Source organism: Mycolicibacterium diernhoferi, from assembly GCF_019456655.1.
Taxonomy (GTDB): domain Bacteria; phylum Actinomycetota; class Actinomycetes; order Mycobacteriales; family Mycobacteriaceae; genus Mycobacterium; species Mycobacterium diernhoferi.
On record NZ_CP080332.1, the window covers coordinates 5932534 to 5987804 of the forward strand.

Sequence of the window (55271 nt, forward strand, 5' to 3'; positions counted from 1 at the left end):
TGGTAGCCCAGGAAGGCCACCACGCCCCGGGCGGCCAGCAACGACATCAGCACCATGAAGATGGTGATCAGCATCGTGAGGAACGATCGGTAGATCAGCAGCAGCATCACGATGATGACGGTGAAGGTGAGCGCCTCGATCATCCGCATACTGCGGTCACCGGCGATCTGCTGATCGGCGGCCAGCGCCGCGGGTCCGGTCACGAAGACCTTCAGCCCGGGCGGGGTCTGCATGCCGTAGACGATGTCCTGGACGGCCTCGATGGACTCGTTGGCCAGCGCTTCGCCCTGGTTACCCGCGGTGTACACCTGCACGTAGGTGGCCTGGCCGTCGGAGCTCTGCGCGCCGGCCGCGGTCAGCGGATCGCCCCAGAAGTCCTGCACGTGCTGGACGTGGAACGGATCGGCCTCCAGCTTGGCGATCATGTCCTTGTAGAAGTCGCGATCGGCCTCGTCGAGTTTCCGGTCGGCTTCCAGCACGACCATGATCGAGCTGTCGGAGGTGAACTCCTCGAACACGGTGCCGACCCGCTTGGTCGCGATCACCGACGGGGCGTTGTTCGGGCTCATCGAGACCGAGCGCAGCTGCCCGACCTCTTCGAGCTGCGGGACCGACACGTTCAGGAAGCCGATCAGCACCACCCAGCCGATGATGATCGGCAGGGCCAGGGTGCGAACCCATTTGGCGATGCCACCGCGGCGCGGGGGCTGGGTGACCGGGATGGTGTCCGTCCGCAGTTCGTCTACGCTCATGCGGCCACCTCGCAGGCTCGGGCGCCGCATTCAGTGCCGATGATTCGCTCGCGTTGCTCGCTCATGCGGACTTGACCAGGCAATAGGTGTGCGCGCCGACGCCGTTGACGGTGCGCTCGTCCTTCACCTCGTCATCGACGGTGATCCGGCAGGACAGCGTGCTGCCGTCACCCTGGCCGGAGATGGTCGGGAACACCGACGGTGCGGTGGTGCTCAAGGTGATCTCCCAGGGCAGGGTGACGTTGTCGGCGCGCACCGGTTTGGCGTCCAGATCCATGTAGTTCACGTTCGCCGTGGCGCCGGGCTCGCCCCACACCTCGTACTTGACCACCTTCGGGTCGAAGGGCTCGGTGTCATCGGAGGCACTGTTCTCGGTGGAGATGTAGCCCGGGCCGGTGCCGAAGAAGGTCCGCACCCGCATCACGGTGAACGTCGCCACCAGCACCACCGCCACGATGACCAGTGGTATCCAAACCCGCTTCAGCACGTTCACCGTGGGCACGCCATCTCGTTGTAGGCCTTTCATGCAGCGTTGCTAACCGGCTGCAGCCCGGTTAGCCATATGGCTAAGCTAGTACAAGTCAGGCGGCTAGAAAATGTGACGGGGACAACTTATCCGCCGCATTGCGGCCCGCGGCATGTCAAAGTGTCCGGAATGTCGCGTCGATGATCGGGATGACGAGAAGGAAGGGATGACGATGGCCAAGCCGGTGTCGCAGCGCGGGTTCGCGCGCGAGCGGGTGATCGAGGCCGCGCTGTCCCTGTTCGCCGAGCGCGGCGTCAACGGCACCTCGTTGCAGATGATCGCCGATCACCTCGGGGTGCGGAAGGCCGCGATCTACTACCAGTTCCACACCAAGGACGACATCGTGCTGGCCGTGGTCCGGCCGGTGTTCGACGATATGGCCCGGCTGGTCCGCATCGCCGAGTCCATCACCTCCGCCGAGTCGCGCCGCGACGCGACCATCAGCGGATTCGTCGAACTCGCCGTGCGGCACCGCCGCATCGGGTCGCTGTTCTACGGGGACCCCGCCGTCATCTCGCTGGTGCGGTCGCATCAGGAGTTCGAGGACATCACCGACAGCCTGCGCGAACTGCTGATCGGCGCCACCCACGATGTCGGCACCCGGGTCGCGATCACCATGATCACCGCGGGCGTCTTCGGCAGCACCGCCGAGCCCCATCTGCAGGACATCTCCGACGTCGACCTGCACCGCTTCCTACTGGACTGCGCCCAGAACCTGCTGCGCGCACCGCAATCGGCCGCCACCCCGTCCGGCTAACTGCCACCCACCTCGGCCGGCAGCGGCGGCGGCAACGGCGTCGTCGATGTCCTGGTCGCCGATGTCGAGGTGGGGGCGGTTGACGTCGTGCTGGACGTCGTCGTCGACGAGGTGACCGTCGGCTGAGCGGTACGGCCGGGCTCGTGCACATCGAACAGCTGCTCGTCGCGGATCACCTTCGAGCCCGAACTGATCACCAGCGAGTCGGAGGTGACGGTGTAGGACAGGCCGTCGTTCTTGGCCACGTACCCGTCCCCGGTCGCGGTGGCCGGCAACACCAGCCGGGCGCCGTCGCGCACCCGCACACCCCGGTACTGGTAGGAGCCGTCGGACTGTTGGCAGATGGCGACCCGCGAACTGTCCGTGCTGCCGAAGATGACCGCGGTGGCCGGCGACGCACAGCGCGCCGTGGACTCCACGTAGCCCCGGCTGTCGGACTCGGGGACGGCCGCGGCCGACGGGGACAGCACCAGGACCGCGGCACCCGCCGCGGCAGCCACGCCCAGATAGAAGGTGGGCGAACCCAGAGAAAACCTTGTAGCAGACATCGATCCCAGCTGACCACGACTGTGCGCGCGGGGCCACCACCTATACGGACCCACAACAGAATCGTTAGCGCTTCGTAGCGGTGTGGCGCAGGCTGTCGGTATGACCGCACTCCACGGCAGGCTCGCACTCATCACCGGCGGTGCCCGCGGGCAGGGCCGCGCCCACGCGATCACCCTGGCCCGAGCGGGCGCCGACATCATCTTCTGCGATGTCGCCGCCCAGATCGAGGAGGTCGACTACCCGCTGCCGACTCCGGCCGACGTCCAGGACACCGTCCGCGCCGTCGAAGCCGAGGGCCGGCGCTGCCTCGCGCTCACCGGCGACGTCCGGGATCTGGCCGCCATGCAGAAGGTGGCCGACACCGCACTCGAGCAGTTCGGCCGCCTCGACATCGTGATCGCGAACGCCGGGATCGCCAGCGGGTCGCCGTTGGCGACGATGACCGAACGGCGCTGGCGGACCATGATCGACGTCAACCTGACGGGGGTCTTCAACACCTTCCGCGCCGTGCTGCCGCATCTGATCGACCAGGGCACCGGCGGACGCCTGATCGCCACCGCCTCCAGCGTGGCGAGGTCCGGTGCCCGCGACGCAGCCCATTACGCGGCCGCCAAGGCCGGGGTCGTCGCACTGGTGCGCTCGCTGGCCTACGAGGTCGCCGAGCACGGCATCACCGTCAACGCACTGCTGCCCTCGGGCGTGGACACCCCGATGATCCACAACCCGCAGACCTACCGGGTGATCCGTCCGGACCTGGCCGACCCCGAACGCGCCGATGTCGAGGAGGTCTTCGCCAAGGGCCGTCCCCGCCCCGGACTGCTGTCGCCCGAGGATGTCGCCAACGCGGTGCTGTATCTGGTTTCCGATCAGGGCCGGCTGCGCACCGGTGACACCCTGGCCCTGGCCAACGGACTGGACTGAGCCGCAGGGCTATTCGAGGTTGCCGTACTCGTCGAACCAGTGCGCCAGCCTGCCCCGGCGGCTCACCGCACGCAACCGCGCCTCGGCCGCGGCCCGCATCTTGCTGGTGGTCACGATCAACAACTCGTCCCCGGTCGCGATCCGGGTGTCCGGCAGCGGCACGAAGGTGTGCCCGTTGCGGATGATCAAGGTGATCACCGCCGGGTCGGGTAACCGCAGTTCCAGAATGGTGACGTTGTGCAACCGCGACGGCGACTGCACCTTCATGGTGAGCAGTTCGGCGTCGAGCACGTCCAGCGGCGCCGCCTCCACCTGGATCTCGCGGGTCACCTCCCCGCTGGTCAGCCCGAGCAACCCGGCCACCAGCCGCAGGCTCGGGGCCTGGATCAGCGTGAAGATCACCACCAGGATGAAGACGATGTTGAGCAGCCGGGAACTGCCGGTCACCCCGGCGACGATCGGGAACGTCGCCAGCACGATGGGGACCGCGCCGCGCAGGCCGGCCCAGGACAGGAACAGCTGCTCCCGCAACGGAACACCGAATCCGATCAGCGACACCGCGACCGACACCGGACGGGCCACCAGCAGCAGCACCAGGCCGATGACGATGGCCGGCACGATGTCGCCGGCCAGTTCGGTGGGGCGCACCAGCAGCCCCAGCACCACGAACAACCCGATCTGTGCCAGCCAGCCCAACCCCTCGGCGAACGAGCGGGTGGCGGATCGGTGCGGCAGGCCCGAGTTCGCGAGCACCACCGCGGCCAGATAGGCGGCCAGGAATCCGCTGGCATGCACGCTGCCCGCCGCGGCGAAGGCCACCACACCCAGCCCGAAGGTGGCGATCGGGTACAGGCCGGAGGCCGGCAACGCGATGCGCCGCAACGTCACTGCACCGAGAAGCCCGGTGCCCAAACCGATCACGGCGCCGGCCAGGAGTTCGAAGCCGATCTCGCCAAGGGTGCCGGCCGGCTCGAACACGAACGGCACCACGCTGAACATCAGCACCAGGATGACCGCCGGCGCATCGTTGAAACCGGATTCGGCCTCCAGCAATCCGGCCAGCCGGCGCGGCAACGGGAGCACCCGCAGCACCGAGAAGACCGCCGCGGCATCGGTCGAGGACACGATGGCGCCCAGCAGCAGGGCCAGCTGCCAATCGAAGTCGAGCAGAAAATGCGCTCCGGCGGCGGTGATCGCGGTGCTCACCAGCACGCCGACGGTCGCCAGCGCCCCGGCCGGCGCGAGCACCCTACGGATATCGGCGAACCTGGTGGTCAGACCGCCCTCGACCAGGATCACCGCCAGCGCGGCGGTGCAGATGTTGCGGGCCATCTCGATGCTGTCGAAATCCAGCCCCAGCCCGTCGTGGCCGAGCACCATCCCGACCAACAGGAAGAACAACAGCGCCGGGAAACCCACCCGCGTCGCGACCCGGGTGCCGACGATGCTGGCGAGCAGCACCAGACCCCCGATCAGCATCGCCAGGTAGAGCTCGTGCAGGGTCATACGTCAAGATATCGAGGTGGCCGTACGCAAGATGCGGATCGGAATAGCCGGCGCCGGCAACGTCGGCCGGTCGGTCGCGCAGGAGCTGCTCGACTACGGGCACAAGGTGCTGCTGATCGAACGGGAGCGGCGCCGTTTCGAACCGCACACCGTGCCCGCAGCGGACTGGCTGCTCGCCGATGCGTGCGAGTTGTCCGCCCTGCAGGAGGCCGGTGCGCAGACCTGCGACGTGATGATCGCCGCCACCGGCGACGACAGGGCGAACCTGGTGGTCGGTCTGCTCGCCAAGACCGAGTTCGCGGTGCCCCGGGTGGTCGCGCGGATCAACGACATCGACAATCAGTGGCTGTTCAGTCAGGACTGGGGCATCGACGTGGCGGTGTCCACCCCGGGGGCGCTGGCCGCCGGAGTGGAGGGCGCCATCGACGTCGGGCACCTGATCCGGTTGATGGGCCTGCGCGAGGGCCGCGCCGCACTGACCAAACTGACTCTGCCACAAGATAACCCGCTCATCGGTCAGCGGGTGGACCAACTGGACCTGCCCGGTAACACCGCGCTGGTGACGCTGCTGCGCGGCAACACCGTCCTGGTTCCGCGGCCCGAGGACACCTTCGAGGCCGGCGATGAGCTGCTGCTGATCGGCGGCGACACCTGAGGTCAGCCCGGCAGGGCGCGGGTGCGCAGCTGCCGGCGTGAGGTGATCCCGAGCTTGACGAACACCTTGCGTAGATGCCACTCCACGGTATGCGTGCTGATGAACAACTGTGCGCCGATCTCCTGGTTGGTCAGTCCGTCCGCGGCCAGCCGGGCGATCTGAGATTCCTGCGCGGTCAATTGGTCTCCGGAGGCGACCGGTTGTTTGCGGACCTTCGCACCGCCGGCCACCAGTTCCCGGCGGGCCCGGTCGGCGAAGGCCTGAGCGCCCATCCGGGTGAACATGTCATGCGCCCGGCCCAGGTGGGCCCGGGCGTCGCTGCGCCGGTTCGCCCGGCGCAGCCATTCGCCGTAGCTCAGGTGGCTGCGGGCGAGCTGGGCCACCGCACTGCTGCGCTCGAACCGCGCGATCGCCTCGGTGAACAACCGGTCGGCGTCCTCGTCGTCGGCGAGCAGCGCCTGGGCCTTGGCCACCGCACCCAGCCCGGAGTCGGTTCCGCTGGTACCGGCTCGTGCTTCCAGCGCCCGGGCGGCGTGGCGCGCGATGTCCAGTTCGCCGAGATGCGCTGCGGATTCCACCAATTCGGTCAGACACCAGCCGCCGAATCCCAGGTTGAGATACTCGACGGAGCGGTTTGCCGCCGCGAACGCCTCGTCGTAGCGGCCCATCCCGTTGTAGAGCACCGCCGTGCAGAATCCGGCCACGTCCAGCAGCCGGCCCTCGCGCCGGCGGGTCCCGTCGGCGGCCGCCGCCTCGATCAGGCCGACCGCGTCGGCCGGGGTTCCACGCCAGGCCGCCAGGTGCAGCCGGTGGTACTTGATCAGCCGGTACCCGGTGGCCGCCGAGATCGCGTCGGCCTCGTCGAGATAATTGGCGGCGGCGCCGAATTCTCCTTCCAGCACACAGGTTCCGGCCCGGAAAGCCAGGGCTGCCGGCAGGACGGTCAGTGCCCCGGTGTCGCGGGCGAACCGCACCATCACCGCGGCCATCCGGCGGTTCACCTCCTCATCCCAGAGTTCACCGCCCACGGACTCCTGCACGATGGGGAACGCCAGGGACAGCATGCTCAGCGCCCCGGCATCGTTGCGCCGGGCCTGTTCGCACCATAGGTCCAGTGCCGTGCGCAGGGATCGGCTGCCGGCGCCCGGCCCGTCGATGATCAGTTCGGCGACGCCGCTGAGCAGGTGGTCGATCGGCCGGTGGATCTGGGTGACCTTGCCGATGGCGGTGCGCGCGGCCCCGGCGACGCGTTCGATCGCCCCGGGTTCGCCGTGTGAGCCGGCGAACATGGTCGCCGCGAGCGCCTCCAGATAGGTGTCCCGGGCCAGTTCGTCATCGAGACCGTCCAGGCCGCGGGCGGCCGCCAGCAGTCCGGCCGCCGCATCGGCCACCTGCGGCGCACCGAGGTCACCGCCGCGGCTGCGGCTGAACTCCATCTGTGCCCGCAACCGGGTGACCTGCGCGCGTTGCAGAGCGGTCAGCGGGCACAGTTCGGCCGAGGCCAGCAGGTCCTGCGCCGCCGCCGGTGCGGCCGCGTCACGTTTGGCCTGGGCGGCCGCCAGCGCCCGGGAGCCGCGCCGGGCCGGATCCGAGGTGAGCACCGCGGCGCGTTCCAGGAAGGCCGCCGCGGCCGCGACACCGCCGCGGTTGTGCGCCCGCCCGGCCGAGGTCTCCAGGTCCGCGGCCACCTCGTCGTCGGGACCCGCCGACGCGTTCGCCGCATGCCAGGCCCGCCGGTCCGGGTCCGATGCGGGATCGGTGGCCGCCGCCAGCGCGCCGTGCACCGCCCGGCGCTCGGCGACGGTGGCCGCCAGGTAGGCGGCCGAGCGCATCAGCGGATGATGGAACCGCATCCGCGGACCGAATTCGATGATCCCGGCGTCCTCTGCGGGCCCGAGGGCATCCACCGGGATGCCGAGATACGCTGCGGCGCGCAGGAACAGCGCCGCGTCGCCGACGGGCTCGGCGGCGGCCGCCAGCACCAGCTGCCGGGTCGGCGCGGGCAGCGCCTTGATCCGGGACACGAACCGTTCTTCGAGTCTGCCCGCCGAGTGATGGGTGCCCGAAGCGAATCCGCCGGCCAGTTCGGCGGCCGACAGGTTGCGGGGCAGTTCCAGCAGCGCCAGCGGGATTCCCCGGGTCTCGGCGATGTAGCGGTCGCGGATCCGTTCATCGAGGCGTCCGGGCATCACCGATTCGAGCAGTTCGCGGGCGCCGGTGTCGTCCAATCCCGCGATCGGCAGCTGCGGTAGGCCGGGCAGCACCGGGGCCCCGCCGTCACGGAGGCCGAACACCAACGCCACCGGTTCGGCGAGCAGGCGCCGGGCCACGAAGCCCAGCGTCTGCACCGATACCTCGTCGAGCCATTGCACGTCGTCGACCAGGCACAGCACCGGCTGGGTGTCGGCGGCCGACGCCAGCAGGCTCAGTACCGCAAGGCCGACCAGGAAGCGGTCGGGGGCGGGCCCGGCACCCAGGCCGAAGGCCACGTCGAGGGCTTCGCGCTGGGGTCCCGGCAGGTCGTCGAGGCGATCGAGCAGCGGCCCGCAGAGTTGCTGCAACCCGGCGAACGCCAGTTCCATATCGGATTGGATGCCCGCGACCCGGGTGACCCGGAATCCGTCGGCCTGCGCCGACAGGTATTGCAGCAGGGCGGTTTTGCCGACGCCCGGCTCACCGTGCAACACCAGGACCCGACTGTCACCGGAGCGGGCTGCGGCCAGCACCTCGCGCAGTGCCTCGCATTCCCGATCGCGCCCGCGAAGCACCGGCCCGTGCCTCTCACCCGGCATGCTTGAGCATGCTATCCACCGATCCGGCCCAGCAACCAGTCTTCCAACCGGGTTTCGAACCGGATCGCCGTGCGGGACGGGAGCAGGGTGCGTTCCCGGATACCGATACCCCAGTACGGCGCCGCCGGATCTCCGAGTACGCGGCGGCGGTCGCCCCGGGTGAGGAACGCGATGCGCACGATCTCGTCGAGCCGGTAGGTGCGCGGTCCGCTGACCTCGAGAACACCGCCGATCGGGTCACCGACGGCGGCGATGACGACCGCCTCGGCGGCGTCGGCGCGGGCGATCGGGCTGACCAGTACCGGCGGTAGCCGCACGACCTCACCGACGGTGCCGTATTCGGCGACGGTGTCCAGGAATTCGAAGAAGCCGGTGGCGCGCACGATGGTGTGCGGTACCGGGCCCGCGGCGATCAGCTTCTCCTGCAACAGCTTCGCGGCGAAGTACCCCTTGCCGAGTGCCAGCAGATCGACGCCCACCACCGACAGCACCACGTGGTGGCGGATTCCCGCGGTCACCTCGGCCGCCAGCAGGTTCACTGTCGAGGTGGCGAAGAACTCGCGCGCCACCGCATCGTCGTGCGACGGTGCGTCGGTGGCGTCGACCACGGTGGTGGCACCGCGCAGCGCCTCGGGCAATCCGGTTCCGGTGACGGTGTCGACCCCGGTCCCCCTGGCCGCGATCACCGCGTCATGACCGATGTCGGTCAGACCGCGCACGACCAGCGAGCCCACCCTGCCGGTGCCGCCGACGACGACTATGCGCACCAGTCGGCGAAGGTGGTCTCGAAGATGACGGCGTCGCCGAGGGGCACGATGCTGCGGTCGTCGATGACCGCGCCGAAGTAGGGAGCCGCGGGGTCGGTGACGACCTGCCGGGCGTCGCCCTTGGCGGCCAGCCCGGTCCGGACGAAGTCGTCCATCCCGATCCGTTGCGGGCCGGCGATCTCGCGGGGCCCGTTGACCGGGGTGCCGGCGGCGGCCCGGGCGACGGCGGTGGCGACGTCCTCGGCCGCGATCGGCTGCATGGCGGCGTGCGGGAGCCGGATCACGTCGCCGTCGGTGGCCGATCCGGCGATGGCATCGACGAATTCGTAGAACTGGGTGGCCCGCACGATGGTGTGCGGGACGCCCGATTCGGTGATGAGTTTCTCCTGGGCGACCTTGGCCCGCATGTACCCGCTGTCGGGGACGCCGGCCGCACCCACCACCGACAGCGCCACATGGTGGCCGACACCCTGCTCGCGCTCGGCGGCCAGCAGATTGCGGGTGGAGGTGGTGAAGAACGCCAGCACATCGTCGTCGGCGAAGGACGGCGAATTGGTGACGTCGACGACGACGTCGGCGCCGGTCAGCGCCGCGGCCACGCCGTCACCAGAGATGGTGTCCACGCCCGTGCGCGGGGACACCCCGACCGCGTCGTGGCCGAGTTCGGTGAGCTTGGCGACGACCTTGGAACCGATCAGCCCGGTGCCGCCGATGATGACGATTTTCATGTCTTCAGCGTGCGCGCCGGGGCGGCGGGTGCAAACCCTTGAAAGTCCGTAGTCCGGTGGCTCAGCGGAGCCGCTCGACCTCGATGAAGACCACCGGGTCGGTGCTTCCCCGGTTCTCCACCTGGTGCTCCACCCCCGCGCTGCGGGTGTAGCTGACACCCGTCTGCAGATGCGCCGGCGTCGCGGTACCGTCGGGGGTGACCACGTGCATGGTCGCGTCGCGCAGCGGGACCACCACATAGTCGTGGTCGTGGCGGTGCATGGGGATCGCGCCGCCGGGTTCGATGGTCCACCGGGTGACCCGGAACCGCCCGTCGTCGCTCTGTATTTCGCCGTGAGATCCCGTACTCATCCGGCGAGGTTAGCGCTGCGGCGCGGCCAGCTCGGCAAGGGCCGTCAGGAACAGCTCGTCCATGCGACCGCTGAGGTCGGCCAGCTCGGTGCCGGTGGCGTTGCACGCCGAACCGAAGACCCGTTCCAGGGCGTCACCGGTGATCCCGGCACCGATGGTCAGGCACAGGCAGGCCACGCCGTCGGCGCGCAGTTCCTCCAGGGCGCGGCGGGCGTCGGCCTCGGCGTAGCGGCCCTCGTAGCCGTCGTCGTAGGGGTGCCCGTCCGACAGCACGAGCAGCAGCCGGTTGGGGGTGCCCGCTTCGGTTTTCAGGATCTGTCCGGCCCCGCGGATCGCGGCACCGAGCCGGGTGTAGCCAGACGGCCGCAGCTGGTTGAGCCGGGCCCGGGCCAGTGCCCCGAACCGCTGCCCGAAGGTCTTGATGGCCGGGAGGTGGACGGCGTGGCGGCCCTGGGACCGGAAACCGTACACCGCGACCCGGTCGCCGAGCTCCTCCAGGGTGGCCGCCAGCACCGCGGCCGCGCGGCACTGGTGCTCGTGCACGGCCAGGCCCGCCGGGTCCTCGTCGGTGGCCGACCCGGAGGCATCGACCAGGATGAGCACCCCCAGATTGCGTTCCAGCTTGCGGCGTTCCAGATAGATGTTCTCCGCCGCGGAGTGCCCGGAGCGCAGGTCCACCCACATCGAGATGAGCGCCTCGGTGTCCAGCTCGTCGCCGTCGGCGCGGCCGCGCAACCGGCGCGGGCCCAACCCGATCCGGGACAGCCGCCGGCGCAGCACCGGATCCTGGGGCACCTCGGCGGCCGAGACGTCGACGGTGGTGGTCAACGGGTAGTCGATGACGCGGCACCAGTCGGGCCGGTACCGGTCGCCGTACACATCCCATTCCGGGTAGCGGGCCCCCCCGACGCCGACCGCGGCGCCGGGTTTGTCGTTGTCGGTGAACTGGATTCGGGTCGGCATCGGGCGCGCGTTCACCCCGACATCCTGGGCCTTGCGCACCGATCCCAGCCGGAGTTCCCCGCCGGCCTGGTTCTCCCCCGAGGCCCGCGCGCCGCCGAGCAGCTTGCGCAGCAGGTCGGACATCAGCTGGGAGTTCAGCGGGGATTCGAACAGTTTGAGGATCTTGCTCTGTTCGCCGGGCTCATCGTCCTCGTCCTCGTCCGAACCGTCCTCCCCCACGGGGAGGTCGGCGTTGACGTCGAACCGCACCCGCACATCCGGTTCGGTGCCGGACACCGCGCCGAGCAGGGCGCCCGGTTTGAGGACGCCGAACCAGTCCGGGGCGTCCGGGATACGGCGGCGGGACCGGGCCAGCGCCAGGGACTCGGCGCTGGACGAACTCAGCGCGTCCGCGTCGTGCAGCCCAGCGGCCAGCGGTAGCCGCGCCGCCAGGTCACCCAGCACCCGGTGCCCCTCGCAGGCCAGGTAGCGCCGCGCGATCGCGGCCCGGGCCCGCAGCGGTTTCACGTACTGCGGTGCCAGGCTGCCCGCGCCGAGAAGTGCGCTCTGCAGCAGCATTTCCCGGCGCTGCTGCTCCGCAGCGGCTCCGGCGCTGACGTAGACGACCTGCCCGTCGGTGTAGGCCGGTTGGCCGGCCGGGGCTGCGGCGACGTCTATCGACCGGCCCGCCAAGAAGGTGGCGAGCAGCCGCAGCCGGTCCGGTTCGGTCACGCCCGTGGTAGCACGGCGTCGACGAGTTCGCCGAGCGCCCGCACGACGTCTGCGTCGTCGGAGAGCACCAGCACCATCGCCGCCTGCACCGCACTGCGCAGGTTCAGGCCCTCGGCGACCAGGCCGGCGGTCAGGATCAGCATGCGGGTGGAGGCCACTTCCCGCAATGGCGAGCCGTCGAGGTTTCGGATGGTGTTCGCCAGCCGCACCAGGATGTCCGCGGTCGACGGATCGACACCGGCTTCCCGGGCCACCACCTCACGCTCGACATCGGGCGGCGGGAAACCGAGTTCGATGGCGATGAAGCGTTGGCGCGTCGATTCCTTCAGGCTCTTCAGCACACTCTGGTAGCCCGGGTTGTACGAGATCACCAGCTGAAAGCCCTCCGCCGCAGGCAAAGTGATACCGAGTCGGTCGACGGGGAGTTCGCGGCGGTGATCGGCGAGCGGATGGATCACCACGGTGGTGTCCTGGCGGGCCTCGACCACCTCGTCGAGGTAGAAGATCGCACCCTCGCGCACCGCCCGGGTCAACGGGCCGTCCACCCAGACGGTTTCGCCGCCCTTGAGCAGGAACCGTCCCACCAGGTCGGCCGAGGTCATGTCCTCGTGGCCGGCGACGGTGATGAGGTCACGCCCGAGTTCATGGGCCATGGCCTCCACGAACCGGGTCTTGCCGCACCCGGTCGGCCCCTTGAGCAGCACCGGCGCGCCGCGGCGGGCGGCCGCGTGGAAGACCTCGACCTCATCGTTGACCGCCCGGTAGAACGGCGCCTGCAGGGTCAACACTCATTCACTCCGCTCGTGCGGCACGACGGTCGGCATCTCCACACCCTCGGGCAGGACGAACTGACCGTCTTGGTTCACATAGCCCGAATGCTTGCTCGGGATGGGCAGCGCGGGATCCGGGCAGGGCCGGTCGGTGCCCTCCCCGCACAGACCCGAGGTGAAGTACGAACGCTTCATGACGTCCTCCGGCCACGGGTCGGCCTGCACGGCCCAGAACTGCGCGGGGATGATGTAGAAGACGAAGAACGAGGCGCTGACCGCGGAGAAGATGGCCAGGAACCGGGTCAGCTGCTGGACGGCGAAGCCGCCGCGGACGTTGTCCAGGCCCTTCTCCACGACCGTGCGGCCGCGGTCATCGGTGAAGAAGCGCAGGCAGCACAGCGCGGCCTGCACTCCGCCCCACATGAGCCCCTCGTAGACGGGCCACTGGTAGTAGGTGCCGGCGTTTATCGACAGCGACTGGACGGCGCCGGGGAAGGTGTACATCCCCAGCGGCATCAGGATGAGGCCTTCCATCACGAAGTCGAAGACGAATCCCCAGGCGAACGCGACGCCGATCAGGCCCTTGGTGCTGATGTTGGGCCAACGCTTCTGTGCTTTGCGCATGATCCAGCAACCCAGGATGGTGCACAGCAGCACCCCGAATGCGTAGCCGGAGACGTTGATGCCCAGGGGTTCTGCGACCTGAGCGCCCGGCTTCTCGGGGGACAGCCAGCCCGGGACGTGCGGAGCCCAGGAGCCCATGTTGAACGCCCAGGCGTTGTAGGTGCACCAGGTGTTGATGTAGTTGAGCAGCGGGTCCTGGAAGAAGAACAGCCCCGTGCAGACCATGAGCATGCCGTCGAGGGTGATCCGGCGTTCGCGGCGCCAGGGCCGGATGAGGAACCACCAGATGGCGACCGGGAACAGCACCGGCGATCCGATCTGCCACATCATCAGGGCGATCTTCATGAAGGTCGGCGGTTCGGTGGGGCCGGGGTCGACCGGGGTGAAGTAGGGGCCGGTGATCCACCGGATCCACACATAGGTCTGCAGCAACAGGATGGCGCCGCCGATCACCGCCAGGAATTTGACCCGGTTCGATGTCGGACGCCCAGCCTCACCGGGTATCCCGGCGCTACTCAGGGATTCGGTGACCGTGGGCTTGCTCTGATTGGACAGCTCACTCATAGCCCGGAAAGATACCACCAAGTATCTGAGTAACCCTAGGGGTTCTCGGATTCTGTGCCAGAATGGCGCCATGGTCGAGAAGTGGACGCGGGAACGGCGCCTGGAACGCACCCGTTCACTGCTGCTCGACGCCGCCGAAGAAGTCTTCGCCGACAAGGGTTTCGCGCCGGCCAGCCTCGACGACATCGCGCGCGCCGCCGGCTACACCAAGGGTGCGATCTACAAGCACTTCGCCACCAAGGAAGACCTCTTCTTCGCCGTCAGCGATCGCTACTGGCGCCGGTATTTCGACAACTTCGCCGACGTGTTGTCCACCTCGACCGAGGTCGGCGCACCCGAACTCGACGCCATCGCTGCGCGCTGGCGTCAGCTCAGCCTGGACCGCGGCGCCGAGCACAGCGCACTGGGGATGGAGTTCACCCTCTACCTGCAGCGCAACCCCGACGCGCGCGAGCGGGTCGCCGGAAAACGCTCCGAAGTCGTTGAGGCACTGAGCAATTTCATCGTCGACGGGCTGGAACGCATCGGAGCGACACTGCTCATCCCGCCGCTGACCTTTGCCCAGGTGCTCGTCGCCACCAGCGATTCGGTGGTGCTCGGCAGCCAGCTCGACGACGTCGACCTGTACCGGCCGGTCGTCGAGATGTACCTGTCGGCGATCAAGCTGAGCTGACGCACCCGGCCGCGACCCCGGTGTATATGCTCGACCCCAATTAGCAAGTAGTTGATACACAGAGTGGGTCGGTATGGATCAGGTGCTGGAACTGGTGTCACCGCACACCGAGGAACTGCTGGCCGAAGTGCCGGTGTCCACCCCCGAGCAGATCGATTCCGCCGTCGCCACGGCCCGCGCCGCCGTCGACTCCGGGCCCTGGCCGTTGCTGGACCCGACCGAGCGCATCGCGGTCATCCGGCGGTTCCTGGACGCCTACCAGGCCCGCGGCGGCGAGGTGGCCGAGCTCATCACCGCCGAGATCGGCGCGCCCATCAGCTTCGCGAAGCGCGCCCAGGTCGGCCTGCCCACCGCGATGATCGGGGCGTTTTGCGCAACCGCGCAGGCCTACCCGTGGCATGAGACCCGCCCCGGCTTCTTCGGATCCGACATCCACATCCGGCGCGAACCGGTCGGCGTGGTCGCCGCGATCGTGCCGTGGAACATGCCGCAGTTCCTCACCATCGCCAAGGTCGTGCCCGCGCTGCTCGCCGGCTGCGCGGTGATCGTCAAACCGTCGCCGGAAACCTCGCTGGACGCGACCCTGCTGGTCGAGATGCTCAACGAGGCGGGGCTGCCGCCCGGGGTGCTCTCGGTGTTGCCCGGCGGCGTATCGGTCGGTGAGCGTCTGGTCGGGCACCCTGGCGTCGACAAGGTGTCCTTCACCGGTTCCACCGCGGCGGGCAAGGCCGTCGCCGCGGCGTGCGCCACCAACCTCACCAAGGTGAGCCTGGAACTGGGCGGCAAGTCGGCGGCCATCGTCCTGGACGACGCCGCCCCGGCCGCCGTGGCCGCCGGGGTGCGGTCGGCCAGCCTGTCCAACAGCGGCCAGATCTGTAATGCCTTGACCCGCATCCTGGTTCCCGCGGCCCGGCAACAGGAGTTCGTCGATGCGCTGGCCGCCGAACTGGACGGGATCACCCTCGGTGACCCCACCGATCCGGGTACCCAAATGGGTCCGCTGGTCAGTCGGCGTCAGCAGCAGCGGGTGCTCGACTACATCCGGATCGGCCAGGCCGAAGGGGCACGGCTGGTGACCGGCGGCGATGGGCTGCCCGACGGGATCGATCGCGGATATTACGTGCGCCCGACGTTGTTCGCCGATGCCGACAACTCGATGCGCATCGCGCGGGAGGAGATCTTCGGGCCGGTACTCACCGTCATCGGCTACCGGGACGCGGCCGATGCCGTCGCGATCGCCAACGACTCCGATTACGGTCTCGCCGGTTCGGTGTGGACCGCCGACACCACCCGCGGACTGGGCGTTGCCGCTCAGATCAAGACCGGCACCTTCGGGGTGAATCAGGGGTACACCATGGATCCGTTCGCGCCCTTCGGTGGTGTCAAGGGCAGCGGTTACGGCCGGGAACTCGGCCGCGAGGGCCTGGAGGGCTACCTCGACACCAAGTCAATCGCTGTTACGTCAGGAGTGTGATCGCTTGTCCGTCCTCAGTTTCGATGGTCGCGTCGTCGTGGTGACCGGCGCCGGTGGCGGCCTCGGCCGCTGCCACGCCCTCGAATTCGCCCGCCGCGGAGCCCATGTCGTGGTCAACGACGTGGGCGCCGCGGTGGACGGCACCGGCCCGGCCACCTCGGCCGCACAAGCCGTGGTCGACGAGATCACCGCCGGGGGCGGCTCCGCGGTGGCCAACACCGATTCGGTGGCCACCGAGGCGGGCGGGCAGGGCATCATCGGCACCGCCGTCGAGGCCTTCGGCAAGGTGGACGTGCTGGTCAACAACGCCGGCATCCTGCGCGACGCCGCGTTCAAGAACATGACCGCCGAGCAGGTCGACGCAGTGATCGACGTGCACCTGCGGGGCGCGTTCAACGTCACCCGGGCGGCCTGGCCGGTGTTGCGCGAGCAGAACTACGGACGCATCGTCATGACCACCTCGGGCTCGGGCCTGTTCGGGACGTTCGGCCAGTCCAACTACGGGGCCGCCAAGACCGGGCTGGTCGGGTTGATGAACGTGCTGGCGATCGAGGGACAGCGCAACAACATTCTGGTCAACGCGATCTCCCCGATCGCCCGGACCCGGATGACCGAGAACACCATGACCGAGTTGGTGAAGGACCTCGATCCCGAGGACGTCACCCCGGTGGTCGTCTACCTCGGCCACGAGACCTGCGAGCGCACCGCCAACATCTACCGGGTCGGCGGCAAGCACGTGTCCCGGGTGTTCATCGCCGAGACCGCGGGTGTGGACCTGGAGGCGGCCAGCGCCGAGGCCTTCGCCGCACATATCGACAAGATCGACGACGCGTCGAGCTTCACCATCCGGGGCGGGCCTGCCCGCGGGTGATCCGCGCCGGCCCGGGCGGCTGCGCGGCCCACGTCGAGGGCCTGGAGACAGGGGTCCCTCGTCCGATCCGGCAGGGCACAAAGGCTCTAGGCGCCCGACTGCCTTTCGCGCGACGATCGGGTCATGACCGAACCTCACGAGTCGCGGGATCAGAACACAGTGGTCACGGAGCGACGTGACAGGCCGAACACGGCCGCGGTGTGGGCCAGCTGGGTCGGCATCGTCGCCGGGGTCGTCTTCGTCGTGGCCGTGGTGTTCTTCTCCGGATTCTTCCTCGGAACGAACTCATCGAGCAGTTGCCCCGGCGGGAATCGCCAGCACGGCATGATGGAGCGGGGCCAGATGGGACCCGGCGGGATGATGGGACCCGGCGGGATGATGGGACCGCACCATCCCTGGCCCGGCCCGCAGCCCACGACGACGGCGCCCCCCACACGACGTCCCTAGTTGTACTGACCTGAGAGGTTAGGTACGCGGGTGGCAGGTGGTTCGCCGCCGAGTGCGGTGTGGCCGCGGTGGTAATTGTAGGTGTGTAGCCAGCGTGGATACTCGGCGCAGCGTTCAGCGTCGCTGGTGTAGAGCCGGGCGTAGGCCCATTCGTCGGCCAGGGTGCGGTGGAAGCGTTCGACCTTGCCGTTGGTTTGCGGCCTGTAGGGGCGGGTGCGGCGATGTTCGACGTCGCCGAGTGCGTCCCGGAAAGCGTGTGATCGGTAGCAGGAACCGTTGTCGGTCAACACTTTACGAACAGTGATCCCGCACTCGTTGAACCAGGCGTTAGCGCGTAGCCAAAACGCGGCGGCGGTCTCTTTGCGTTCATCGGTGAGCAGCTCGCTATAAACCAGTCGTGAGTGTGCATCTATCGCGGTGTGCAGAAAGTGGTAGCCGCGCACCAACCGGCGATTGCGGTGTTGGCCGGCCCCTCTGCTTGCCTGTGCGTTGCGATTGCCCACGCTGCGCCCTTGCATCCGCCATCCACCGCCGGCGGGGACCTTACCGACCTTCTTGACATCGACATGGACCAGTTCACCGACGGCTGTGGTGTTGATCCGTCGGATGACCCTGCCGGTGGGGCGGTCCAGCCAGCGCAGGCGCGCGATCCCGTAGCGGGTCAGCACCCGGTGCACAGTCGAAGGATGGATGCCTAACAGATAGCCGATCTGGGCTGGGCCCCAACGACGGATGACTCGGACCTTGATGATTCGCCGCTCGGTGCGGGTGGGTGTCTGATTGGGGCTGTGGTGCGGTCGTGAGCTGCGATCGGCCATGCCGGCCGGTCCCAGTTCGCGATACCTGCTGGCCCAACGCTGGGCAGTGGTGACCGCGACCTGAAACCGCTCGGCGGCCCGGCGCAGCGACCAGCCGTCCTCGACAACACAACGAGCCAGCCGCAGACGACCGGTTTCTGACAATGGGGCATTACGGTGGGACACGAAGACCTCCGAGAGAGTTGGTGCGTTCCTAGACAGCTCGCACTTCACTCGGAGGTCTTCTCCATGTCACCATGCCACGCCGTACCTAACGTCCGTGGTCAGTACAACTAGTCCGCCCGCTCAGGCATCGCGGGACAGCACGCTGCCGGCAGTCCTCGTCGATTAGCGAGCCTAAGCAGCACCGCCCCAATCCCGCTCGATTCCAATATCTTTCGGTTAGCGCCGCTAATCGACGGGGATGATTCTCCATATCGCGCGTAGCGTTCGCCTTGTGACTGCACGCCAATGAGGGGAGTCAATGGTGAACATCAAAAGACTGGCCGGAGCCGTCGCCGCCACCGTGCTCATGCTGAGCGTCGGGACCACCACCGCCGGGCCGGCATCGGCGGTCGACAACATCAAACCGTTCGGTGAACAGATACGGATTCTCGACAACACCGGGGCGCCGGAAATCGGCTACACGGTCATGGATCTGAGGCCGAGTTCGGATCCGATGCCGCACAAGGGCCAGTTGTACGAGGCCATGCTGACCATTCAAGCGTTCGGCGTCCAGGTCGATCCCAAGATCCGCCGGTTCAACGCGCGCGCGCAGAACTCGACGCTGTATCCGCTCCTGCAGGCTCCGGGCCTCGAAGGAATGCTGGCGCCCGGCGGGAGCGCCACGGGCAAGCTCTATTTCGATGCCGTGGGCCCCGACGTACCGTTCAGCGTCGTCTACAACGACGGCATGCGCGACATTCTCGCCTGGATCCCCGGCCCTCCCGAGGGCGGTACCCGCCCCTAGCGCCGCTACTGGATCGGTTCGTCACCGAGCACGGTGGTGCGCAACATCTCTCGCGGTGAGTTCGGCTCGTATGGGGCCGCCCGGTGCAGCACGCCCTGGTTGTCCCAGATCACGGTGTCCCCCACCGACCACGTGTGGCTGTACACCTTGTCGACGGTGGTGGAGTGGGCCAACAGTTCGTCGAGCAGAGCGCGGCCCTCGTCGAGGTCCATCCCGACGATGTAGTCCGCGGAGGCACCCAGCACCAAGGACTTCCGTCCGTTGCGGTGCGTCCAGACCAGCGGGTTCTCGTGGGTCGGGCGGGCCTTCCAGCGCTGCAACTGTTCCGGGGTCGGATCCGGGTAGACCCTCCGCTGTGAGGCCTCCAGGGAGTGCACCACCCGCAGCGCGGCGTAGCGCTCCTTCTCTCCGTCGCTGAGCGTCTCGTAGGCGGCATACGAGTTGGCGAACTCGGTCTCCCCGCCACGCGCGGCCACCTGGATCGCGGACAGCACGGTGGCCTTCTGCGGGCATTCCCCGGCCATCGGCGTGCACCCGTCGATGTGCCAGTCGAAGGTCGCCTTCAGGTATTCGGCGGCCTTGTTCTTGGTCTTGTCCAGGGTGATCGGGTAGATGCCGGACACCGGATGGTGGCCGTCGGCGGAGCGGTCGATGTCCCCGAGACGCTCGCAGAACGCCACCTGTGCCTGCGGGTCCTCGTGCAGATGCAGGTCGTGAAAGACCAGGACCCCGTTGTCCTCGAGCGCGTCGAGGACCGCGGAGGCCAGTCCGTCGTCGTGGGCCAGTGCCTCGGCGTCGACCCCGACGACCTCGGCGCCGACGGATTCGGTCAGCTTGTTGATGGTCAACACACTCATGGCGTGTCCTCTCCTAGGGCCGGGGTTCGCCGGTGCGGATCATCACCGCGTCGGCGGCGTCCACGGGGGCGGGCTGATGCATGATCTCGATCGACATCGCGACCATGATCAGTGAGTAGATGAGGTGCAGCAGATTGAGCGCATCCTCGGGCAGGTCCTCGAGGGAGAACTTGTCGCAGTACTCGATGGCGTCTTCCAGCCGCGGGAAGAACGCATCGTAGAACGCCTGCATCTCACCCATCGTGCTGGACAACCGCTGGTTCCAGCGCTCGGTTTCGGTTGGCAGACACCAGGTATCGGCGAACTCCTCCAGTTCGGCGAACGCGCTCGGGAGTCGTTTGGCGGCCATCAGGGCTGCCCCACCCAGTCGACGACGACCTTGTGCAGATGCCGGACCAGGATCTCCTGATCGTTGACCGGGAAGTCGTCGATCACGTCGTACTCGAGGGCCGCCTGGGTACCGCCGAGCATGCCGGCGTCCTGCAACGCGAACTCCTTGAGCACCACCGCGGCCACCTCGTGCTCGATGCGTTCGCGCACCGTGCGGGCCGGCTGGAAGTAGGTGAACGCCTCGAACCGGTGGGTGTTGTAGGACGTCGGCCAGTACCGGTACAGCAGGTACCAGCCGCCGTAGATCAGGATCTCCAGGTTCGGGAAGATCTGGAAGTTACTGATCCCCCACGGCTCGATTCCGCCGGGATTCAGCCCGGCCGGGAGTTCCCCGAGATCCGGTGTGCGCCACGGCCCCACCAGCCCACTCTGGGTGGCCCGCTCGATCGGGTACATGTATTCCGGTGCCAGCAGCCAGCGCCGGGTGCCGGCGGTGGAGACCAGCCGGTGCGGGCCGTCGAGCTGGAAATGCCCGCAGGTGAAGCCGGCGCCGGGATTGCGTACCTCGGCCGGCACCTGCTGGGTGTGCAGGGACGGCACGTGGTAGTACTCCTGGAAGGCGTCGGCGAAGATCTTCCAGTTGCTGTTGTTGTGCGCCTCCCAGTCATAACGCTCGGTGAGCTTGCCGAACGGGTAGTCGTCCAGGCCGGTCACCATGGGGCCGAGGAACTCCCGCAGGCTCTGGCGGGGCTGGTCATCGAAGTTGACGAACACGAAGCCGGCCCACACATCGCAGTGCACCGGCACCAGTCCGTAGTCCTTGGCGTCCAGGTCAAAATACTGGGCGTGGCCCGGGATGTGAACGAGGCTGCCGTCCAGCGCATATCGCCAGCCGCACTGCGGGCACACGAACTCGTCGACCTGGCCTGCTCCGGCTCCGGCTCCGGCTCCGGCTCCGGTGATCAGCTTGTTGCCGCGGTGCCGGCACTGGTTGTGGAATGTCCGGATCCGCTCATCCGCGCCACGCACCAGGATCAGCGCCGCGTTGACGACCTCGATCTCCTTGAGCAGGTAGCTGCCGACCTGCGGCATCTCCTCGACCCGGCACACGTTGAGCCAGGCCCGTTTGAAGACGGCCTCACGTTCACGTTCGTAGAACTCCGGGGAGATGGAGTCCCGGAATGAGATGGGCCCGGTTCCCAGCTCCGGGTAGTGCTCGGTCCAGGAGCCCTCGACCGGCTTCTCGGCTTTCGCCCATTGCGTTGTCATCTACATCACCGACCCTCCGTTGACCCCGAGCGTCTGCCCGGTGATGAATCCGGCCTCCTCCGAACAGAGGAAGCCCACCGCCGCGGCGATGTCGTGCGGGGTGCCCAGGTGCCCGACCGGGATGCTCGCGGCGATCTGCTCGTTACTCGGCAGGTGGCCGGCGGCCTGGCTGGCGTGCTGCATCGGTGTCTCGATACCCGATGGCGGAATGTTGTTGACCGTGATGCCCTTTCCGGCGTACTCCCGGGCCAAGGACTTGGTGAGGGTGAGCAGCGCCCCCTTGGACGCTGCGTAGTGCGCGGCGAACGGTGTGCCGCGCTGCGCACTCGAGGAGGAGATCATCACGATCCGGCCCCACCCGGCGGCCACCATGTCACCCAGCGCGGCCTGGCAGCAGTGGAAAGTGCCGGTCAGGTTGACCTCGACGATGCGCGTCCACTTCTCCGGGGTGATCTCGGCGAAGGGCGCGTAGTCGAACAGGCCCGCGCTGGTGACCAGGATCGAGGTCGGCCCCAGCTCACTGCGCACCTTGGCGAAGGCGTCGTCGACCGCGGCGCGGTCCGAGACGTCCCCGGTGACCGCGATCGCGGTGACGCCCTGGGCCCGCAGATCCTCACTGACCCGTTGCGCCGCATCGGCATTCAGGTCGAACACGGCGATCTTGTGACCGCGGCGCCCCAGTTCGTGGCAGGTCGCCTCGCCCATCCCGGACGCTCCGCCGGTCACCACTGCAACCCGACTCATCGGTGCTCCTCTATTCGTAGACACATCGGATGGTGCGGCTGGTGGGCAGCGCCTGGCAGGTGACGACGAGGCCCTCGGCGATCTCGTCCTCGTCGAGCACGTCGTTGTTCAGCAACCGGGCGCTGCCCTCGGTGACCTGCGCGATACACGTTCCGCAGGAACCGGTTTCACAGGAGGACGGGGCCTTCAGGCCGGCCATCCGGGCCGTCTGCAACAACGTGTGCCCGGGCCGGTAGTCGACGGTGACGACCTGGCGGTCCAGTTCGATGGTCACCTGCTCGGTGACCGCGGTGTTCTCGGTGGGCACCGGCGCCACGCTGAACCGCTCGAGGTGTACCCGATCGGCCGGGACGCCCGCGGCGCGCAAGGCGGCCTCGACGGTGTCCATGAACGGGCCGGGCCCGCAGATGTAGAAGTCCGCGCCGGCGATGTCGACCCCGGCGAGGAACTCGGTGATGCCTGCGGCGGTCAGCACGCCGCGGTCGTGGTCGAGGTGATGGGTCACGCTGAACCGCTCACCGTGCCGGCCGGCCAGGTCGGCCAGCGCGTTCTCGAAGATGATCGACCCGGCGGCCCGGTTGGCGTACAGCAGCCGGGCCCGCCCGGCCGGACCAGCCAGGGCGGTCTGGATCAGAGAGAACACCGGTGTGATCCCGCTGCCGCCGGCGAACGCCACCAGCTCTCGGTCGGTTTCGGGTCGGACGAACCGGCCGTCGGGCGGGCTGACCTCGAGCCGGTCCCCCGGCGCGGCATGGTCGTTGAGCCAGTTGGACACCACGCCGCGACCGTCCCGTTTCACGGTGACCCGCAGATCCTGCTGCAGCACCGGCGAGGACGACATCGAGTAGCAGCGGCGGTACTCCTGACCGTCGACGCTCACCCGCAGAGTGAGGAATTGGCCGGCCCGGTAACTGAACGCCGCGGCGTGTTCGGCCGGGACGTCGAGTACCAGCGACAGCGCGTCATCGGTCTCACGCACCACGTCCTTGACGCGCAGCGCGGCGAAGCCGTCGGGAAGAGTCATCCCGACGAGGTTATCAAGTACTTGTCATAGGTCTCAAGTAGTAGAGACACCCGAATTCAGCGGGGGCGGTTTTTCAGGTGTCGATGTGGTCGGCGTACAGCGTGTGCCCGGTGCCCTGCTCGACCACCCGGCTCAGCAGGCCGCGCAGCTGTTCCTGCTCCTCGCGGCTGAGCACGCCGAACACCTGGTCGTGCGCGGCGATCGCATCGCTGACGACCGCTGCGGCCACCGCGCGACCCTCCTCGGTGAGGAAGGCCTGCAGGATGCGTCCGTGCTGGGGATCCTGCTTACGCTCCACCAGTCCGCGCCGCTCCAGTGCGGTGAGCGCGAGTTGCACACCCTGCGGGCTGATCAGCAATCGGCGCGCCAGCTCGGCGCCGGACAGGCCCGGTTGATTGGTCAGCTGCCGCAGCACACCGATCTGGGCGGTGCTCACCCCATGCGGTTTGACCGCATCGTTGACCGACGTCAGGGAGAAATAGAAGGCCTGCTTGAGCAGCCACAGAATGTTGTCGGTGAGTTCCATGCCGGCTGCCCATCCCTCTAGCTCTTCCACGGCGACTAACTCTTGACGATGACGCCGTCTTTCATGACGAACCGCACGTCCAGCGTGGCGGTGATGTCCCGGGATACGTCGCCCGGTACGGCGATGATATCGGCCAGATACCCCGGGGCGAGCCGCCCCAGTTCGTGCTCGGCGTCGATGAGTTCGGCGGCCACCACCGTCGCGGACCGGATCGCCTGCATCGGGGTCATCCCGCGCGCCACCAGCGCCCCGAGTTCCTTGGCGTTCTCGCCGTGCGGGATCGCCGGGGCGTCGGTGCCGCATGCGATGCGCACCCCCGCGGCGATTGCCCTGGGCAGCATCGCCTTTGCCCGCGGGAACACCTCGAGGGCCTTCTTGCGCAGTTCGGGTGCGATCCGGTCGATCGCCATCGCATCGGTGAGATACGTCGTCGACACCAGGAACGTCCCGTGGTCGACCATCATCTGCAGGGTCTCGTCGCTGGCCAGGAACCCGTGCTCGATGCAGTCGATCCCGGCCCTGATGCAGGCCCGGATCGCGGTGTCGCCCACCGCGTGCGCGGCCACCCGCACCCCGGCCCGGTGGGCCTCGTCGGCGATCGCCTCAAACTCGGCGTCGGAGTACTGCTGGGCGCCCGGCGCGGTGCTGTGCGACATCACCCCGCCCGAGGCCGACACCTTGATCAGCTTGGCGCCGTGCCGGATCTGATAGCGCACGCAGGCGATGACATCGGGCACCCCGTTGGCGATGCCCTCGGCCACCGACAGCGGCATGATGCCCGGGGCCAGGCGCTGGAAGACGGTCGGGTCCAGGTGCCCGCCGTAGGGCGTCACGGCGTGACCGGCAGGGTAGATCCGCGGGCCGGCGTGCCAGCCCTGGTCGATGGCCCGCTGCAGGGCGACGTCGAGCAGGTAACCGCCGGTCTTCACCATCAGCCCGAGGTTGCGCACCGTGGTGAACCCGGCCTCCAGGGTGGTCCGGGCGTTCACCGCCCCGCGCAACGTCCGGTAGGCCGGGTCGTCCTGCACCCCGTGCATCGGCGTGGGCAGCCCGTCCGGGTTGCCCGGACCGCCGATGAGCAGGTTGAGTTCCATGTCCATCAGGCCGGGCAGCAGCGTGACGTCGCCCAGGTCGATCTCGGTCGCCGAATCGGGCAGCGGGCCATCGGGATTCACCGCGGTGATGCGGTTGCCCTCGATGACCACGACGGCCGGGGTATGGATCTCGCCGGTGTCCACGTCGGCCCAGCGGGCGGCTTTGAGTACAACCCGGGCGAGCGAAGCGACGGGGGAAACAACCGCGTCGCTCACGGAATGGGCTCGTAGACGCAGTCCAGGCTGGTGGCTCCCGAGTCCGGCACCCGCGGTTGCTTCCAGCATTCGACCGGGAAGGACACCGTCACCATCGAGTACAGCAGGCGCATCAGGTTCTGCACGTCCTCGGGCATGTCGTCGAGGGAGAACTTGTCGCAATAGGAGATGGCTTCCTCGGCGCGGGCGGTGATGGCGTCGTAGAAGGCCTGCATCTCATCCATGGTGCTGCCCAGGCGCTTGCTGTACCGGGCCGCCTCGTTGGGCAGGCACCAGTCCGAAAACTGTTCCAGATCAGCGAATTCCGAAGGAAACATCGTCACACCTGCACCGTCCTGCTCTGGTACTCCGCGATCCAGGCCGCGGTCTCCTTGTGCAGGTGACGCAGCAGGATCTCCTGATCGCAGTACAGGAACTCGTCGACCACCCGGGATTCGATGCTGGTCTGGGTGGCCTCCAGGGTGTTGGCGTCCTGCAGGCCGTACTCCTTGAACGAGGCCGCGGCGAGTTCCTGGGCAAGGCGCTCCCGCGGGGTGCGGGGCGCCGGGAAGTACAGCGTGCACTCGAAGGTGTGGGTGTTGAACGAGGTCGGCCAGTAGTGATAGGTCAGATACCAGCCCTGCCCCCAGAACAGGATGGTGAAGTTGGGGAACAGCTGGAACGAATCCAGGCCCCACGGATCGCATTTCGCGGGATTCAGGCCCTCGGGCATGGGGCCGAGATCCTGCTTGTCCCAGGGTCCGAACAGTCCGCTCTGGCAGATGTCCTCGATGGGCTTGCGCATCTCGGCGGCCATCTCCCAGGCCCGCACACCGGAGGTGCTCACCAGCCGATGCGGACCCTCCAGGCGGTAGTGCGGCGCCTCGAAGCCGGCCTGGGCGGCCGCCTTGGAATAGGCGGTGGGCGTCTGGTTCGCGTGCAGCACCGGTGCGTGATAGAACTCCTGGAACGCGTCCATGTAGAGCTTCCAGTTCGCCTTCACCTCGGACCGGTAGGTGAACCGGGAGGTCATCTTGTCGAACGGGTAGCCGGCCAGGTCGGTGATCATGGGGCCCAGGAACTCGGTCAGCGACTGCTCGGGTTCCGCCGCGAAGTTGACGAAGATGAAGCCCTCCCACACCTCGCAGTGCACCGGCACCAGGCCGTAGCGCTCCTTGTCGAGGTCGAAGAACTCCTCCTCCTGCTGGACGTAGGTCAGGTTCCCGTCCAGGTCGTATCGCCACGCGTGGTATTTGCAGATGAACTGGCGGCACACGCCGCTGGTGTCCTCCAGCGGCATGTCGTTCCACACCAGCTTGTTGCCGCGGTGCCGGCACACGTTGTGGTAGGCCTTCACCTCGCCTTTGGTGTTGCGGCACACGATGATCGAGGTGTTGGCCGCCTTCATCTCCTTGGTGAAGTAGCTACCCTTGCGGGGCAGCAGCTCCACCCGGCCGACGTTGAGCCAGGCGCGTTTGAAGATCGCCTTGCGCTCGAGCTCGTAGATCTCGGGGCTTATCGAATCCTCGTAGGACACCGGCCCGGTGCCCAGTTCCGGATAATGCTCGGTCCAGCTGCCCTCTGCCGGTTTCGGAAACCTCGCCATGGGATTGACGGTATCGCCGCAAAGCCCGAATGACAAGTAGTTGATAATGCCCGGTCATGGCAGGCTGATAACCACAATGAACGCCGTACCCCTGTCTGTGCTCGCGGACACCGACGACCCCGACAAGCTGTTCAGCGCGTTCAGCGAATGGGCCGCGGCCGGCGGTACCGCGCTCTACCCCGCACAGGAGGAAGCGCTGATCGAGTTGGTCAGCGGCTCCAACGTCATCCTGGCGACCCCGACCGGGTCGGGTAAGTCGCTGGTGGCCACCGGCGCCGTGTTCGCCGCACTGGCCGCCGACCGGGTCAGCTTCTACACGGCGCCGATCAAGGCGCTGGTCAGTGAGAAATTCTTCGCGCTGTGCGAGGTGTTCGGCGCCGACAACGTCGGCATGCTCACCGGTGACGCCGCGGTCAACGCCGACGCCCCGATCATCGCGTGCACCGCCGAGATCCTGGCCAACGTGGCCCTGCGTGAGGGTGCGGACGCCGATATCGGCCTGGTCGTGATGGACGAGTTCCACTTCTACGGCGATCCGGACCGGGGCTGGGCCTGGCAGGTGCCGCTGCTGGAGTTGCCGCACGCCCAGTTCCTGCTGATGTCGGCCACCCTCGGCGACGTCACCTTCCTGCGCGAGGACCTCACCCGGCGCACCGGCCGCCAGACCGCACTGGTCACCGGCGCCGAACGCCCGGTGCCGCTGTTCTACTCCTACGCCACCACCGCCATGCACGAGACCATCGCCGACCTGCTGAACACCAAACAGTCGCCGGTCTACGTGGTGCACTTCACCCAGGCCTCCGCGCTGGAACGGGCCCAGGCGCTGATGAGCGTCAACGTCAGCACCAAGGAGGAGAAGGCCGCCATCGCCGAGATGATCGGCGCGTTCCGGTTCTCCACCGCGTTCGGTTCGACGCTGTCGCGGCTGGTGCGGCACGGCATCGGGGTGCACCACGCCGGCCTGCTGCCCAAGTACCGGCGCCTGGTCGAACAGCTCGCCCAGGCCGGGCTGCTGAAGGTCATCTGCGGCACCGACACCCTCGGGGTCGGCATCAACGTCCCGATCCGCACCGTGGTGTTCTCCGCGCTGTCGAAGTACGACGGCACCCGTACCCGGCTGCTCAACGCCCGCGAGTTCCACCAGATCGCCGGTCGGGCCGGGCGGGCCGGCTTCGATACCGCGGGCACCGTCGTGGTCCAGGCACCCGACCACGAGGTGGAGAACCTCAAACAGTTCGCCAAGGTCGCCGACGATCCGAAGAAGCGCCGCAAGCTGGTGCGCCGCAAGATCCCCGAGGGCATGGTGCCGTGGAGCGAGAAGACCATGACCCGGTTGATCGACGCCGCCCCGGAGCCGCTGGGCAGCAATATGAAGGTCACGACGGCGATGATCCTCGACGTCGTCGACCGGCCCGGCGACCCGTTTGTGGCCATGCGCCGGCTGCTCACAGAGAACCACGAGCCGCGCAAGAAGCAGCTGCGGCTCATCCGGGAGGCGATCGGCATCGCCCGCTCGCTGCTGCAGGCCGGGGTGCTCGAGCGCCTTCCCGAGCCGCTGCCCGACGGCCGCCGGTACCGGTTGACCGTGGATCTGCCGGCGAACTTCGCGCTGAACCAGCCGCTGTCCACCTTCGCGCTAGCCGCCGTCGACACCCTGGACCGGGACTCGGAAACCTATGCGCTGGACGTGGTTTCGGTGATCGAAGCCACCCTGGAGGATCCCCGCCAGATTCTGGCCGCACAGCTGAACAAGGCCCGCGGCGAAGCCGTCGCGGCAATGAAGGCCGAGGGCATCGAGTACGACGAGCGCATCGAACTGCTCGACGAGGTGAGCTACCCCAAGCCGTTGGAAGAACTGCTCGCACACACCTACGAGGTGTACCTGCAGACCAATCCGTGGGCCGCCGACGCCCGGCTGTCCCCGAAGTCCGTGGTCCGCGAGATGTGGGAACGGGCCATGACGTTCCGGGAGTACGTCAGCCAGTACGGGCTGACCCGATCCGAGGGGGCGGTGCTGCGCTACCTCTCGGATGTGTTCAAGGCGTTGCGTTCCGGGGTGCCGACCGCGGCGCGCACCGAGGAACTCAACGACATCGTGGAGTGGATCGGTGAGCTTGTCCGCCAGGTGGATTCGAGCCTGCTCGATGAGTGGGAGCAACTGACCAGCCCCGATCAGCCGCATGACGTGCCGGTGGCGGTGCCGACCCGCCCGCGGCCGCTGACCGGTAACGAGCGCGCGTTCACCGCGATGGTGCGCAATGCGATGTTCCGCCGGGTGGAGTTGTTCGCCCGCCGCCGGTGGGCCGATCTGGGCGAGCTGGACAGCGGGTCGGGCTGGCACTCCCAGCGCTGGCAGGAGGTCGGCGAGGAGTACTTCGACGAACATGCCGACGTCGGCATCGGTGCGGACGCCCGCGGTCCGGCGCTGCTGATGATCGACCGGCAGCCCGGCGTGTGGCAGGTTCGCCAGATTCTGGATGACCCTGCCGGCGACCATGATTGGGCACTGGTGGCCGAGGTCGATCTGGAGGCCTCCGACGAGGAGGGCGCGGCGGTGGTGCGCCTCATCGATGCCGGACGGATGGACTGACACCGTCGCCGCCGAGCACGAACGGCTCAGCACGCTCGGGGTCCGCTTCACCCAGCCACCCACCGAGATGGGTCCGGTCACCACCGCCGTCTTCGACGACACCTGCGGCAATCTCATCCAGATTCAGTCAGCTTCCTGATGGTGTCGATCTCCGACCGGCGATAGGGACGGCCGTCGGGGAAGACCAAGTCGTGGAACCACTCTCGTGGCGGTTGCTTGTCATACGGACGGTCCCATGAGTCCCACGGCAGGAAGGTCTGGGTCTTCCCGGCGACCAGGCCCCAGGTGTAAGCCCCGACGCGACGGCGGTGGGCGACGGGGAGCACGCCCTCGATCGTGCTGCCCTCGGTGCGGGCCAGGTACTCGGTGCACATCAACGGCCGTCCCCACGGCTGCAGTTCGTTGATCCGGTTCTCGAAACCGGCAGGATCGTCATAGCTGTGGAAGGACAGCACGTCGGCCAGCTCGAGCTGAATGCCCGCCATCTCGCTGCGCTTGGAGCGGTCCCCCCACTCACCCTCCCAGACCCCGGTGGTCAGCGGCTGCACCGGATCGACCGAACGGGCCCAGCGAAAAACCTGCGGCAGCAGTTCCGCGACGAGTGCGGGCTTGTCCGCGCGTTCCACCTCCTTGTACACCGCGGCCGGGTTGTCGGGCTCGTTCCACAGATCCCAGGCGAGCACCCGTTCGTCGTTGCGGAACTGGGTGATGATCCGAATCACATACTCCTGCAACACCTGTCGATAGCGACGGTCACCGAGCCGTTCGGCGCCCGGGCTCTGTACCCACCCCGAGTTGTGCACACCGGGCCGGGGCGCGCGCTGCGGACCGCTGCGCGGCAGCGGGTCCCAGCACGAGTCGAAGAACACCAGCAACGGTTTGATCCCGTACTTGGCGGCGATGTCCACGAACTGGCCGAGCCGGCGCTGGAAGCCCACCCGGTCCTGGGTCCACAACTGATCGTGCAGGAAGACCCGCACCGTGTTCATCCCGATGGAACGCGCGATCCGCAGTTCCCCGTCGATCCGCTGCGGGTCGAACGTGGCCTTCTGGAACATCTCCAGCTGATTGATCGCATTGGAGGTGATGTAGTTCGCGCCCACCAGCCAGCCCTGGCCACGGAACCAGCGGTGAGCGCGATCCGTCGACCAGCGGCCCGGTGGTGCGGCCATGGCTCGGGGTGCCTGAGACAGTGCCGCGACCGGTGGTGCGAGGAGCGGAAGTTTCAACACCGTCCGGCGGCGGAGGTGGTTCAGATCACGTACCAAGTTGTGGTCCTTAGCTTTTCGAAGATTCGACGTACCCCCGCCCGCGGTATGCCTACCCGCATCCCGAGCGGGCTACACAAACCGCATGCCGCGCCGGCCCGGACGGGCTAGGGTCGATTTCATGCCGCACCTGGCTGAACTGTTGTCGCAAGATTGCATCGCCCTGAACGTCAGCGCGCAGACGTGGCAGGACGCCATAACCCGCGCGGGAGCGCTGCTCACCGCGGCCGGTATCGCCGAGGACGCCTACACCGAGGCGATGATCGCCAACGTCCTCGATAATGGACCCTACATCGTGGTGGCCCCGGGCTTCGCCTTCGCCCATGCCCGCTCGTCATCGGCCGTGCACCGCACCGGGATGTCCTGGCTCCGGCTGGCAACACCGGTGGCGTTCGGCCACAAGACAAACGACCCGGTGACCCTGGTGGTCGCGCTGGCCGCCACCGATGCGAGTGCGCACACCGCGGCGATGGCCGAGCTGGCCAAACTGCTCGGCAATCCGGCCCGGCGCGCCGCCCTGGACACCGCCGGCACACCGGCCGAACTGCTGGCCGTACTCGAAGCCGACCAGCCACCACAGGCCACCGCGGCGGCCGCCAAGTCCAGCAACCTCATCCTCACGGTGTGCGGAAATGGGCTGGGCACCAGCCTCTTTCTGAAAAACACCACCGAGCAGGTGCTACAGACCTGGGGGTGGGAACGCTTCGTGAACGTCGAGGCCACCGACACCATCTCGGCAAAGGGCCGCGCCAAGAGCGCCGACCTGATCCTGACCTCGGGCGAGATCGCCAAAACCCTCGGTGACGTGGGTGTACCGGTGAAGGTGATCGACAACTTCACCTCCACCACCGAGGTCGACGCCGCACTGCGCGATTCCTACGACGTCTAGGGGAGGACGAGCGGATGGACTGGATGGTCGGCATCGCCGAGTTCCTGGTCAACGAGATCCTCGCGGTACCCGCGTATCTCATCGGCATCATCACCGCGGTCGGGCTGATCGCGCTGCGCAAGTCCAGCGGCCAGGTCATCGGCGGCGCCCTGAAGGCCACGCTGGGCTTCCTGCTGATCAGCGCCGGCGCGGGTCTGGTGACCAGTTCACTGGAACCGCTCGGGGTGATGATCCAGGGCGCTGCGGGCAGCCAGGGGGTGGTGCCCACCAACGAGGCCATCGTCGGCATCGCGCAGGAGCAGTTCGGTGCCCGGGTGGCCTGGCTGATGATCCTGGGGTTCGCCATCAGCCTGGTGCTGGCCCGGTTCACCCCGCTGCACTACGTCTTCCTCACCGGGCACCACACCTTGTTCATGGCCACCCTGCTGACGGTGGTGCTGGCCGCCGCCGGCCTGGAGACCCCGGTGGTGATCGCGATGGGCGGTTTCCTGCTCGGCGTGGTGATGGTGTCGCTACCGGCCATCTCGCAACCGTGGACGAAACGGATCACCGGCGACGACAGCATCGCCATCGGGCACTTCGGCACCCTGGGCTACATCGCCTCCGGCATCACCGGGCGTTTCGTGGGCGGCAGCAAGAGCCGATCCACCGAGGACCTGAAACTGCCCGAATCGCTGCGGTTTCTCCGCGATTCGATGGTGGCCACCGCGCTGTCGATGGTGTTGATGTACCTGGCGGTGTCGCTGATCTACCTGTCCCAGGTCGGACGGGACATCGCCTTCACCGCCTACGCCGACGAGACCGGGGCCGGCGCGGCCGAGAACGTCGGCAACTTCCTGATGAAGGGTGTCACCGAGGGGCTCAGCTTCGGGGTCGCGGTGGCGGTGATCCTGTTCGGTGTGCGCACCATCCTGGGCGAACTGGTCCCGGCCTTCCAAGGCATCGCCGATCGGGTGGTGCCCGGCGCGGTGCCCGCCCTGGACGCGCCCATCGTGTTCCCGTACGCCCAGAACGCGGTGCTGATCGGCTTCGTGTCCAGCTTCGTGGCCGGGCTCGCCGGGCTGGCGGTGCTCTCCCTGTGGCTGGGCCCGGCCTTCGGCTGGGTGCTGGTACTGCCGGGGCTGGTGCCGCACTTCTTCACCGGCGGCGCCGCCGGGGTCTACGGCAACGCCACCGGCGGCCGGCGCGGCGCGGTGGCCGGCGGGTTCGTCAACGGGCTGCTCATCACGTTCCTACCCGCCCTGCTGGTGCGGGTACTGGGCTCCTTCGGTGAGGAGAACACCACCTTCGGTGATACCGATTTCGGTTGGTACGGAATCCTGCTCGGCAACGCCGCCAAGCTCGGCACCGTCTGGGGTGTGCTGGTCATGCTGCTGATCGGCGCGATCCTGCTCGGCCTGGCGATCGCCGTCCAGAAACGCCTGGTCGATACCGACTGGGACCCCTCACCGGGCCGGGAGGCCCCGGCCGGCGCGGGCGGCGGGGAACCGGTCGGCGCGGCGGCGGCCGCCGGCACGCGCAGCTACCCGAAGATTCCTCCGCCGGTCGGCGCACCGCCGCCCCCGCCGCCGCCTCAGGGCTGAAGCACGATCTTCACCGCGCCGTCGGCCTTTCGCTGGAAGATGTCGTACGCATGCGCGGCGTCGTCCAGCGGCAGCGTGTGGGTGGCGAAGCTGTCGACGCCGAGCGGATCCGCGTCGGTCAGCAGCGGCATGATGTCGGGCACCCATTTCTTGACGTTGGCCTGGCCCATCCGCAGCTGCACCTGCTTGTCGAACAGCGTCAGCATCGGCAGCGGATCGGCCATCCCGCCGTACACCCCGATCACCGAGATGGTCCCGCCGCGGCGCACGATGTCGATCGCCGAGTACAGCGCGTCCAGGCGATCGACGCCGACGTTCTTCATCAGGGGTTTGGCCAGTGCGTCGGGCAGCAGCCCGGTGAGCTGCTGGGCCACCTTGGCCACCGGGGACCCGTGCGCCTCCATACCCACCGCATCGATCACCGCGTCGGTGCCGCGCCCGTCGGTCATGTCCCGGATGACGTCGCCGACCGGGGCGCCCAACACCGCGAGGTCGACGGTGCGGATACCGCGGGCCTGCGCGCGGGCCAGCCGCTCGGGAACCCGGTCCACCGCGATGACGTCGTAGCCCTGGTGCGCCGCGATGCGGGCGGCCATGTCCCCGATCGGGCCCAGGCCGAGCACGGTGACCGAACCGCCGTCCGGGATGTCGGCGTAGGCCACGGACTGCCAGGCGGTCGGCAGTACGTCGGACAGGTAGACGAACCGGGAGTCCGGCGGGCCCTCGGGCACCTTGATGTGGGTGAACTGGGCCTGCGGCACCCGCAGCAGTTCGGCCTGGCCGCCGGGCACCTCGCCGTAGAGTTCGGAGTAGCCGAAAAGCGCTGCGCCCATCCCATGTTCACGTACCTGGGTGGTCTCGCACTGGGTGTAGAGCTCTTTGTCGCACATGAAGCAACTGCCGCACGAGATCTGGAACGGGATGACCACCCGGTCGCCGACGGCGAGATTGCTGACACCGGAACCCACTTCACGCACGATGCCCATCGGTTCGTGGCCGAGCACGTCGCCGGGATTCATGAAGGCGCCGAGCACTTCGTACAGATGCAGGTCGGAGCCGCAGATGTTCGTCGAGGTCACCTCGATGATCGCATCGGTGGGTTCTTCGATCTTGGGGTCGGGTACCTGCTCGACCCGGACGTCGCGTTTGCCTTGCCAGGTGACTGCTTTCATGGCCGTGCACTACCTCCTCGGGCGTGGTGTGAAACGTGGGTGTCGGCGGGGGTGAGGCCCCGGGTCGCCGGGCCCTCCAGCAGCGTCCCGTCGGGTGCGAACCGGGAGCCGTGCAGCGGGCACTCCCAGGCACAGTCGGCGTCGTTCCAGTTCACGATGCCGCCCAGATGCGGGCACACCGGGGACACGGTGCGGTGCACCCCGTCGACAACACTGTCCGCGCGCAGATTCCAGGGCGGACCGGTGACCAGACCCTGGCCCTCGGCCGGATCACCGTGCCGGGCCAGCGGCGCCACCCAGCCCTTGGCCATCTGGTAGCCCACCTCCAGGTTGTGTTGCAGCGCGGTGGTCAGGCCGGACAGTTCGTGCGGACTCCAGGCGGCGAACGCGCGGGCCCACGACATGTGTCCGCCGAGGATCTGCCCGGACAGTGCCAGCGCCGCGGCGATCCCGTTGGTCAGGCCCCACTTGTCGAACCCGGTGGCCACCCAGACATGTCGGGTGCCGGGCAGAATCGGCCCGGCGTAGGGAAGTTCGTCGATCGGGGAGTAGTCCTGGGCCGACCAGTTGTGGGTCTGGACCGCGCCCGGGTAGTGCTGTTTGGCCCAGTGCACCAGCTCCGACACCGCGTCCGCGGCGTGGTCGGCGCGGCCCACGGTGTGCCCGCCGCCGCCGACGATCAGCCGTTCACCGTCCGGGGTGGGGGCGTACCGGATGGACCGGGTCGGGGAGTCGCTGGACAGGTACATCGCGCGGGTGATGTCCCCGGGCACCTTGAGGGCCACGCAGTAGGACCGGTGCGGGCTGACCTTGGCGAAGAATCCGCCGCGATCCAGGATCGGGATCCCGGTGGCCAGCACGCAGTGCTCGGCGGTGACGGTGCGCGAGGCCGACCTGTCGGCGGCGTCGACGGTCAGGCGCAGCGGGCTGCCGATCGACACCGACCGGACCCGGGCGCCTTGGGCGACGCTCCCACCGCGGTGCTCCAGCTCGGCGACGAAGCTGTCCAGCAGCGGCACCGGATCGAGCTGGGCCTGGTCGGGCAGCCGGACACCGCCGTGGAACGGGAACGGGACGTCGGCGTCGTGCACCCATTCCACGGGCAGCCCGGCGGTTCGGCAGGCGTCGAATTCCGCTCGGGCGTCCTCGATTCCGCTCGGCGACTGCGCATAGGTGTAGGCGTCCTCGCGCTGTACCGGGACACCGTGCTCCGCGCAGTAGCGGATGAGCCAGTCCCGGCCCTCGGTGTTGCCGGTGACGTAGTCGCCGACCAGCCGCTCACCGTGCTTGGCGCTGACCCGGGACAGTTTGGTGCCCTGCAGCAGACTCAGCTTGCCGGTGGTGTTGCCCGTGGTGCCCGCCCCGACCTGTCTCGCCTCCAACACCAGCACCGACTTGCCGGCCCGGGCCAGCAGCAGCGCCGTACACAGCCCGGTGATGCCGGCGCCGACGACGGCGACATCGACATGCTGGGCATCCAGCTGTGGTGCGGACGCCGGGGTGTCCGGTCGCCCGTCCAGCCACAGCGACGTCATGCCCTCGGATCCTTCGCGCCCTCGCTGTCGTCGAAGAACGACCAGCCGCCCTCGGACTGGACCTCCATCCGCCAGCCCAACTCGGTGTTGTCGGCCTTCTGGTCGACGAACCAGGCGTGCGCGTCCTGGGCGCTCTCGATGTCCTTGGTCTCGACGACATCGCCGTGCGGGTTGATCACTCGGTAAGTAGCCATGGCTTGTGCTTTCCCGTTTTCACCGCGACTAACCCCGTGGTTCGTTCTCCGCCCGCCGGGGTAGCCCGGTCGGTACGCCGAGCAGGAGGTGCCCGCGATGACAGGACCCGAGTCCGACAGCAAGAACGAATCCGACGTCGAGGACGATCCCAAGGTCGCGGCGTCGCGCGCCGGCGAGAACGAGGACGGCTCCTATGTGGGCCGCGCCTCCTCCGACGACGACTTCGACGCCGGTGAGACCGGTGCGGAGGCCCGCGGCGACGCCGGCTCCTGAGCCCTTCCCCGCGCCGAATCGCTGCACGGCTGCCCCTATGCACCGTGCGACGATGAAAGGCAGACGCGAGGGGGGCTCAGTTGTCGGTGACGGTGTCGATGGTGCAGGCGTCGCGGCCCGGGCAGTTGGTCGCCTCCGCCGCCGACCTCGGCACAAAGGTCGCCGCGCTCGACACCGTGCTGGCCGCGCAGCGCCACGCACTGGCCCAGTTGCGCGCCTCCTGGCAGGGTCAGGCTGCCGATGCGGCCATCACCCGGGCCGAGGGCAACCTCGACCGGCAGGAGGAGTGGCGCGCCCGGCTCGCCGCACTGCAGCGGGCGCTGCACTCCGGCGGCACCCGGATGGGGTTCACCCGCAACGGGTTGTCGGCCATCGTGGAGTCGCTGCGCGGCATCGGCTGGCAGGTCGCCGAGGACGGCACCGCGACCCCTCCCCCGGTGCCGGTGATCCTGCGGCTGCTGGCCCCGGCGTGGACGACGCTGATCCAGAAACTGCTCGCCCTGTTCGCCGAGGCCGACGCCCAGACCGCGGCGGCCCTCGCCGCGGCGCTGGGTGGTGCGGTGCCCGCGACACCGCCCGGCACCCTGGGCGACCCGCGCCGACCACCCGCCCCCGGTACCGGTGCCGAGGACGTCAAGAAGTGGTGGGACTCGCTGTCGCGTGCCGAGCGTGCGCAGCTCATCGCCGAGCATCCGGGCGAGCTGGGCAATCTGAACGGCATCCCGGCCGAGGTCCGCTCGTCTGTGAATCAGGCTGTCCTGCAGGATGATCTGGACCGGGTGACCGACGCCGCCGGGCGGCACGGGGTGTCCACCGAGGAGGTGCTGGCCGATCCGGGGGCCTATGGGCTGACCGCCGCCGACGCCACCCGCTACGGCAATGCCGTGCAGACCCGCAAGGGTCTGGACAAGATGGAGGGCGCAGGCAAGCGGGACCGTCCGGTGCTGCTGTGGGCCTACGACCCGCTGGCGTTCAACGGGCAGGGCAAGGCCGCGGTGGCGATCGGCAACCCGGACCGGGCCCAGAACACCGCCGTCGTCGTCCCCGGGACCGGCAGCAGCGTCAAGGACGGCTGGCTGGAGAGCGACAACGCCACCAACCTGTACGACCAGATGCGCCTCGGCGATCCGGACGAGCCCGCCTCGGTGATCGCCTGGATGGGCTACGACGCGCCCGACAGCCCCACCGACACCCGCATCGCGACCCCCGGCCTGGCCCGCACGGGCGGTGACCTGTTGGCCGCCGACGTCAACGGGTTGGGCGTCACCCATCAGGGCGGGCCGTCCGATGTGACCGTCATCGGGCACTCCTACGGTTCCACCACGGTGGCCAACGCGTTCGCCGCGAGTGGGATGCGGGCCGACAATGCGGTGCTGATCGGCTCTCCCGGAACGGATTTGGCGCACAGTGCCGCCGATTTCCATCTCCCCGAGGGCGGGCAGGTGTACGTCGGTGCGGCCTCCAGCGATCCGGTGAGCTGGCTGGGGCAGGCCGGGCCGATCCCCGACATCGTCAACCGCGAGCTGGGTTACCCGTTGGGTATGGAGGCCGGGCTGGGGCGGGACCCGGCCGGGGACGGGTTCGGGTCGGTGCGCTTCGACGCCGAGGTGCCCGGTCGCAGTGGCCTGCCGGACTTCGGTGACCATTCCCGCTATTACGACATCGGCAGTGAATCGCTGCGGGCGATGACCGACATCGCCAACGGCAACGGCGACACCCTGGCCGACAACGGCTACACCGCCGAGGGCCGCCGCCAGCCGCACATCGGGCTGCCCGATGTGGTGGATCTGCCCGGTCTGCCCCCGATCGACCTGCCCGACTGGGACACTCGGATTCCCGGCACCCCCGCCCTCAACGACCCGGAAGGCGACCGTGGCACCGTCACCAAGAACCACCAGTACTGACCGTTGGCGCCTGTGCACGGCCGTCGTGGCCGGCGCCCTACTGCTAGGAGGATGTGGGATGGGAGCTCAGGGTTCGGCCGCCGACCTGGACGGGCCGGAGATGAGCGACGAGCAGACCCGCGCCCAGGTGGTGGACCCCGCCAAGCGGCTGGTCCAGGCCGTCGGACTGCAGCTGCGCGGGGCGACCTTCGAGTTCGACTCGTGCACCGATCAGGAGACCGCGCCGTACCGCGGGCAGGTCGAGATGGGATTCACCTTCCCGGCCGGGGCCGACAAGCAGGCCTACCTCGACGAGATCGTGGCCGCGCTGGCCGCCGACGGCTGGACCGACGGGGCGCCGCCCGGCAAGGCCCCGCACGGCCGGGCCATGAGTCTGGGTGAGGTGATGGCGATCATCGCGGCCAACCCCGATCACCCGGACCGCGGTTACATCGACATCTACGGCGAGTGCCGCAATGCCGGCGAGCACAGCGCCGACGAAGAGGACATCCGCGCCGAGCTCACCGGCTGAGGCCGATCTCGTCCGCGGCCGCCTCGTCCTGGGCCTGGTAGCGGCCCGCGGCGGTGGTCAGGTTGCCGGCGTAGGTCCGGGTCGCCTCGGCGAGGGCGGTGGTGGCCGCGGCGACGGCGGCCTGAGCCTCGAGGCAGGCTCGGGCGGTCTGCAATCGGGTCACCGCTTGGGCCGCCTCGCCGAGAGGGCCGTCGGCACCCAGGCCGGACAACTCCGTGCTCGCCTGCCCGAACGCGGTGCCGGCACCGGTCAGGGCGGCCGGGTCGACGATCAGCGGCTGCATGGACCGAGTCTAAGTCCGCTGGAATCGCCGCCCGCGCAGCAATATCGGTCCGCTCAGGCGCCCGTGCGGGGATCCGGGACCGCGCGGATGGCCAGAAAGCCGGTCGGCTCGCGGTGCAACCGGTCGTGTTGCTCTCGGCTGATCGCCGCCGCAGCTGCGGTGGGACGGGGCTCCAGGAGCCGCTCGATGAGGAAGCCCGCCTGATGCAACTCCTCGCAGGTCTGCTCCAGGGATGTCAACCAGTACCGAACCCGCCAGCCGCGGCTCCACGTCTCCTCGATCACGCGAGGCTCGAAGTAGTTGCCGCCGTGTCGAATCCAGTCACCGGTGGGGTGCAGACGGGACAGCACCAGCGCCCCATCGGGGCGCAGAACACGTCGGAGCTCACGCAACGCCGCGATTCTGTCGTCGACGTATTCCACGGCGAGGGCGAAAAGCACGCGATCGACCGACCGATCCTCGAGCCACTCCAGCGAGTGGCACAGATCGTGGACCCGGAAGTCACCCTCGGGGACTCGCTGCCGGGCCAGCTCGACCATGCGCGGACTCTGGTCGAAACCGATCACCCTGGCGCCGCGGCGGCTCAACTCGTGTGCGTACAGGCCCGGGCCGCACGCCGCGTCGAGGACGGTCACGTCGGCGACGTCACCGAGGAGCGCCATACATGCCGGCCGATCGTAGTGCGCGTTGAACAGTCCATCTCTGGCGTGATCCAGGAATTCGTCTGCGAAGGCCTCGTACTGCGGCTGGTTTCCGACTTCGTCCACCAACTCATTCTCCGGTCCGGCCGGGGCGGGCTCACGACTGCGCCCGAACCCACAAACGCATAGAGGTCACGGACCATTTCTGGTTCGTGACCTCTATGCTGTCGGTTCGGAGAACCGCTCTCTGTGGGCGAAGGGGGACTTGAACCCCCACGTCCCGAAGGACACTGGCACCTGAAGCCAGCGCGTCTGCCATTCCGCCACTCGCCCGAATGACCGGGAAACCGTATCACCCGTGGGCCCGTCGGCCCAAACCGCCTGAAAGCGATCCTGCTCACTACCGCTGACCTGGCCGTTTGCGATTCTCAGAGAATCGTTGGTCACGCAAAAGCCTGCTGGGCCGATAACATGCGTGTGAGCAGTGTGGCCAGAGCGACACGCGACATGGCAGACGGGCACGACGAACAGACGGGGCGGTGAGATGGGTCTTGCAGACCGTATCGAGCGACGCCTCGAGTCGACGGTCGGCGATGCTTTCGCCCGGGTCTTCGGCGGGTCGATCGTCCCGCAGGAGGTCGAGGCGCTGCTGCGCCGTGAAGCCGAGGCCAGGGCACGTGACGTCGGCGGTGGGCGCATTTTGGCGCCGAACGACTACGTCATTACCCTCGGTGAGGCTGATTACCGGAAGGTGAGCGCGGACCCCGACCGGACATCCGCCACTTTTGCCCGTCACCTGGAGGGTTTCATCCATGACCAGGGGTGGCAAACGTATGGTGATGTGGTCGTCAGGTTTGAGCCATCGCCGAGCCTGCACACCGGACAGTTCCGCGCCCGTGGAGCGGTCAACCCAGACACGACCACCCACGAGCCCGCACCGCCAGCACGAGACCGCGCGTCCACCGCAGAACCAGGAGCACCAGCGATGACCGACAACCCGAGCTACCGAGGGCAGGGACAGGGTCGGCCCGGCGACGATCAGTACGACGACGACCGGTACCGCCAGCAAGAGGACGCCCCCGGCTACCAGCAGCGCCAGGGCGGCTACCCCGACCAGGGCGGCTACCCGCAGGAGCAGCAGGGCGGCTACCCCGACCAGGGTTACCCGCCGCCGCCGTCCTACGAGCAGCGGCCGCCGGCCGGCTACGGCCAACAGGGCCAACCCCCGGGCCAACCCCAGGGCGGCTACCCCGACCAGGGTTACCGTCAGCAGCCCCCGCCGGCCGGTTACGGCCGGCCGGGCGGACAGCCCCCGGCCGGTCCGCCGCCGGGATACGGCGACTACGACTACGGGCGCCCGCCGGCCCGCCAGGACGAGGGTTACGGCCGTCCGCCGGCCCCCGGTTACCCGGACCAGGGTGGCTATCCCGATCAGGGTGGCTACGGCGGTCAGCAGTACGGCCGTGCCGACTACGCCGCCCCTCCCGCGCCTCCCGCGGCACCGGATTACGGCCGCTACGGCGAGCCGCCGGCCCAGGGTGGCTACCCCGACCAGGGTGGCTATGACCAGGGCAAATACGGCGACCAGGGCGGTTACGGCGAGCCCGCCGGCTATGACTACGGCGCCCCGGGCGCCCAGGCGCCCGCCGCTCCCGCCCCCGGCGGCTACGGCGGCGCGTACGGGGCCGCCCAGGTGACCCTGCAGCTCGACGACGGCAGCGGCCGGACCTACCAGCTGCGCGAGGGCGCCAATGTCATCGGCCGCGGCCAGGACGCCCAGTTCCGGCTGCCCGACACCGGTGTGTCCCGCCGTCACCTCGAGATCCGCTGGGACGGCCAGATCGCGCTGCTCTCGGACCTCAACTCGACCAACGGCACCACCGTCAACAACGCGCCTGTGCAGGAGTGGCAGTTGGCCGACGGTGACGTGATCCGGCTGGGCCACTCCGAGATCATCGTCCGGGTCCACTGAGCGCCATCTCGGTTCCGGGGGCTCGCCCCAGTATCGTGACGGCGATGATCGAGCGGGACCGAGACGGAGAGGACGTCGGATGCAGGGGCTAGTACTGCAGCTGACGCGTGTCGGCTTCCTGCTGCTGCTGTGGCTGTTCATCTGGTCGGTGCTGCGCATCCTGCGCACCGACATCTACGCACCCACCGGCGCGGTCATGGTGCGCCGCGGGCTGGCGCTGCGCGGTTCGCTGCTGCCCAAAGGGGAGCGGCGGCACACCGCGCGGCACCTGGTCGTCACCGAAGGCGCACTGGCCGGCACCCGCATCACCTTGAGCAGCCAGCCGGTGCTGATCGGCCGTGCCGACGACTCCACCCTCGTCTTGACTGACGATTACGCATCGACACGGCATGCCAGGCTGTCGTCGCGGGGCTCGGAATGGTACGTAGAGGACCTAGGATCGACCAACGGCACATACCTCGACAGGGCGAAGGTGACAACGGCGGTAAGGGTTCCGATGGGAACGCCGGTACGGATCGGCAAAACGGTGATCGAGTTGCGCCCGTGACACTGGTGCTCAGATACGCAGCGCGCAGCGACCGCGGATTGGTGCGCGCCAACAACGAAGACTCGGTGTACGCCGGGGCCCGGCTGCTGGCGCTGGCCGACGGGATGGGCGGCCATGCCGCCGGTGAGGTGGCCTCCCAGCTGGTCATCGCCGCGCTGGCCCACCTCGACGATGACGAGCCCGGCGGCGACCTGCTCAACAAGCTCAATATGGCGGTCCACGAGGGCAACTCGGCGATCGCCGCGCACGTCGAGGCCGACCCCGAGCTCGAGGGCATGGGCACCACGCTCACCGCGATCCTGTTCGCCGGGGGCCGGCTCGGCCTGGTGCACATCGGCGATTCCCGCGGCTACCTGATGCGCGACGGTGAACTGACCCAGATCACCAAGGACGACACCTTCGTCCAGACCCTGGTCGACGACGGCCGGATCACCGCCGAGGAGGCGCACAGCCACCCGCAACGCTCGCTGATCATGAAGGCGCTGACCGGACACGAGGTCGAGCCCACGCTGATCATGCGCGAGGCCAAGGTCGGCGACCGCTACCTGCTCTGTTCGGACGGCCTGTCCGACCCGGTCAGCCAGGAGACCATCGCCGAGGCGCTGCAGATCCCGGACGTGACCGACGCGGCGGACCGGCTCATCGAACTCGCGCTGCGCGGCGGCGGGCCCGACAACGTCACGGTGGTGGTGGCCGATGTCGTGGACTACGACTACGGGCAGACCCAGCCGATCCTGGCCGGGGCGGTCTCCGGTGAGGACGACAACACCATCCCGCCGAACACCGCGGCGGGCCGGGCCTCGGCGTTCAACCCGAAACGCAACCAGCCCAAAAGGGTTGTCACACAACCCGAAGAGCAACGACCGCCCCGCTCCAAACGCCGGATGCTGATCGCCGCGGTGGTGGTCCTCCTGGTGGTGGTGGCGGGGCTGACCATCGCCCGCGAAATCGTTCGCAACAACTACTACGTCAGCGAGCAGGACGGCACCGTCGCGATCATGCGCGGCGTGCAGACCTCGTTCCTCGGGTTGTCGCTGCAGGAACCGTTTCTGGTCGGCTGTCTGAACGCCCGAAACGAGCTGTCGCTGATCACTTTCGGCCAGTCCAGTGATTCGATGGACTGCAAGGTGCTGCGGCTGGAGGACATCCGCGAATCCGAGCGGGCCCAGGTGGCCGCCGGACTGCCCGCCGGTTCCCTCGACGACGCGATCCGCCAGATCAACGAGCTGTCCCGCACGTCGCTGCTGCCCATCTGCGCGCTGCCGACGAAGACCGCCACCCCCACACCGAGCCCGCGCGCCACCCCGGCACCGACCGTGAGCCCCGCCCCCAGCGCCAAGCCGAGCCCCACGTCGCCGACGGCCTCCCCCGCGACTCCGCCGCCGCCCGCCACATCCGGCGCGCCGAAGCCGGCCACCCCCGCGCCGGCCACCCCGCCACCGCCCAAGCCGCCGGCCCCGTCACCGACCGTCACGGCCCTGCCCCCACCACCGCCGGAGCCGGGCACCAACTGCCGGACCGCGTCATGACGTCGTCCACCCAGCCTCAGTCACCGGTCACCGTCACCCCTCCCCTACCCAACCGGCGCAACGCCGAATTGGCCCTGCTGGTTTTCGCCGCGGTGATCACCACCGTGGCGTTGCTCATTGTCGAGGCCAACCAGGAACAGGGGCTGGACTGGGATCTGGCCCAGTACGCGCTGGGTTTCCTGGCGCTGTTCGGCGCCGCCCACCTGGCCATCCGGCGCTTCGCCCCGTACGCCGATCCACTGCTGCTGCCGGTGGTGGCACTGCTGAACGGGTTGGGGCTGGTCATGATTCACCGTCTCGACCTCGCCCAGCGTGAGCTCAGCCTGGGCAGCGCGGGCGGCAACGCCGACCAGCAGATGCTGTGGACCCTGCTGGGCGTCGTCGCGTTCGTCGCCGTGCTGGCGCTTCTCCGCGACCACCGCATGCTCGCCCGCTACGGTTACACCTGCGGGTTGATCGGCCTTGTGCTGCTTGTCATTCCGGCGTTGCTCCCGGCCCGGTTCTCCGAGCAGAACGGCGCCAAGATCTGGATCCGGTTCGAGGGCTTCTCCATTCAGCCCGCCGAGTTCTCCAAGATCCTGCTGCTCATCTTCTTCGCCGCCGTGCTGGTCTCCAAGCGGGAGTTGTTCACCAACGCCGGCAAGCACGTGCTGGGGATGGACCTGCCCCGCCCACGTGACCTGGCTCCCCTGCTGGTCGCCTGGATCGCCTCGATCGCGGTCATGGTCTTCGAAAAAGACTTGGGCACTTCACTTCTGCTGTACGCCTCGTTCCTGGTGCTGCTGTACGTGGCGACCGATCGACTGTCCTGGGTGGTGATCGGGCTCGCCCTGTTCGCCGCCGGCAGTCTGGTGGCCTACCAACTCTTCGGCCACGTCCGGGTGCGCGTGCAGAACTGGCTGGACCCGTTCGCCGACCCCGACGGCGCCGGCTACCAGATGGTGCAGTCGCTGTTCAGCTTCGCCACCGGCGGTGTCTTCGGGACCGGGCTGGGTAACGGTCAGCCCGGCACCGTGCCCGCCGCATCGACCGACTTCATCGTCGCCGCGATCGGCGAAGAGCTCGGATTGGTCGGTCTGGCAGGCGTTCTCATGCTCTTCACCATCGTGATCATCCGGGGCCTGCGCACCGCGATCGCGGTGCGGGACAGCTTCGGCAAGTTGCTGGCTGCCGGTCTGGCGTCCACCCTGGCGATCCAGCTGTTCATCGTCGTCGGCGGTGTCACCAAGCTCATCCCGCTCACCGGGCTGACCACCCCGTGGATGTCCTACGGGGGCTCGTCGCTGTTGGCCAACTACGTGCTGCTGGCCATCCTGGTGCGCATCTCGCACGCGGCGCGGCGGCCCATCGGCACCGGCCGCGGCCCCAACCCGGCGCCGATCGCGGCCGCCTCCACCGAGGTGATCGGCCGCATATGAACACCTCCCTGCGCCGACTCTCGGGCGTCTTCATGGCACTGATCGTGATACTGCTCGCCAACGCCACCTTCACCCAGGTGTTCACCGCCGACGGTTACCGCGCCGACCCGCGCAACCAGCGGGTGCTGCTCGACGAATACTCGCGCCAGCGCGGCCAGATCACCGCGGGCGGCCAGCTGCTGGCCTACTCGGTGTCCACCGACGGCCGGCTGCGGTTCCTGCGGGTGTATCCCAACCCGGAGGCCTACGCCCCGGTCACCGGCTTCTACTCGCTGGGCTACTCCAGCACCGGTCTGGAGCGCGCCGAGGACCAGGTGCTCAACGGCTCCGACGAGCGCCTGTTCGGCAAGCGGCTGGCGGACTTCTTCACCGGCCGGGACCCGCGCGGTGGCAACGTGGACACCACCGTGCGCCCGGACGTCCAGGAAGCCGCCTGGGAGGCCATGGAGCAGGGCTGCGACGGCAAACCGTGCAAGGGCGCCGTGGTCGCGCTGGAGCCGTCCACCGGGAAGATCCTGGCGATGGTGTCCTCACCGTCCTACGACCCGAACGGGCTGGCCAGCCACGACGGCGCCGTCCAGACGGCCACCTGGGAGCAGCTGCGCGACGACCCGAACGACCCGCTGGTCAACCGGGCGATCTCGGAGACCTACCCGCCGGGCTCCACGTTCAAGGTGATCACCACCGCCACCGCGCTGCAGGACGGGGCCACCCCGGACACCCAGCTGACCGCCGCCCCGCGCATCCCGCTGCCCGACAGCACCGCCACCCTGGAGAACTACGGGGGAGCGGCCTGCGGGAACCGCCCGACCGCCTCGCTGCGCGAGGCCTTCGCCCGGTCCTGCAACACCGCGTTCGTCGAACTCGGCATCGACACGGGCGCCGAGAAGCTGCGCTCCACCGCCGAGGCGTTCGGCCTGGACTCCGCGCCGGCCCCGATCCCGCTGCAGGTCGCCGAGTCCACCGTCGGCCCGATCGGCGATGCGGCCGCGCTCGGAATGTCCAGCATCGGGCAGCGCGATGTCGCGATGACCCCGCTGCAGAACGCCATGGTCGCCGCGACCATCGCCAACGACGGCGTCACCATGACCCCGTATCTGGTCGATACCCTCAAGGGACCGGACCTGTCCAATATCGCCACCACCGCACCCACCGAACTGCGACGCGCGGTGTCACCGCAGGTCGCGGCTACACTTACGGATTTGATGGTCGGCGCCGAGCAGGTGACGCAGCAGAAGGGAGCCATCGCCGGCGTGCAGATCGCATCCAAAACGGGCACCGCCGAGCACGGCACGGATCCCCGCAACACCCCGCCCCACGCCTGGTACATCGCGTTTGCCCCGGCGCAAGCCCCCAAGGTGGCCGTCGCGGTCCTCGTGGAGAATGGCGGAGACCGAATGAACGCCACCGGCGGCGCAGTGGCCGCCCCGATCGGGCGGGCCACCATCGCCGCCGCTCTCCGGGAGGCATCATGACGGCCCGGGTGGGAGTGACGCTGTCCGGCCGCTACCGGCTGCAGCGCCTCATCGCCACCGGCGGTATGGGGCAGGTGTGGGAGGGACTCGACACCCGCCTCGGCCGCCAGGTCGCGATCAAGGTGCTCAAGGCAGAGTTCTCCGAGGACTCCGAGTTCGTCGAGCGGTTCCGCGCCGAGGCGCGCACCGTCGCGATGCTCAACCACCCCGGGATCGCCAGTGTCTACGACTACGGCGAGACCGAGATGGACGCCGGCGAGGGCCGCACCGCCTACCTGGTGATGGAACTGGTCAACGGCGAACCGCTGAACTCCGTCATCAAGCGCACCGGGCGGCTGTCGCTGCGGCACGCCCTGGACATGCTGGAGCAGACCGGCCGCGCCCTGCAGGTCGCGCACACCGCCGGACTGGTGCACCGCGACGTCAAGCCCGGCAACATCCTGATCACCCCGACCGGCCAGGTGAAGCTCACCGACTTCGGTATCGCCAAGGCCGTCGACGCCGCGCCGGTCACCCAGACCGGCATGGTGATGGGCACCGCCCAGTACATCGCGCCGGAACAGGCGCTGGGCCGCGACGCCACCGCCGCCTCCGACGTCTACTCGCTCGGTGTGGTCGGCTACGAGTCGCTGTCGGGCAAGCGCCCGTTCACCGGTGACGGCGCCCTGACCGTCGCGATGAAGCACATCAAGGAGACCCCGCCGCCGCTGCCGCCGGATCTGCCGCCCAATGTGCGCGAGCTCATCGAGATCACGCTGGCCAAGGAACCCAACCAGCGGTACCGCTCGGGTGGGCCGTTCGCCGACGCCGTGGCCGCCGTGCGGGCCGGACGCCGGCCCCCGCGCCCGAACTCCGCACCGACGATCGGCCGGGCCGCACCCGCGGCGATCCCGTCGGTCACCCAGGCCCGTGCCGCGGCCGCCGCCGAATACCGGCCGCCCGTGACGGCGGCCCGGCCCCGCGCAACCACCGGAAGCCACCGTCCGCCGCCGCCACGCCGGACGTTCTCACCCGGTCAGCGCGCCCTGCTGTGGGCCGCCGGGGTGCTCGGCGCCCTGGCCATCGTCATCGCGGTGCTGATCGTGGTGAACGCGCAGGACCAGCGGGACCGCCCGGTGCAGCAGGAGACGTCGACGAGCACCACCGTCATCGGAGTGCCCGCCGAACCACCCCCGAGCGAGAACCCGTGACCACGCCCCAGCACCTGTCGGACCGCTACGAACTCGGGGAGATCCTCGGGTTCGGCGGGATGTCCGAGGTCCACATCGCCCGCGACGTCCGGTTGCACCGCGACGTCGCGGTCAAGGTGCTGCGCGCCGATCTGGCCCGCGACCCGAGCTTCTACCTGCGGTTCCGCCGGGAGGCGCAGAACGCGGCGGCGCTGAATCACCCGGCGATCGTGGCCGTGTACGACACCGGCGAGGCCGAGACCCCCAACGGGCCGCTGCCATACATCGTGATGGAGTACGTGGACGGGGTGACCCTGCGCGACATCGTGCACACCGAGGGTCCGCTGGAGCCCAAGCGCGCGATCGAGATCATCGCCGATGCCTGCCAGGCGCTGAACTTCAGCCATCAGCACGGCATCATCCACCGCGACGTCAAGCCGGCCAACATCATGATCAGCAAGTCCGGCGCGGTGAAGGTGATGGATTTCGGCATCGCCCGCGCGTTGGCCGACAGCGGCAACAGCGTCACCCAGACCGCCGCCGTCATCGGCACCGCGCAGTATCTGTCGCCCGAACAGGCCCGCGGCGAATCCGTGGACGCCCGCTCCGATGTGTACTCGCTGGGCTGCGTGCTCTACGAAATGCTCACCGGCGAGCCACCTTTCATCGGCGACTCACCCGTCGCGGTGGCCTACCAGCATGTCCGCGAGGACCCGGTGCCGCCGTCGACCCGCAACCCCGCCCTGTCCCCGGAACTGGACGCCGTGGTGCTCAAGGCCCTGGCGAAGAACCCGGAGAACCGCTACCAGAGCGCCGCCGAGATGCGCACCGATCTGATTCGGGTGCACAGCGGCGAGGCGCCGGAAGCACCCAAGGTGTTCACCGACGCCGAGCGCACCACGATGCTGACCGCCACCGGTCCGCACGCCCGCGCGCTGCCCACCGAACACATCCCGGCGGCCGGCTACCCGGCGTCGTCGGGCAACGGATCGATCCGCCGCTGGCTCATCGCGGTGGCGGTGCTCGCGGTGCTGACCGTGGTGGTGACCATCGCCATCAACACGGTCGGCAACAACCCGCGCGACGTGCAGGTGCCCGACGTGACGGGACAGACCTCGGCGGACGCCATCGCCGCCCTGCAGAACCGCGGCTTCAAGACCCGCACCCTGCAGAAGCCCGACTCGACGATCCCGCCGGACCACGTCATCAGCACCGACCCGGCCGCCGATACCGCGGTCGGCGCCGGCGAGGACATCACCATCAACGTCTCCACCGGCCCGGAGCAGCGCGCCGTGCCCGACGTGGACGGGCTGTCGCTGGCCGAGGCGACCCGCAAGCTGCTCGACGCCGGGTTCACCCGGGTACAGCCGTCGGAATCGGAATCGACCCCCGAACTCAAGGGCAAGGTGCTGGGCACCAACCCGCCGTCGAACGCGACCTCGGCGATCACCAATGTCATCACCGTCATCGTCGGCACCGGGCCGGGCAGCGTCGTGGTGCCCGACTGCACGGGGCAGTCGGTGGAGACCTGCCGGCAGATCCTGGAGGCCTCCGGCTTCCCGAGCGCGGTGCCCGTCGAGGTGGATGACACCGCGCCGGCCGGTCAGGTCGTCGGGATGAGCCCGACCGTCGGTCAGCCCGCGCCCAAGGACACGGTGGTGCAGATGCGGGTATCGCGCGGCAACCAGTTCGTGATGCCGAATCTGACCGGCCAGTTCTGGGTGGACGCCGAGCCGAATCTGCGCGCGCTGGGCTGGACCGGGGTGCTCATCAAGGGTGCCAACGTGGACAACAGCGGTCAGCGGACCAATGCGGTGGTGAGCCAGAACCCGCCGGCCGGATCGGGCGTGGGGTTCCGGGACTCGATCACCCTGAACTTCGCGTCCTAGGCGCGAGCGGTGGCCGCCTGGACCGTGTCGGCGACTTCCTGCTCCAGCTTGCGGACCAGGCCCTCGTCCGGGGCGGCGCCGCAGTAGCCGAGCCAGTTGGCCAGCATGCGGTGCCCGCCCTGGGTGAGGATCGACTCGGGGTGGAACTGCACGCCGTGGATCGGCAGTTCGGTGTGCCGCACCGCCATGATGACGCCGCTGTCGGTGTGCCCGGTGGCCTCCAGGACATCGGGCAAGGTCTCCGGCAGGATGGTCAGCGAGTGGTACCGGGTGGCCGTGAACGGGTCCGGAAGTCCGTGCAGCACACCGGCATCGGTGTGGTGCACGATGCTGGTCTTGCCGTGCAGCAGCTCCGGGGCACGGTCCACGGTGCCGCCGAAGGCGACGCCGATGGCCTGGTGGCCGAGGCAGACGCCGAGCAGCGGGGTGCGGGTCTTCGCGCAGGCCTTCACCAGGTCGATGGTGGCACCGGCGCGTTCCGGGGTACCGGGGCCGGGGGAGAGCAGGATGCCGTCGAACTCGGCGGACACCGCGTCCCGGTCGGCCAGCCGCGGATCGTCGTTGCGCCACACCTGGGCGTTCACCCCGAGCTGGCCGAGGTACTGCACCAGGTTGAACACGAAGCTGTCGTAGTTGTCGACGACCAAAACCTGCATGCGATCAGGCTACTGGTCCAGGCGAGGGCATCAGTACCCGAGCGGACCTGCCGGTTTGGCGTAGCGCAGCCGCACCGGTGCGGTGTGGCCGACCAACTCCACCTGATCACGCGCCTGCTCGGTGTACCCGAGCTGGAAACGCAGCACGTACTGCTTGTACAGCGTCACCAGCGGCGCCGCCGCCAGCGCGGCCTGCATGGCCCGGACGTCCCCGACGGCGGTGATGACGTAGGGCGGGCTGTAGGTGCGGCCGTTGAGCAGCAGGGTGTTTCCCACACACAACGGCGCCGACGTGGCGATGATGCGCTGGTCCTGCATCTGGATGCCCTCGGCCCCGGCGCTCCACAGGGCGTTGAGCACCGCCGAGATGTCCTGCTGGTGGACCACCAGGTCGTCGGGGGAAGCGTCGATGGGGTAGCGGCCGTCGGCGTCACGCTGGGCGTCGTCGAGGGTGACGACCAGGCCGGGGCCCCGCATCGGGTCCAGGCCGGCCTGCGCGGCGAGCGTGTCGCTGCGGCGGGTGATGGCCGCCAGGGCGGCGGCCGCGCCGGGGGACCCGCCGTGGTGGTGGTCCAGGGTGGAGACCAGTTCGTCGCGCCGGGTGGTGAGCCGGTCCACGCCGGCGCTGGCCTCGCGGACCAGGTCGACCAGACGGGGGGAGTCGCTGCGCCGGATCTCGTCGCCACCGGAGACGCCGTGCGTGGTGGACAGCAGCAGCCCGGCGAAGACGCACACGATGGGGACGCCGATACGCCACAGGGACCGTCGTCGCTGTGCCGCTGCGTTAGGCTCTTCTCGGCCGTTCTCCACCATCGTGATCAAAGGTTATCCATGCCCAAGTCCAAAGTCCGCAAGAAGAACGACTTCACCATCAATCCGGTGAGCCGGACCCCGGTCAAGGTCAAGGCCGGGCCGTCCAGCGTGTGGTTCGTGGTGCTGTTCGTGGGCCTGATGTTGGTGGGCTTGCTGTGGCTGCTGGTGTTCCAGCTCGGCGCGACCGGGTTGGACGCGCCCACCTGGCTGGAATGGATGGCCGATCTGGGCCCGTGGAACTACGCGATCGCGTTTGCCTTCATGATCACCGGGTTGTTGCTCACCATGCGGTGGCGCTGACCGCTCGCGCCGTCTGATTTGAATTCAAAGCGACATCGTGCGGTACCGATCCGGCAACCTGGTTGTAACCCAATCACACCGTTGTTATTCATCCCCATTGTGGATAGCGCTTGTGGATAACTCCGAAACCCCCGGTGAGACGGGGTACTGGGCCGATGCAGCAAACTAGTTGGTCGCCGAAGAGCAGCGCCATAATCTGGATCGGAATCGCCGGTCTGGTGATGGCCGTGGGGGCTGTGACCGTGGTCACAGACGTACCCGGACGTGTTCTCGGATTGGTTGCCGCGGTGGGATTGCTGGCGTTTGCAACAATGTCGTGGCGCGCACGTCCAAAGCTGGCAATCACCGACCGGGGCGTCGAAGTGCGCAGCTGGCTGCGCACCCGGGTCCTGACCCGCGCCGACATCACGCTCATCCGGATCACCGAATTCCGCCGGCTGGCCCGCACGGTGCGGCTGCTGGAGATCGACACCGTCGACGACCGGCTCTACGTCTTCACCCGCTGGGACCTGGGCACCGACCCGCTGCGCGTGCTGGACGCGCTCTCCGACGCCGGTTACGCCCGCTAGCGCCTGAGCCGAGCGTGCGTGTCTGTTCCCTGACACGCCGTCCTGGTCCAAACAAAACGCACGTTCACCGGGTAACCGGCGAACGTGCGCTTCAGGTGGTTCAGGTGGTTCGGGTCAGGAGATGGTGATGCTCTCGATCACGACAGGCTCGACGGGCCGGTCACTGCGATCGACGGCCGTGGTGGCGATGGCGTCGACGACCTTCTGCGACTCCGGGTCGACGACCTCACCGAAGATGGTGTGCCGACGGTTGAGGTGCGGCGTCGGGCCGACGGTGATGAAGAACTGCGAGCCGTTGGTGCCCGGCCCGGCGTTGGCCATGGCCAGCAGGTAGGGCTTGTCGAACTGCAGTTCCGGGTGGAACTCGTCGGCGAACTGGTAGCCCGGCCCACCACGACCGGTACCGGTCGGGTCGCCACCCTGGATCATGAAGCCCTCGATGACGCGGTGGAAGACCGCGCCGTCGTAGAACGGTCCGGTGGTGCCGCCCGAGGCGTTCTCGGTGGTGTAGTCCTTGGTGCCGGTGGCCAGGCCGGTGAAATTCGCAACGGTCTTGGGAGCATGGTTGCCGAACAGGGCGATCTTGATGTCGCCACGGTTGGTGTGCAGCGTCGCGGTCGCTGTCTGAATGGGGCTCGTCACGCAATTCAGTCTGCCACCCCATCCGACGGGCCCGTCTGCCGCCCCGTTTAGTGGCAGGCTGTGGGGAGATCCCGCACGCCCCGCAGAGAGGTGGCCCATGAGCACCGACACCGATGCCAGATTGACCCCGGCACAACGCGTCAGCCGTGGCCTGAAGTACTCCGTGGTGGGCCCGGTGGAAGTCACCAGGGGCACGCTCGCGCTGGGGCTGAACACCGCGGCGACGTCGGCGGCCTGGCTGGGCCGCCAGATCAGGGAAGCGCAACCACAATCGGAACCGGTGAGCCGTCGGCGGCCGCTGCGCTATGTGTTGATCGGCGCCGGGGTGCTCGCCGTCGGTGCGGTGGTGTTCTCCATTGTGCGGCGCTCGATGCGCCCCGAACCTTCCGCGCTGCCACCGAGTGTGGAGATCACCCCCAAACCCTGACGCTGACCGGTCCGGCTATTCGGAGCTGTCCGCGCCGCCGGCCTCGGATCGCTCGTTGGACTGCGCCGTGCCCGTGCTCGGCGTGCGGCCGGCAGGTTCCTTGTTCGCCGACGTTGCCTTGTCCGACGACGACGTTCGGTCGTCGGTCACGTCGTCACCGTCCTCAGCGCTCGACCCGAGTGCGGCCCTTCGATCGGCCGCGGTGCTGCGGGACGGCTCCTCGTCCTCATCGTCGGCCGCCAGACCGGTCTGTCGCGGGTCTGGGTCCCGCGGTTCGACGTCAGCCTCGTCGGCCACCTCCGCCCGCACGGGCTCGGGTGTTTCATCGCGCCCGGGAACAACGGGGGCAGCACCGTCGGCGTCGGCAGCGTCTGCCGGACGCACCGTCCGAACGACCCGCTGTTCGGCGGGGGCTAGGTCGCCGCCGAGGGCCAGGGCGGTGTTCTTCGCCGCGCGCCCCGCGACCGGTTCGTCGGTATCCCCACCGGGCGTCCGCGACGAGTTCGGGTGCACCACCTGCCGGACCGTGGTCACCGCCTTCTTGGTCGCGGTGGCGATGCCCTTGACCACCGACTCCACCGCCGCCGCACCGCTGCGAATCAGGTTGCAGGCGACCTGAACAACCGCCCGGATGACCGCCCCGGTGAACTTCGCGACGTCGACGGCAGCGGTGGCCAGACCGGTGATCACGGTCCGGGTGGCCGCGCCCAACCAGTGGACGGCCGCGGCGATCGCTTGGATGAGCGGATGACTCGGCCCGGCGGGCGTCGGATCGATGGGGTCGGTCGGATCGGTGGGGTCGACCGAGTTCAGGTAATCGACGATGACCTGGACGACCTGCTTTGCGGTCCCGTCGGAGTAGTACACGCCGAAGTTGTCCTGCAGGTTGGGACTACCCGAGTTGGTGTCCTGCAGCGTGTAGATGAACATCGGGCCGGTGCCGGCCATCTGGGACCACGTATTCAGGAAATCCCGGATGAACTCCGCCTGCTGCTGCGCGGTGTACTGCCCCGTGGTGGGCTGCCCGTACTCGGTGGCCCACACCTTGAGGTCGGCATCGCCGTTGGCGGCCATGATCTGCATGATCTGTTGCAGTTGCTCCAGTGGCGAGCCGGCGACACCCGCACCCGCAGAGAACTCCACCGAGTACTGATAGGGGTGGAAGGACAACGCGTCGAAGTAGCCCTTGGCGCCCGCGTCGTACATCCCCTGGACGAAATCGTCGGGATTCATGGTGATGTGGCCCAGGGTCGCGCCGGCGCCGACCACGCCGCCGACCACCGTGATGGTCGGATCGACCTGTTTCATCAGCGGGTACGCCGCCTGCAGCAATCTTGTGTACGCGGCCGGGTCCACCGGGTCGAGGGAATTGATCGCGTTGGGTTCATTCCATATCTCGTATGCGGATATCTTTCCCGCATACCGGGTGGCGACCTTTTCCGCGAAGCCACCGAACACAGCGGGATCGGGCATTCCCGCCATGATGGGAATGCCCGCCCAGCCCGGGGTCTGGTTGATCACGCCGAGAATTCCCATGCCCCGGCTGTTCGCGGCCTCGACGATGTAGTCGACGTAGTCCCAGTTGTACTCTCCCTGGCGCTCTTCGATGGTCACCCAGGGAATGAGGATGCGTACATTCTGCACACCGAGTGACTGCATCTTGTCGAGTTGCTGGGCGATCTCGGCCTGCGACATCCCGGTGTTGGTGAGATCCGAATCGGCGAAACCCAATGTGGTCGACGATTGGTCGATGGCCGCGGTCAGTACGACGCGGGAGGCTTCAAGGTGCGCAACGGATTCCGATCTCGTTCCCACCATGGTGCATAACAATGCGGAAACCACGGCAACGATGCTCACCCTGGACACAATGCGCGAGCGCCAACGATTGTGCTGTGCGTCCATGCCAGACCTCGCATTGTTCGGAGTTTGCCGAGATGGCCTACCGTGCACGACGCACAGTAATCCATCGCGCATTCATGGCAAAGTCTGACCGCACTGTTTCTCGTGGAATTTCACCCGCGTCGGCAATGGGTTCCGATTTCGAAAGAACAAGCTGTGCCGTCAATTTCGGTGGGGAGGGCAGCTTGGGGCGCACGGCCGGCCGAACAAGGCGCACCGTCGTCGAGCTTTCGGTGATGACGGTTTGGCGGGACGGGTGGTGGCGCGCTTCCGGGCTCCTGGATTCGGGACCGGCTGTTTCCGGCCTG

The 55271-nt window shown here is 68.5% G+C and carries 55 protein-coding genes, 1 tRNA gene and 1 pseudogene (1 of these 57 running past the window's edge); 25 read left to right on the forward strand and 32 right to left on the reverse strand.

Annotated elements, in window-relative coordinates:
• Positions 1–752: the 5' portion of an MMPL/RND family transporter gene (locus K0O62_RS28255; protein ID WP_220045484.1), read on the reverse strand. 2128 nt of this gene lie to the left of the window's left edge; 752 of the gene's 2880 nt are visible here — the first part of the coding sequence; it begins with the start codon at positions 750–752; its stop codon lies off the left edge, out of view.
• Positions 753–813: 61 nt separating this feature from the next.
• The gene (locus tag K0O62_RS28260; RefSeq protein ID WP_165777152.1) at positions 814–1278 is read right to left on the reverse strand and encodes an MmpS family transport accessory protein; all 465 of its coding nucleotides are present in this window, start codon (positions 1276–1278) and stop codon (positions 814–816) included.
• Between the two features lie 166 nt (positions 1279–1444).
• Between K0O62_RS28260 and K0O62_RS28265 the strand changes: the two genes are divergently transcribed.
• Complete coding sequence (locus tag K0O62_RS28265) at positions 1445–2035, forward strand: TetR/AcrR family transcriptional regulator (RefSeq protein WP_425561806.1); 591 nt, start codon at positions 1445–1447, stop codon at positions 2033–2035.
• Here K0O62_RS28265 and K0O62_RS28270 read toward each other — a convergent pair.
• Entirely contained in the window at positions 2032–2583 is a 552-nt protein-coding gene (locus K0O62_RS28270; protein WP_073859754.1) for a hypothetical protein, read from the reverse strand. The genes K0O62_RS28265 and K0O62_RS28270 overlap by 4 nt on opposite strands.
• Before the next feature lie 100 nt (positions 2584–2683).
• On the opposite strand from K0O62_RS28270, the gene K0O62_RS28275 reads away from it, so the two are divergent.
• Positions 2684–3505: a mycofactocin-coupled SDR family oxidoreductase gene (locus K0O62_RS28275; RefSeq protein ID WP_073859755.1), complete on the forward strand. Its 822-nt coding sequence runs from the start codon at positions 2684–2686 to the stop codon at positions 3503–3505.
• A 9-nt stretch (positions 3506–3514) separates the two neighbouring features.
• Here K0O62_RS28275 and K0O62_RS28280 read toward each other — a convergent pair whose 3' ends face one another.
• The gene (locus tag K0O62_RS28280) at positions 3515–5011 is read right to left on the reverse strand and encodes a potassium/proton antiporter (RefSeq protein WP_073859757.1); all 1497 of its coding nucleotides are present in this window, start codon (positions 5009–5011) and stop codon (positions 3515–3517) included.
• Positions 5012–5042: 31 nt separating this feature from the next.
• Here K0O62_RS28280 and K0O62_RS28285 point away from each other — a divergent pair, with 31 nt between their 5' ends.
• Positions 5043–5666, forward strand: coding sequence for a potassium channel family protein (locus K0O62_RS28285; protein WP_073859777.1), 624 nt, complete (start codon positions 5043–5045; stop codon positions 5664–5666).
• Between the two features lie 2 nt (positions 5667–5668).
• Here the strand turns inward: K0O62_RS28285 and K0O62_RS28290 are convergent, their stop codons facing one another.
• From K0O62_RS28290 to K0O62_RS28320, 7 genes are all read right to left on the reverse strand, one after another.
• Positions 5669–8458, reverse strand: a complete 2790-nt coding sequence (locus K0O62_RS28290; RefSeq protein WP_073859759.1) for a helix-turn-helix transcriptional regulator — start codon at positions 8456–8458, stop codon at positions 5669–5671.
• Positions 8459–8469: 11 nt separating this feature from the next.
• A complete protein-coding gene (locus K0O62_RS28295; protein ID WP_073859761.1) occupies positions 8470–9225 on the reverse strand; it encodes an SDR family oxidoreductase in 756 nt (251 codons plus the stop codon).
• Positions 9216–9953 (reverse strand): SDR family oxidoreductase, encoded by a 738-nt coding sequence (locus K0O62_RS28300; protein ID WP_073859762.1) that lies wholly within the window; start codon positions 9951–9953, stop codon positions 9216–9218. The genes K0O62_RS28295 and K0O62_RS28300 overlap by 10 nt, the downstream gene beginning before the upstream one ends.
• Positions 9954–10014: 61 nt before the next feature.
• Entirely contained in the window at positions 10015–10305 is a 291-nt protein-coding gene (locus tag K0O62_RS28305; RefSeq protein ID WP_073859764.1) for a cupin domain-containing protein, read from the reverse strand.
• A 9-nt stretch (positions 10306–10314) separates the two neighbouring features.
• Positions 10315–11979 (reverse strand): nitric oxide reductase activation protein NorD, encoded by a 1665-nt coding sequence (locus K0O62_RS28310; protein WP_073859766.1) that lies wholly within the window; start codon positions 11977–11979, stop codon positions 10315–10317.
• Complete coding sequence (locus K0O62_RS28315) at positions 11976–12767, reverse strand: CbbQ/NirQ/NorQ/GpvN family protein (protein ID WP_073859768.1); 792 nt, start codon at positions 12765–12767, stop codon at positions 11976–11978. The genes K0O62_RS28310 and K0O62_RS28315 overlap by 4 nt, the downstream gene beginning before the upstream one ends.
• Complete coding sequence (locus K0O62_RS28320) at positions 12768–13937, reverse strand: spirocyclase AveC family protein (RefSeq protein WP_073859769.1); 1170 nt, start codon at positions 13935–13937, stop codon at positions 12768–12770. It abuts the gene before it with no gap.
• Between the two features lie 70 nt (positions 13938–14007).
• Between K0O62_RS28320 and K0O62_RS28325 the strand changes: the two genes are divergently transcribed.
• The 4 genes from K0O62_RS28325 (at position 14008) to K0O62_RS28340 (ending at position 17402) form a co-directional block, all read left to right on the forward strand.
• Positions 14008–14610: a TetR/AcrR family transcriptional regulator gene (locus K0O62_RS28325; RefSeq protein WP_073859770.1), complete on the forward strand. Its 603-nt coding sequence runs from the start codon at positions 14008–14010 to the stop codon at positions 14608–14610.
• A gap of 73 nt (positions 14611–14683) precedes the next feature.
• Positions 14684–16084 (forward strand): aldehyde dehydrogenase, encoded by a 1401-nt coding sequence (locus tag K0O62_RS28330; RefSeq protein WP_073859771.1) that lies wholly within the window; start codon positions 14684–14686, stop codon positions 16082–16084.
• Positions 16085–16088: 4 nt separating this feature from the next.
• A complete protein-coding gene (locus K0O62_RS28335; RefSeq protein ID WP_073859772.1) occupies positions 16089–16955 on the forward strand; it encodes an SDR family NAD(P)-dependent oxidoreductase in 867 nt (288 codons plus the stop codon).
• A gap of 123 nt (positions 16956–17078) precedes the next feature.
• Positions 17079–17402, forward strand: coding sequence for a hypothetical protein (locus K0O62_RS28340; RefSeq protein ID WP_073859774.1), 324 nt, complete (start codon positions 17079–17081; stop codon positions 17400–17402).
• Here the strand turns inward: K0O62_RS28340 and K0O62_RS28345 are convergent.
• Positions 17399–18385, reverse strand: coding sequence for an IS481 family transposase (locus tag K0O62_RS28345; protein ID WP_220045507.1), 987 nt, complete (start codon positions 18383–18385; stop codon positions 17399–17401). The two genes, K0O62_RS28340 and K0O62_RS28345, sit on opposite strands and share 4 nt — an antisense overlap.
• A 298-nt stretch (positions 18386–18683) precedes the next feature.
• Between K0O62_RS28345 and K0O62_RS28350 the strand changes: the two genes are divergently transcribed.
• Positions 18684–19169, forward strand: a complete 486-nt coding sequence (locus K0O62_RS28350) for a DUF1942 domain-containing protein (RefSeq protein WP_234818513.1) — start codon at positions 18684–18686, stop codon at positions 19167–19169.
• 5 nt (positions 19170–19174) lie between these two features.
• Here the strand turns inward: K0O62_RS28350 and K0O62_RS28355 are convergent, their stop codons facing one another.
• From K0O62_RS28355 to K0O62_RS28395, 9 genes are all read right to left on the reverse strand, one after another.
• Positions 19175–20026, reverse strand: coding sequence for a TauD/TfdA dioxygenase family protein (locus tag K0O62_RS28355; protein WP_073858527.1), 852 nt, complete (start codon positions 20024–20026; stop codon positions 19175–19177).
• Positions 20027–20039: 13 nt separating this feature from the next.
• Positions 20040–20375, reverse strand: a complete 336-nt coding sequence (locus tag K0O62_RS28360; RefSeq protein WP_073858526.1) for a hypothetical protein — start codon at positions 20373–20375, stop codon at positions 20040–20042.
• A complete protein-coding gene (locus K0O62_RS28365) occupies positions 20375–21625 on the reverse strand; it encodes an aromatic ring-hydroxylating oxygenase subunit alpha (RefSeq protein ID WP_073858525.1) in 1251 nt (416 codons plus the stop codon). The genes K0O62_RS28360 and K0O62_RS28365 overlap by 1 nt, the downstream gene beginning before the upstream one ends.
• Positions 21626–22369, reverse strand: a complete 744-nt coding sequence (locus K0O62_RS28370; protein ID WP_073858524.1) for an SDR family NAD(P)-dependent oxidoreductase — start codon at positions 22367–22369, stop codon at positions 21626–21628.
• Between the two features lie 10 nt (positions 22370–22379).
• A complete protein-coding gene (locus tag K0O62_RS28375) occupies positions 22380–23393 on the reverse strand; it encodes a ferredoxin--NADP reductase (protein ID WP_073858523.1) in 1014 nt (337 codons plus the stop codon).
• Between the two features lie 73 nt (positions 23394–23466).
• Positions 23467–23919: a MarR family winged helix-turn-helix transcriptional regulator gene (locus tag K0O62_RS28380; protein WP_073858522.1), complete on the reverse strand. Its 453-nt coding sequence runs from the start codon at positions 23917–23919 to the stop codon at positions 23467–23469.
• A 35-nt stretch (positions 23920–23954) separates the two neighbouring features.
• A complete protein-coding gene (locus tag K0O62_RS28385; RefSeq protein WP_073858521.1) occupies positions 23955–25229 on the reverse strand; it encodes a metal-dependent hydrolase family protein in 1275 nt (424 codons plus the stop codon).
• Entirely contained in the window at positions 25226–25546 is a 321-nt protein-coding gene (locus K0O62_RS28390; RefSeq protein WP_073858520.1) for a hypothetical protein, read from the reverse strand. The genes K0O62_RS28385 and K0O62_RS28390 overlap by 4 nt, the downstream gene beginning before the upstream one ends.
• A 2-nt stretch (positions 25547–25548) precedes the next feature.
• Positions 25549–26814, reverse strand: coding sequence for an aromatic ring-hydroxylating oxygenase subunit alpha (locus K0O62_RS28395; protein ID WP_073858519.1), 1266 nt, complete (start codon positions 26812–26814; stop codon positions 25549–25551).
• Between the two features lie 76 nt (positions 26815–26890).
• Between K0O62_RS28395 and K0O62_RS28400 the strand changes: the two genes are divergently transcribed.
• Together K0O62_RS28400 and K0O62_RS28405 are read left to right on the forward strand one after the other, a co-directional pair.
• The gene (locus K0O62_RS28400) at positions 26891–29404 is read left to right on the forward strand and encodes a DEAD/DEAH box helicase (RefSeq protein WP_073858518.1); all 2514 of its coding nucleotides are present in this window, start codon (positions 26891–26893) and stop codon (positions 29402–29404) included.
• A pseudogene (locus K0O62_RS28405) lies at positions 29403–29543 on the forward strand (VOC family protein); the annotation flags it as partial. The gene K0O62_RS28400 and the pseudogene K0O62_RS28405, both read left to right, overlap by 2 nt.
• Here the strand turns inward: K0O62_RS28405 and K0O62_RS28410 are convergent.
• The gene (locus tag K0O62_RS28410) at positions 29518–30576 is read right to left on the reverse strand and encodes a glycoside hydrolase 5 family protein (protein WP_234800231.1); all 1059 of its coding nucleotides are present in this window, start codon (positions 30574–30576) and stop codon (positions 29518–29520) included. The pseudogene K0O62_RS28405 and the gene K0O62_RS28410 sit on opposite strands and share 26 nt — an antisense overlap.
• A 217-nt stretch (positions 30577–30793) precedes the next feature.
• Here K0O62_RS28410 and K0O62_RS28415 point away from each other — a divergent pair, with 217 nt between their 5' ends.
• Both K0O62_RS28415 and ulaA read left to right on the forward strand, forming a co-directional pair.
• On the forward strand, positions 30794–31561 hold the full coding sequence (locus tag K0O62_RS28415; protein ID WP_073858517.1) for a PTS sugar transporter subunit IIAB: 768 nt from the start codon (positions 30794–30796) through the stop codon (positions 31559–31561).
• A 14-nt stretch (positions 31562–31575) separates the two neighbouring features.
• Positions 31576–33144, forward strand: a complete 1569-nt coding sequence (ulaA, locus tag K0O62_RS28420; protein ID WP_073858516.1) for a PTS ascorbate transporter subunit IIC — start codon at positions 31576–31578, stop codon at positions 33142–33144.
• On the opposite strand, the gene K0O62_RS28425 is transcribed toward ulaA, so the two are convergent.
• Genes K0O62_RS28425 through K0O62_RS28435 form a run of 3 tightly spaced genes read right to left on the reverse strand, consistent with a single transcriptional unit; the run spans position 33135 to position 36045 of the window.
• Positions 33135–34316, reverse strand: coding sequence for a zinc-dependent alcohol dehydrogenase (locus K0O62_RS28425; protein ID WP_073858515.1), 1182 nt, complete (start codon positions 34314–34316; stop codon positions 33135–33137). The two genes, ulaA and K0O62_RS28425, sit on opposite strands and share 10 nt — an antisense overlap.
• Entirely contained in the window at positions 34313–35851 is a 1539-nt protein-coding gene (locus tag K0O62_RS28430; protein ID WP_073858514.1) for an FAD-dependent oxidoreductase, read from the reverse strand. The genes K0O62_RS28425 and K0O62_RS28430 overlap by 4 nt, the downstream gene beginning before the upstream one ends.
• Positions 35848–36045, reverse strand: coding sequence for a hypothetical protein (locus K0O62_RS28435; RefSeq protein ID WP_073858513.1), 198 nt, complete (start codon positions 36043–36045; stop codon positions 35848–35850). Before K0O62_RS28435 ends, K0O62_RS28430 begins: the two co-directional genes overlap by 4 nt.
• A gap of 97 nt (positions 36046–36142) precedes the next feature.
• Between K0O62_RS28435 and K0O62_RS28440 the strand changes: the two genes are divergently transcribed.
• From K0O62_RS28440 to K0O62_RS28450, 3 genes are all read left to right on the forward strand, one after another.
• A complete protein-coding gene (locus tag K0O62_RS28440; RefSeq protein WP_097934214.1) occupies positions 36143–36319 on the forward strand; it encodes a hypothetical protein in 177 nt (58 codons plus the stop codon).
• 80 nt (positions 36320–36399) lie between these two features.
• Positions 36400–38223: an alpha/beta hydrolase gene (locus K0O62_RS28445; RefSeq protein WP_073858512.1), complete on the forward strand. Its 1824-nt coding sequence runs from the start codon at positions 36400–36402 to the stop codon at positions 38221–38223.
• A 58-nt stretch (positions 38224–38281) separates the two neighbouring features.
• Positions 38282–38734 carry a lipoprotein LppJ family protein gene (locus K0O62_RS28450; protein WP_073858511.1) on the forward strand — a complete coding sequence of 151 codons (453 nt, stop codon included), beginning with the start codon at positions 38282–38284 and terminating at the stop codon, positions 38732–38734.
• On the opposite strand, the gene K0O62_RS28455 is transcribed toward K0O62_RS28450, so the two are convergent.
• The 3 genes from K0O62_RS28455 to K0O62_RS28465 form a co-directional block, all read right to left on the reverse strand.
• Positions 38724–39017, reverse strand: coding sequence for a type VII secretion target (locus tag K0O62_RS28455; RefSeq protein WP_073858510.1), 294 nt, complete (start codon positions 39015–39017; stop codon positions 38724–38726). The genes K0O62_RS28450 and K0O62_RS28455 overlap by 11 nt on opposite strands.
• Positions 39018–39070: 53 nt before the next feature.
• Positions 39071–39784: a class I SAM-dependent methyltransferase gene (locus K0O62_RS28460; RefSeq protein ID WP_234800230.1), complete on the reverse strand. Its 714-nt coding sequence runs from the start codon at positions 39782–39784 to the stop codon at positions 39071–39073.
• Between the two features lie 124 nt (positions 39785–39908).
• A tRNA-Leu gene (locus tag K0O62_RS28465) sits at positions 39909–39991 on the reverse strand.
• Between the two features lie 211 nt (positions 39992–40202).
• On the opposite strand from K0O62_RS28465, the gene K0O62_RS28470 reads away from it, so the two are divergent.
• From K0O62_RS28470 to pknB, 7 genes are all read left to right on the forward strand, one after another.
• A complete protein-coding gene (locus K0O62_RS28470) occupies positions 40203–41630 on the forward strand; it encodes an FhaA domain-containing protein (RefSeq protein ID WP_073858508.1) in 1428 nt (475 codons plus the stop codon).
• A gap of 79 nt (positions 41631–41709) precedes the next feature.
• A complete protein-coding gene (locus K0O62_RS28475; RefSeq protein ID WP_073858507.1) occupies positions 41710–42177 on the forward strand; it encodes an FHA domain-containing protein FhaB/FipA in 468 nt (155 codons plus the stop codon).
• Positions 42174–43706, forward strand: a complete 1533-nt coding sequence (locus K0O62_RS28480) for a PP2C family protein-serine/threonine phosphatase (protein ID WP_073858506.1) — start codon at positions 42174–42176, stop codon at positions 43704–43706. The genes K0O62_RS28475 and K0O62_RS28480 overlap by 4 nt, the downstream gene beginning before the upstream one ends.
• Positions 43703–45124 (forward strand): peptidoglycan glycosyltransferase RodA, encoded by a 1422-nt coding sequence (locus tag K0O62_RS28485; RefSeq protein ID WP_073858505.1) that lies wholly within the window; start codon positions 43703–43705, stop codon positions 45122–45124. Before K0O62_RS28480 ends, K0O62_RS28485 begins: the two co-directional genes overlap by 4 nt.
• A complete protein-coding gene (gene pbpA, locus K0O62_RS28490) occupies positions 45121–46599 on the forward strand; it encodes a D,D-transpeptidase PbpA (RefSeq protein WP_073858504.1) in 1479 nt (492 codons plus the stop codon). The genes K0O62_RS28485 and pbpA overlap by 4 nt, the downstream gene beginning before the upstream one ends.
• Positions 46596–47789 (forward strand): protein kinase domain-containing protein, encoded by a 1194-nt coding sequence (locus tag K0O62_RS28495; protein WP_079244300.1) that lies wholly within the window; start codon positions 46596–46598, stop codon positions 47787–47789. The genes pbpA and K0O62_RS28495 overlap by 4 nt, the downstream gene beginning before the upstream one ends.
• Entirely contained in the window at positions 47786–49657 is a 1872-nt protein-coding gene (pknB, locus tag K0O62_RS28500) for a Stk1 family PASTA domain-containing Ser/Thr kinase (RefSeq protein WP_073858503.1), read from the forward strand. The genes K0O62_RS28495 and pknB overlap by 4 nt, the downstream gene beginning before the upstream one ends.
• Here pknB and K0O62_RS28505 read toward each other — a convergent pair.
• A complete protein-coding gene (locus K0O62_RS28505) occupies positions 49654–50313 on the reverse strand; it encodes an aminodeoxychorismate/anthranilate synthase component II (protein WP_073858502.1) in 660 nt (219 codons plus the stop codon). The genes pknB and K0O62_RS28505 overlap by 4 nt on opposite strands.
• 30 nt (positions 50314–50343) lie before the next feature.
• Positions 50344–51126, reverse strand: coding sequence for a DUF881 domain-containing protein (locus K0O62_RS28510; RefSeq protein ID WP_073858501.1), 783 nt, complete (start codon positions 51124–51126; stop codon positions 50344–50346).
• An 18-nt stretch (positions 51127–51144) separates the two neighbouring features.
• On the opposite strand from K0O62_RS28510, the gene crgA reads away from it, so the two are divergent.
• On the forward strand, positions 51145–51426 hold the full coding sequence (gene crgA, locus K0O62_RS28515) for a cell division protein CrgA (RefSeq protein WP_073858500.1): 282 nt from the start codon (positions 51145–51147) through the stop codon (positions 51424–51426).
• Positions 51427–51581: 155 nt separating this feature from the next.
• Entirely contained in the window at positions 51582–51995 is a 414-nt protein-coding gene (locus K0O62_RS28520) for a PH domain-containing protein (protein ID WP_073858499.1), read from the forward strand.
• 114 nt (positions 51996–52109) lie between these two features.
• On the opposite strand, the gene K0O62_RS28525 is transcribed toward K0O62_RS28520, so the two are convergent.
• A complete protein-coding gene (locus K0O62_RS28525; protein ID WP_205870641.1) occupies positions 52110–52646 on the reverse strand; it encodes a peptidylprolyl isomerase in 537 nt (178 codons plus the stop codon).
• A gap of 88 nt (positions 52647–52734) precedes the next feature.
• On the opposite strand from K0O62_RS28525, the gene cwsA reads away from it, so the two are divergent.
• Positions 52735–53064, forward strand: coding sequence for a cell wall synthesis protein CwsA (gene cwsA, locus K0O62_RS28530; protein ID WP_073858497.1), 330 nt, complete (start codon positions 52735–52737; stop codon positions 53062–53064).
• A gap of 15 nt (positions 53065–53079) precedes the next feature.
• Here cwsA and K0O62_RS28535 read toward each other — a convergent pair whose 3' ends face one another.
• The gene (locus K0O62_RS28535; protein ID WP_073858496.1) at positions 53080–54882 is read right to left on the reverse strand and encodes a cellulase family glycosylhydrolase; all 1803 of its coding nucleotides are present in this window, start codon (positions 54880–54882) and stop codon (positions 53080–53082) included.
• Positions 54883–55271 lie beyond the last annotated feature (389 nt).

Coding starts and splice junctions, on each gene's coding strand:
- K0O62_RS28260 (WP_165777152.1), bottom strand. CDS start 1,278: ATGAAAGGCCTACAACGAGATGGCGTGCCCACGGTGAACGTGCTGAAG.
- K0O62_RS28265 (WP_425561806.1), top strand. CDS start 1,445: ATGACGATGGCCAAGCCGGTGTCGCAGCGCGGGTTCGCGCGCGAGCGG.
- K0O62_RS28270 (WP_073859754.1), bottom strand. CDS start 2,583: ATGTCTGCTACAAGGTTTTCTCTGGGTTCGCCCACCTTCTATCTGGGC.
- K0O62_RS28275 (WP_073859755.1), top strand. CDS start 2,684: ATGACCGCACTCCACGGCAGGCTCGCACTCATCACCGGCGGTGCCCGC.
- K0O62_RS28280 (WP_073859757.1), bottom strand. CDS start 5,011: ATGACCCTGCACGAGCTCTACCTGGCGATGCTGATCGGGGGTCTGGTG.
- K0O62_RS28285 (WP_073859777.1), top strand. CDS start 5,043: ATGCGGATCGGAATAGCCGGCGCCGGCAACGTCGGCCGGTCGGTCGCG.
- K0O62_RS28290 (WP_073859759.1), bottom strand. CDS start 8,458: ATGCCGGGTGAGAGGCACGGGCCGGTGCTTCGCGGGCGCGATCGGGAA.
- K0O62_RS28300 (WP_073859762.1), bottom strand. CDS start 9,953: ATGAAAATCGTCATCATCGGCGGCACCGGGCTGATCGGTTCCAAGGTC.
- K0O62_RS28305 (WP_073859764.1), bottom strand. CDS start 10,305: ATGAGTACGGGATCTCACGGCGAAATACAGAGCGACGACGGGCGGTTC.
- K0O62_RS28320 (WP_073859769.1), bottom strand. CDS start 13,937: ATGAGTGAGCTGTCCAATCAGAGCAAGCCCACGGTCACCGAATCCCTG.
- K0O62_RS28325 (WP_073859770.1), top strand. CDS start 14,008: ATGGTCGAGAAGTGGACGCGGGAACGGCGCCTGGAACGCACCCGTTCA.
- K0O62_RS28330 (WP_073859771.1), top strand. CDS start 14,684: ATGGATCAGGTGCTGGAACTGGTGTCACCGCACACCGAGGAACTGCTG.
- K0O62_RS28340 (WP_073859774.1), top strand. CDS start 17,079: ATGACCGAACCTCACGAGTCGCGGGATCAGAACACAGTGGTCACGGAG.
- K0O62_RS28350 (WP_234818513.1), top strand. CDS start 18,684: ATGGTGAACATCAAAAGACTGGCCGGAGCCGTCGCCGCCACCGTGCTC.
- K0O62_RS28355 (WP_073858527.1), bottom strand. CDS start 20,026: ATGAGTGTGTTGACCATCAACAAGCTGACCGAATCCGTCGGCGCCGAG.
- K0O62_RS28360 (WP_073858526.1), bottom strand. CDS start 20,375: ATGGCCGCCAAACGACTCCCGAGCGCGTTCGCCGAACTGGAGGAGTTC.
- K0O62_RS28365 (WP_073858525.1), bottom strand. CDS start 21,625: ATGACAACGCAATGGGCGAAAGCCGAGAAGCCGGTCGAGGGCTCCTGG.
- K0O62_RS28370 (WP_073858524.1), bottom strand. CDS start 22,369: ATGAGTCGGGTTGCAGTGGTGACCGGCGGAGCGTCCGGGATGGGCGAG.
- K0O62_RS28375 (WP_073858523.1), bottom strand. CDS start 23,393: ATGACTCTTCCCGACGGCTTCGCCGCGCTGCGCGTCAAGGACGTGGTG.
- K0O62_RS28380 (WP_073858522.1), bottom strand. CDS start 23,919: ATGGAACTCACCGACAACATTCTGTGGCTGCTCAAGCAGGCCTTCTAT.
- K0O62_RS28390 (WP_073858520.1), bottom strand. CDS start 25,546: ATGTTTCCTTCGGAATTCGCTGATCTGGAACAGTTTTCGGACTGGTGC.
- K0O62_RS28395 (WP_073858519.1), bottom strand. CDS start 26,814: ATGGCGAGGTTTCCGAAACCGGCAGAGGGCAGCTGGACCGAGCATTAT.
- K0O62_RS28400 (WP_073858518.1), top strand. CDS start 26,891: ATGAACGCCGTACCCCTGTCTGTGCTCGCGGACACCGACGACCCCGAC.
- K0O62_RS28410 (WP_234800231.1), bottom strand. CDS start 30,576: ATGGCCGCACCACCGGGCCGCTGGTCGACGGATCGCGCTCACCGCTGG.
- K0O62_RS28415 (WP_073858517.1), top strand. CDS start 30,794: ATGCCGCACCTGGCTGAACTGTTGTCGCAAGATTGCATCGCCCTGAAC.
- ulaA (WP_073858516.1), top strand. CDS start 31,576: ATGGACTGGATGGTCGGCATCGCCGAGTTCCTGGTCAACGAGATCCTC.
- K0O62_RS28425 (WP_073858515.1), bottom strand. CDS start 34,316: ATGAAAGCAGTCACCTGGCAAGGCAAACGCGACGTCCGGGTCGAGCAG.
- K0O62_RS28430 (WP_073858514.1), bottom strand. CDS start 35,851: ATGACGTCGCTGTGGCTGGACGGGCGACCGGACACCCCGGCGTCCGCA.
- K0O62_RS28435 (WP_073858513.1), bottom strand. CDS start 36,045: ATGGCTACTTACCGAGTGATCAACCCGCACGGCGATGTCGTCGAGACC.
- K0O62_RS28440 (WP_097934214.1), top strand. CDS start 36,143: ATGACAGGACCCGAGTCCGACAGCAAGAACGAATCCGACGTCGAGGAC.
- K0O62_RS28450 (WP_073858511.1), top strand. CDS start 38,282: ATGGGAGCTCAGGGTTCGGCCGCCGACCTGGACGGGCCGGAGATGAGC.
- K0O62_RS28455 (WP_073858510.1), bottom strand. CDS start 39,017: ATGCAGCCGCTGATCGTCGACCCGGCCGCCCTGACCGGTGCCGGCACC.
- K0O62_RS28470 (WP_073858508.1), top strand. CDS start 40,203: ATGGGTCTTGCAGACCGTATCGAGCGACGCCTCGAGTCGACGGTCGGC.
- K0O62_RS28475 (WP_073858507.1), top strand. CDS start 41,710: ATGCAGGGGCTAGTACTGCAGCTGACGCGTGTCGGCTTCCTGCTGCTG.
- K0O62_RS28485 (WP_073858505.1), top strand. CDS start 43,703: ATGACGTCGTCCACCCAGCCTCAGTCACCGGTCACCGTCACCCCTCCC.
- pbpA (WP_073858504.1), top strand. CDS start 45,121: ATGAACACCTCCCTGCGCCGACTCTCGGGCGTCTTCATGGCACTGATC.
- K0O62_RS28495 (WP_079244300.1), top strand. CDS start 46,596: ATGACGGCCCGGGTGGGAGTGACGCTGTCCGGCCGCTACCGGCTGCAG.
- K0O62_RS28505 (WP_073858502.1), bottom strand. CDS start 50,313: ATGCAGGTTTTGGTCGTCGACAACTACGACAGCTTCGTGTTCAACCTG.
- K0O62_RS28510 (WP_073858501.1), bottom strand. CDS start 51,126: ATGGTGGAGAACGGCCGAGAAGAGCCTAACGCAGCGGCACAGCGACGA.
- crgA (WP_073858500.1), top strand. CDS start 51,145: ATGCCCAAGTCCAAAGTCCGCAAGAAGAACGACTTCACCATCAATCCG.
- K0O62_RS28520 (WP_073858499.1), top strand. CDS start 51,582: ATGCAGCAAACTAGTTGGTCGCCGAAGAGCAGCGCCATAATCTGGATC.
- cwsA (WP_073858497.1), top strand. CDS start 52,735: ATGAGCACCGACACCGATGCCAGATTGACCCCGGCACAACGCGTCAGC.
- K0O62_RS28535 (WP_073858496.1), bottom strand. CDS start 54,882: ATGGTGGGAACGAGATCGGAATCCGTTGCGCACCTTGAAGCCTCCCGC.